This window comes from Nonomuraea sp. NPDC050556, assembly GCF_044457355.1.
Classification (GTDB): Bacteria; Actinomycetota; Actinomycetes; order Streptosporangiales; family Streptosporangiaceae; genus Nonomuraea.
Map to the genome: position 1 here is coordinate 1,423,685 of NZ_JBITGU010000002.1, position 53,663 is coordinate 1,477,347.

The following is a 53,663-nucleotide window of genomic DNA, read 5'->3' on the forward strand; positions in this document are numbered from 1 at the left end:
ACAGCCCTCAGCCCTCAGCCCTCAGCCCTCAGCCCTCAGCCCTCAGCCCTCAGCCCTCAGCCCTCAGCCCTCAGCCCTCAGCCCTCAGCCCTCAGCCCTCAGCCAAGCCTGCCGCCCAGCCGGGCCCCACACCACTCCCGGCCCAACCCCACCCGAGCGCACATCACCCCGCCGCCTCATCCCCAGCAGCCTTGGTCGCGCCACCCTTGGCACCAGCGCCGGACCTCCCGAAAGCACCACAAACCGCCAGCTCAAGCCCCACAGGACCGCCCCTGCCGTACCCAACCCCAACCACCCAGGAAGGCCCAAAAAAGAGCCAAGCCCGCCAGCCGCCAAGCGACCAGCGGGCACCAGCCCCTCTTAGCGCCGATAAGACCCCTCACCAACCTCCGCCAGCACCCCAGCCCGACGAGGCTCCCACCCCAGCTTCTCCCGCGTAAGCGCCGAAGAAGCCCTCTGACTGAGCGCCAAAGCCTCAGCAAACGGCGCCCCCAGCAACGAAGCCGCCTCCTCCACCGGCCAGGCCTCCACCTCACTCACCCCGGCAGCCGAAGCAGTCGCCCCAGCAAAGTCCTTGACGGCAACCCCCTCCTCAGCCACCCCGTGATAAACCGCCCCCGCCGCCCCACGCTCAACCGCCGCGACAATCAGGTCCGCCAGATCGTCAACATGCACGAACGCCCAGGTCGGCTCCTCATAAGCCCCCTGCACATAAACCCCGACCCCACGCTCAGCCGCCTGCCCCACGAACAGCGCCGCGATCCCGCCCCCACGCCCATGCACGATCCCCGGCCGGACCACCGTTCCCCCAGCAGCAAGAACGATGTCCTCAACCTTGGGCCGATACCCCACGATCGACACAGGGTTGGTGACGCTCCCCTCAGACCCCTCATCAGTACGGCCAAGCACCCAGATCCCACTGACGTAGTGCACCGGCTTCCCCGCCCCGACCAGCGCCTGGATCGCAGAAAGATCCGCGTCCTCGTCCCCGGTCAACGAAGCCGCATGCACCACAGCATCGATATCCGCCGTAACCGCCTGAGCAGCACTCCCGAGATCCCCGACCCGCAGATCCCGAACCCCAGGCACCTCCGCCCCGGCCCGCCGTACAAGCGCCGCGACCTCATGTCCCTGCTCGAGCAGCCGCTCCACGACAACCCCACCGATGTACCCGGTAGCCCCGAGAACGAGAACCTTCATGATCTCCACCTCAAACACTTCGACGTTGAACTTTTCGACATCGGGGACCATACACCTCAACATCGAACACTTCAACATCGAACTTTTTGATATCGTAAGCCCATGCAAGTCGAACCCATGCGAGACGCCGTGGACGAGATCAGCGACCAGTGGGCAAGGACCCGCCCAGACCTCGACATGTCGCCCATGCACGTGGTCGGACGCCTCTTCCGCGCATCCCGGCTGCTGGACCGGGGAGTGAAGGAGTTCTTCACCCAGCACGGCCTGGAACCATGGGAGTTCGACATGCTCGCCACGTTGCTCCGCAGCAACACCGAGCACTGCCTCTGCATGAAGGACCTGACCGCCAACGCCCTGGTCAGCCCAGGCGCATTGACGAACCGCATGGACCGCCTGGTAGAACGCGGCCTGGTCCACCGCACCCCAGCGCCGGACAACCGCCGCATGGTCCTGGTCTACCTGACCCCGGACGGCGAGCGCCTGGTCAACGAGATCATGGAAGCCCACCTGGCCCACGAACGCGAACTCCTCGCCGGCCTCTCCAAGCTGGACCAGGAACACCTGGCCACCATCCTCCGCGGCCTACTCCACTCCCTCGGCGACACCGCCCTCTAATCCCCACGCCCCAGCACCAAGCCCGTAGCCACGAGTTCCTAGGCACGAGACCCAAAGCGCACGAGACCCCAAGCGCAAGAGGCCCAGACACAAGAGGCCCAGACACAAGAGACCCCAGGCACAAGAAGCCCAGGCACAAGAAGCCCAGGCACAAGAAGCCCAGGCACATGAGGCCCAAGTACATGAGGCCCCAGGCGCGCGAGGCCACCGCACACGGGCGCCCAGGGCGAGGTCCGTGGCGCGAGAGATCGCCGATGCGGTGAGTACCGAGGGCCCGAGTTGGGGGCGGGGCGAGGCCGAGGATCGGGCCCAGTGATTGGTTGCTCGTACGGCTCGCGAGACAGCGCCGCTCGATTGGGGGAACATCTATTCAGAGGGCAATCGAACAGAATGTGGTTCGATGACTACGAATGGTGATCGTTCCGACGCTACCGTGAGTGATGTGACCGCCACGATGGACCGTGTGAGAGACGTTCTCGCGAACTGGCCTTACCCGCCCGACGGTGGGTGGACGGCCGACGACCTCGACCTGCTGCCCGAGGACGGACCTAATGGCGAGCTGGATCTCTTCAAGCGGGTCGAACTCGTCGATGGAGCCCTCATCCTCATGTCCCCCCAAAGGCTGTTTCACGAGACCGTGCTGGCCAACCTCCGCGCGAGCCTCCGCGCCCAGGCGCCAGACACGCTCACGGCCGTCTCCCAGATGGACATCAAGCTCGGGCCACGGCAACGACCGTGTCCTGACGTCGTTGTCGTGAACAGGGCGGCGACGAGCGACATGGGTCGTACGGCGTTCGAACCTGCGGACGTTCATCTGGCCATCGAGGTGGTCTCCCCCGAGTCGGACCACCGGGATCACCACGTGAAGCCGCGAATCTACGCCGAGGCGGGCATCGAGCACCTGTGGATCGTGGAGGAGGAGCGGGGTCAACCCGTGATCCACACCTACGAGTTGGACAGGGCCATCGGTTTCTACCAGGGCACGGGCATCCATCGGGAGGAGCTCTCCGTGGAAGCCCCCTTCCCGATCGACATCCGCTTCACCGACCTCCTCGCCTGACCCGCATCGCGGCACCACACGCAGGCGGGCACGTGCAGGAGGAGCAGCGATGGCCAGGGGGCCGGACAAGGACAACGCTCTGGGGACAGGCGCCGCCAAGTACTCGCGGGCTACGTGAGGCCGGGGTCAGGCCGATGCGGGTCCGGGGGCCGATGCGGGTCCGGGGGCCAGGGCAGGGACTGGGCCAGGGCAAAGCCCGAAAGGGCCGGGTCGCCGAGCAGGGCCCCAGGCCGAGTGATCGGGCAGGGCGGCCGAATGGCCGGGCGGAACAGCTGGGCGGGGCCGCCGGGCGGGGCTGGGGACTTGAGCCGAGGCGGGCCGAAGGGGCAGGGGCGTCGGGCGGCTGGGTGACGCGGCCGGGGTGTGTTTCCTGGTGAGGGGGTGAGCTGGGGAGGGGCTTCTGGTGCACTACCGTCAGGAAGCGTGGATCTCGATGCCTTTCTTGCCCTCCTTACGCCGCGAGGCCATCAGGCGCTTGCCGCCGCCGCCGAGGTCGTCGGCACGGATCCAGTCGTCGCCGCCACCAAGCTCAGAAAGACCTACGACGCCACCCTCACCTCCGCCGCCCTGACACAGGCCGGCCTGCGCGAGCGGGGCAAAGCGAAGTTCGGCGACGACGCCCAGCTCATGTACTTCACTCCCCACGGTCTGGAGCAGGCCACCCGCCGCGAGGTGGCCGATCATCGGGCAAGGCGTGTGGTCCCCGGGCATGTGGCTGATGTCTGCTGTGGCATCGGAGGGGACTTTCTGGCGTTGGCGAGAACGGGCTGCACGGTGGATGCGTTCGACACCGACCCCCTGACCGCGGCCGTCGCCCGTGCCAATGCCGATGCTCTCGGGCTGGGTGACAAGGTCACTGTCCGTACGGCTGACGCCGCGACCATCGACCCGTCCGGCTACGACGCCCTGTTCGCCGATCCCGCTCGCCGTACCTCCAGAGGCAGGACCTTCGACCCCATGTCCTACTCCCCGCCGTGGCCGACGGTGCTGGATCTGGTGGCCAGGGCGAAGACGGCTTGCCTCAAGGTCGCCCCAGGCATCCCGTACGAGTACATCCCGGACGGCGCGGAGGCCGAGTGGGTGTCGTACAAGGGCGAGGTGAAGGAGGTTGCCCTCTGGATCAACGACGGGCGGGCGGGCGAAGGGAACGGTCTCACCGAGAACGACGGTGAAGGGCGGATCCACAGGCGGGCGACGCTGCTTCCCGGCGGGCAGACACTCACTCCCACCGGAGCCCAGGCCACCACAGGCCCCGTCGCACGGTACGTCTACGAGCCTGACGGCGCCGCCATCCGCGCTCACCTCGTCGCCGAAGTGGCCGACCTGGTCCAGGGCCACCTCCCCGACCCGATGATCGCCTACATCACCTCAGACGCCGCCGTGGACACCCCCTGGGCCTCCAGGTACGAGGTCCACACCACGCTCCCGTTCTCTCTCAAACGCCTCCGCGCCACCCTCAGAGAGCGTGAAATCGGAAATGTCGTCATCAAAAAGCGAGGCTCAGCCATCGACATCACCCGATTGCACAACGACCTCCGACTTTCCGGCGACAAATCAGCAGTCATCATCCTCACTCGCATTATGGACAAGCCTTCCGTACTCATCTGCACCCCCTCCCGACCTGCGTAAATGACAAACTGGGGCGATACATTGATAATCGCGATCGACCCCAAATGACCTTGATCCAGCAGCTAAAGTGGCCAGGCGGCGAGTTCTCCCCCTGTAACGGCCCGCCTTCCATCTGCAAACCGGACCAATCCCACCGCTGTGCGCATTCCGCCAGCGAGTGAAGGAGCTTTCGGTGGATCATTCCAACCACACCACCCTTCTTCAGGCAGGCAGCCAGGCCGCCATCTCTGACCGGATGCGGGAGCTGCTCGCGCGCGCCGCCCAGGACCACGTCTACGAGCAGCGCACCCAGGGGGCCGTCCTCGACGAGATCCGCCAGCGCCTGGAAGGCATGGAGTGGCTGCTCCGCGAGGTCAGGGAGCGCGAGCTCGGCGGTTTGAGCGGCGCGCTCGAAGCCGTGAGCGGACGCCTTGACGACATCACCACCAGGCCGCCCTCGTGGGCGGAGGGCCTCGCGCAGCACGTGGAGGCCGTGCGCGACCACGTGGACGCGGTCGGCGAGCAGGTCGGCCACGTGGACGCCAGGGTCAGCTCGGTAGGCGCCCAGGTGACCCCGGTGGCCGAGCTGCCGAGCCTCTGGGCCGACGTCGGCACGGTCGCGGAGAGTGTCGACGAGGCGTTGAAGCGGCTGCAGGCCGTACTCGACACCACGGGCGACATCACCAAGCGCATGGGCGACTTCTCCTCCAAGCTGGGCCAGCTCAACGCCAGCATGGAGGCCGCGGCCAACCGCTTCACCAGGCTCGACAAGTCGCTGACCGACCTCACCACGCGCACCGACCGCATCGAGGGCGGCGTGCTCGACCTGTCGGAGAGCCTGGACGAGAAGCTCTCCGACGCCACCCACCGCCTCGACGCCGGTCTCGGCGCGGCCACCGAGCTGCTGTCCACGGCGATCGAGCAGGTGGACACGAGGGTCGAGCAGGTCGACGCCAAGGTCGAGCACATGGACACCAGGGTCGAGCAGATCAGCACCCAGGTCGGCCAGGCGGAAACCAAGATCGAGCACGTCGGCGCCCAGGTCGGCCAGGTGGACGCGCGCGTCGAGCAGGTCAGCGCGCAGATCGGTCAGGTCGACGCCAAGGTCGAGGGGGTCGACGTCCGGGTCGAGCAGGTGGACGCCAGGGTCGAGGACGGCGAGCAGCGCCTCACGGGCCGCCTCGACGGCGTCGACAGCCGGGTCGACCGGGTCGACGGCAGGCTGATCGCGATCGACTCCAGGCTCAACAGCGTCGACGGCCGCATCGAGACGGCCGACGAGTGCCTGGCCGACATCGACACCCGCCTCGACGGCATCGACGGCAGGCTCGGCGGCCTCGACAAGGGCGTCACCGGCCTGGACAACCGCGTGGCCGGGGTGGACAGCAAAGTGGCCGGGGTGGACAGCAAAGTGGCCGGGGTGGACGCCAAGGTGGCGGGTGTGGACGCCAAGGTCGTGGGGGTCGACAAGCGGCTGGGCGTGGTCGACGGCCACCTGGGCCGCCACGACGACCGCTTCGACTCGCTGGACGGCCGCATCGACAGCCGCTTCACCACGCTCGACGAGCGGATGACCGGCGCCGACCACCACCTGACCGAGGCGGCGACGCGCCAGGAGGCCCGTTTCAACACCCTCGACACGCAGCTGGAGGCGCTCGACGAGCGCGTCGGCGAGGTCGAGGAGCACCTGACGGGCCGGTTCGACGGGGTCGACACGCACCTGACCGGGCTGGGGGCGAGCGCCGAGAAGGCGAACGAGCACCTGGAGGCGGTGGACGACCGCGTGGAGGCGGTCAACCAGCGCGTCGGACAGCTGCCCGCGACGCTGGGGATCAGCGAGCGGGTGGGCGAGCTGCTGGAGTCGCAGACGACGGAGCACATCAAGCGCTTCGACGAGATCGACGCGCGGCTGGTGTCGGCGGCTGCGGCGTTGACGGAGGTCGTGCAGCAGCGGCCGGACCGCGACGAGCTGACGGGCACGGTGACGGAGATCGTCGAGCCCGCCACCACCGACCTCACCAAGCGCCTCGGCGCCCTCGAGGAGACGATGCTCGCCCTCGCTGAGGCGCTCCTGCGTCCCACGCGTTCGAAGGATTAAGGGCAGGGGGTACGGCGGAGCCGAGGGACGCCCAGTCGCCGTAGGTGGCTGGGCGCCTCCAGGGACACGCGACGACGAGCGACCAAGCGCACCGCCGTTACGCCGCCCGGGAACACCCCCGTAGATGGAACACCGCCCGAAGAGCCCGGCCCTCCGGCCCCTCAACCCCGCAGGGGGTTAAGGGGCTCATGTGGTTGAGGGGTTGCGGTCCTCCTAGGGTGGTCGTCCCTAAGGCGATATGTCCCTCAAAAGGGTTGCGGCCCTCAGGAGGGGTCTCACGGGGCTGAGGTCTCATGAGGTTGAAGCCCTCAGAGGGATCGCCGGGCGAGTTGTCCATGTTCGGCAAGGAATGGGAACCTTGCCGACGTGGGATCCGCGACCTTAGTCCCCCAGACACGCACCATGGGCGGCGACGAGCTCTCCGCCGACGACGCCTGGACAACCCTGCGCGAATACGGCGTCTGGCACCTGGCCAGAGACTCCTACGTCCGCTTCCGCTACGGCGACGGCATGAGCCACTCCAGAGCCCTGGCCTTCCAGCTCTGCCTCTCCATCATCCCCGGCGCCATAGCCCTGGTGGGCCTCAGCTCCGTAGCCCACCAGGAAGAGCTGGGCCAGGTCCTGCAGCTCGCCCTGAGCAGGCTGGCCCCCGGCCCGGGCACCCAGGCCGTCCAGGACGTCCTCGCCGGAAGCGGCCGCGCCAGGGACGCGCTGGCCCTGGCCCTCGGCCTGGCGACCGCCCTGTTCTCACTCACCAGCACGATGGCCCAGGTGGAACGCGGCGCCAACCGCATCTACGGCATGGAACGCGACCGCCCCTTCCACCGCAAGTACGGCAGAGCGCTCGTCCTGGCCCTCACCGCCGGCGCCCTCATGCTGACCGGCTTCACCGCGATGGTCGGCGGCAGCGCGATCGGCGGCGCGCTGGCCCAGGTGTACGGCTGGAGCCCGAGCCTGCGCCAGGCGTTCGACATCGTGCGCTGGCCACTGGGCTTCCTGCTGGCCCTGGTCTCCACCTCGGTCCTGTTCAGGGCGGCCCCCAGGCGCAGGCAGCCGGGCCACACCTGGCTGGCGTTCGGCGCGCTCGTCACCCTGGCCCTGTGGACGCTGTTCACCTTCGCGCTGGCCGTCTACACCGAGCGGAGCGGCACGTTCGACAGCACGTACGGCCCGCTGACCGCGGTCATGGCGCTCCTGCTGTGGGCGTTCCTCAGCTCGATCGCCCTCTTCCTCGGCCTGGCGTTCGCCGCCCAGCTGGAGGCGTACCGCACGCACAGCCCGGCCCCGGCGCACCCCGACCAGGGCCCCACGGCCGAGGAGGAGCGCGAGCCGTTCGTGGGCGCGGTCGGTTCTGCCGCGATCCGCGCCCTGAAGGCCGTCTCTAGACGTGGACGGTCGTGATCGGCATCGACGAGTCAGCCGGGATGTCCAGCAGCGACGGCGTGATCCCCGCGGCCACCAGGTCCGACCCGAGCGTCGCCACCATCGCGCCGTTGTCGGTGCAGAGCCCGGGGCGCGGGACGCGCAGCCGTACCCCGGCCTTGTCACACCGCTCCTGAGCCAGGGCGCGCAGCCGCGAGTTGGCCGCGACCCCGCCCCCGATGAGCAGGTCGTGCACGTCGTACTTCTTGCACGCCTGCAACGCCTTGCGGGTCAGCACGTCGACCACCGCCTCCTGGAAGGAGGCGGCCACGTCGGGCACGTGGATGGAGTCCTGCGCCTCGACCCAGCGGGCGACGGCCGTCTTGAGCCCGGAGAAGGAGAAGTCGAGCGTGGCGTCCATCTTGCCGCGCGGGAAGGCGATCGCGTCCCGGTCGCCCTCACGGGCCGCCTTGTCGATGTACGGACCACCGGGGAAGGGCAGCCCGAGCACCCGAGCCACCTTGTCGAACGCCTCACCGGCCGCGTCGTCCACCGTCGAGCCCAGCGAGATGACGTCGCGCGCGACATCCGGCACCAGCAGCAGCGAGGAGTGCCCGCCGGAGACCAGCAGCGCGATGCACGGCTTGGGCAGCGCCCCGTGCTCCAGCTGGTCGACCGCGACGTGCGCGGCCAGGTGGTTGACCCCGTAGAGCGGCACGCCGAGACCCAGCGAATAGGCCTTGGCTGCGGCGACGCCGACCAGCAGCGCACCCGCCAGCCCTGGACCCGCGGTGACCGCGATCGCGTCGATGTCCTTGAAGGAGAGCCCCGCCTGGGCCAGGGCGCTCTCCACGGTCGGCGTCATCGCCTCCAGGTGCGCCCGCGAGGCCACCTCGGGCACCACGCCGCCGAAGCGGGCGTGCTCGTCCATGCTGGAGGCGATCGTGTTGGCCAGCAGCGTGTGCCCTCTGACGATGCCGATCCCGGTCTCGTCGCAGGAGGTCTCGATGCCCAGGACCAGGGGTTCGTCAGCCATCCAGCTTCCTCTTCATCACGATCGCGTCGGTGCCGTCGTCGTAGTAGCGGCGGCGCACGCCGATCTCCTCGAATGCGAAATGTTCGTAGACGGCGCGGGCACGCGGGTTGTCCGCGCGAACTTCCAGGAAGATCTCGAGCGCGCCGCGCCGGGCGGCCTCGGTCAGCAGGTTGGTCAGCATGGCGCTGCCGATGCCCTTGCCCTGGAAGGCGTCGAGCACGGCGATGGTCTGCACGTCCGCCTGGTCGGCCGCGGCGGCCAGCCCGGCGTAGCCGACGATCTCGCCGTCGACGAGCGCCACCACGTAGTGGCGGGTGCGCGGCTGGTCGGCGAGCTCGCCGCGCAGCATGCCCTCGCTCCACGCGTCCAGCGGGAACATCTCCCGCTCGATCGCCATGACGGCGGGCAGGTCGGCCGCCGTCATCTGCCGCAGGTTCACGCCGTCCCCCTCGCGTCAGGAGAGCCGTCGTTCACGCCGTCACCTTTTTCGGCGCTCCCGGCACTACCGCGTCGGGCCTGCGCAGGTAGATCGGGCGCGGCGGGTCGAGCTCGACCCCGGCGGCCAGCCGTTCCGCCGCCAGCGCGGCCAGGAACCCGGCATAGGGGTACGGCGGCGCCGTACCGTCGCCCAGCAGGCCGGGGCCGACGACGTGCAGCCCGTCGAAGGCGACGTCGGCGGGTTTGTCGACGAACGGCCCAGCCGTACGGGTGCGTATATCGGAGTAGCGCGCCCAGAACACCTCCTTGCGCCGGGCGTCCGTCGCGACGAGGAACTCGCCGGACAGCCCGCTGCCGTAGGCGAGCGCGTCGAGGGTGCAGATGCCGTACGCGGGAATGCCGAGCGCGAGCGCGAGCCCCTGCGCGGTCATCAGCCCGACGCGGAGGCCCGTGTAGGGGCCGGGGCCGGAGCCCGCGACGACGGCGGTGACGTCGCGCAGGGAGGCTTCTGCCTCGCGCAACACCGCCTCGACCGTGGGAATCAGCAGCTCACCGTGGCGCCGGGCGTCGATCGTGGTCGACTCGGCGAGGACGCGGTCGCCGTCGTGGAGCGCCGCCGTGACGGCGGGTGTCGCGGTATCAAAGGCCAGGACCAGCACGAACGTCAAGCCTAATGCCTTGAATCAACCGCTAAGGCGCTGTCGCAGCCATTCGAGGCTCACGACGCCCTGCGCACGCTGGAAAGCGCGAAGGGTGGGCAGGCCGGCGGGCGAGGGCCGGCGGCCCTGCCGTACGAAGTAGCCCGTGACGGCGGCGACCAGCGTGGTGATCGCCGGATCAGGGTCGGTGAGCAGCTCCCACGGCTGCGGGCCGCCCTGCATGGCGACCGACGGCAGCATGCCGACCTGGTCGTAGAAGGCATGGCCCTTGCACGCCCAGGGCCAGTCGACGAAGTAGACGCGGTCGCCGGTCAGCAGCATGTTGTCGGCGCGCAGGTCGGCGTGGAGCAGCGTGTCGCCCGCCCCGGCCTCCTCCCAGCCGGACTCCAGCTCGGCCAGTTCCTTCAAGTGGGCGAGCGCCCACGGGTCGAGCCCGGTGGTGTCCTCCTCCAGCAGGCGCCGCCAGCCGCGGAACGAGTCGCCCATGACCTCGGCCAGCGTGGGCACCTCGATCGGCGACGGCGTCAGCGCCTCGGACATGACGGTGATCGCCGCCCGCACGCGGTCGAGCTCGTCGCGGCGCCACGGCATGACCGGGTGGTGCCCCTCGACGTCCTCGAAGATCAGGACGATCCACCCGTCACGCTCGAAGGAGGTGAGCAGCCGGGGCGCGGGCACGTCGGCCGGCAGCGCGGCGGCGATCCTGGCCTCGGCGCGGTAGATGTCCGGAGAGTCGGGGTTCACCGCGGAGTTGAGGGCCTTCACGAAGGCCCGGCGCCCGTCCTGGAGGCGCAGCCGTACGGCTGCCGCCGGGGAGAAACCGCCATCCTGCGTCACCGCCTCGGCCACCGGAGCGCCGAGGAAGTCCTCGACCTCGGCGCGGACGTGCTCGGCCACCTCTTCCCACGGCATCCGCACGCCCCGAGCGGGCGGATTCACCTCGTCAGTCATGGTTCCATCATCCGGAACCGCGCAACCGGTTATGCCTTCGACGCGTAGACGATGATGTTGTCGACGTACTCGTGCTTGGTGTAGTCGAAGGTGCCGCCGCAGGTGACGAGCTTCAGCCCGTCCTCGACGTACACCTTCCGCGTCGGGAACGCGTCCTTGTGCACCTGCTCGATGGAGTCGACGCGGTACTCGGCCACCTTGCCGTCGCTGCGCTCCACCTTGACGAGCTGGCCCTTGCGCAGCTGCCTGAGCTTGTAGAAGACGGCCGGCGCCGACTTCGTGTCCACGTGCCCGATGATCACCGAGGCGCCCTTGTCGCCGGGCACGGCGCTGTGCTTGTACCAGCCGGCGACCTTCGGCTTCTCGTACGGCGGGAGCTCCACCTCGCCGTCCTTGGTCATGCCGAGCTTCATCAGCGGCGCTTCGAGGTCGATCGACGGGATGTCGATGCTCTCGGGGAACACCGCTGCGGCCGGCGCGTTCTGCGCCTCGAAGGACTTGCCGAACGCGACCAGCACCAGACCGGTGGCGGCCCCCGCGAGGACCACCCGAGGGAACCGAGCCATCGTCAGGTACGGCTGCGCCGCTTGAGCGCCAGGCCGGCGCCGCCCGCGAGCGCGATGGCGATCAGCACGCCTGCCGGGCCGAGCGGGATCGTCGACTCGTCGTCCACGTCCTTGCCGAACATGCCGCCGCCGCCCGCCTTGGGGGCCTTGGTGGGGATGGTCGTCGAGGTGGGCTCGGTGGTCCTGACGACCTTGAGCGTGGCCTTGCCGACGTCGTTGGTGCCGTCGCACTTGACGTCGACGGTGTAGCTGCCGCGCTTGACCGTGCCGGAGACGGTCGCCTCGCCGCGCACCCAGGGCGACGGGGCGGGGGTGGTGGTCGCGGTGGCCGTGGCTGTGGCGGTCGGGGTGGACAGGACGGGGTTCAGCGTGACGCCGGACAGGAAGGCCTTGGAGGTGGCGGTGCCGGTGTGGGCGGGGCCGCCGTTGGGGACGGGGCAGTTGGCGAGGATCCACACCTTGGACGTCTCACCCGCGGTGACGCTGTCCGGGTTGAGCTGGACGCTGATGTCTTTCCTGGTGACGGTGGCGGTGGGCGCCGGGGAGACGCTTCCTGTGGGTGTGGCTGTTCCTGTTCCCGTGCCGGACGTCGATGGCGTCGGTGTCGTGCCTGCCTCGGCCGTGCAGCCGACCAGGCCGATCATGACGATGGCACCCGCGTAAGCGACTCGCCTGACCCTGAGCACCGCCGCACCCCACTCCGCCGTTTTTCCCAGCATCCACCGAAAAACGATGGATCGCCCCACCTAATACCCAGAAAATCTGGGCGAACCACTTACTAACGATCTTTATCGCAAGTGGTCCAATGGTGCCAGGGATAGCGGGGATTGACGGTGCTTTTACTTTCCTTGCGGATCAGACGGCGTGTCGCCCGTCACACAAGAGCCCAAACCCCAGAAGAGCCACCCCCACAACCCCCCTGAGCCCCTTGCGCGCCGCCCGTGGGCCAACCACCCATAGCGCTCACCCGGGGGTCGCCACGGCCCGTGGAGACCGCCCGTGGAGACCGCCCGTGGAGACCGCCCGTGGAGACCGCCCGTGGAGACCGCCCGTGGAGACCGCCCGTGGAGACCGCCCATCTTTGGAGGGACACCCCAAGGGGGTGTCGGCGTGGGGCCACACCCCGTGAGGGCCACACCCTGCGGGGCCAGGGATACCACCCAGGAGGCACCTCCATGGAGGGGGCACCCCAAGGGGTGTAGGCGTGGGCGGATATCCCGGGGTGGGGCATGGGGTGCGGGCGGGTCGGGGTCGGGGAGGAGGTGCGGGCGGGTTGGGGGTGAGGCCCCAAGGGCGGGTGGGCGGGTCCATGGAGTGGGTGGTGGGTGGGTCTCAGGGAGTGGGGGTGGGTGGGTCAGGGGGTGGGGTGGGTCCAGCGGGGGCCTACCTCGCGGATGGTCACGGTGCGGATGTCGTCGTCGGAGTCGCGGGAGATGTGGAGCTCCAACCGGTCGTCGGACAACCCCTCCACCAACCCCTCCCCCCACTCCACGACCGTCACCGAGTCCTCGAGCGACGCGTCCAGGTCGAGGTCGTCCACCTCCAGATCCCCACCGAGGCGATAAGCGTCCACATGCACCAAAGCAGGCCCCCCACACAACGAAGGGTGGACGCGGGCGATGACGAACGTCGGCGACGTAATGGGCCCACGAACCTTGAGCCCCTCGGCGATCCCCTGCACCAACGTCGTCTTCCCGGCCCCCAACGGCCCCGAGAGCACCAGCAGGTCCCCCGCGCGAAGCCGTTCAGCCAGCCGCACCCCGAACGCCCGCATCTCCTCCGCGGTCGCCAGCACCTCCACCTAGACCTCCACTCGCTTGATCAGGTCACCCAGCGCCTCATTGATGACCCCAGGCTTCTCCAACTGCACCAGATGCGACGTGTCAGGCACCTCGGTGAGCGTCGCTTCGGGCAGCGCCGCCGCGATGGCCTTGCTGTGGTCCGGCGGCGTCAGCCAGTCCTTCTCCCCCACCAGGATCGCCGTCGGCACGTCGGCCAGCACGCCCAGCGCGGAAAGCTTGTCGTGGTTCATCAACGCCGGATAGAAGTTCGCGAACACCTCGGTAGGCGTCGACCTGATCATCGACTCCACGAAGTCGACCAGCGTCGGGCTGACGTTCTTGGAGTCACCGAACCCGATGTAACGCGTGATCAGGAACGCGATGTCGTTCGCCGCGTGCCGCGTCTTGTCGATCAGCGCGCCGCGCTTGCCGAGCATCGACACCGTCGAGGGCGCCACCTTGTGCACCGCCTTGGACAGCAGCGCGGGCAACCCCAGGGTGATCTCGGCGAGCTTGCCCGCCGACGTCCCGATCAACGCCACCGCGCGGATCTTGTCCCCGAACAACGAAGGGTGCCGGTCCGCCAGCGCCATGATCGTCATGCCGCCCATGGAGTGGCCGACGAGCACGCACGGGCCGGGCACGTACTGCGCGATCACCTCGGCCAGGTCGTCGCCGAGCCGGTCGATCGTGCTGTCCTCGGCCTCGACGCGCTGCGATCGGCCGTGCGAGCGCTGGTCCCACAACACGATGCGGTGCCGCTCGCGCAGCTCGCGCCGCTGGTAGTGCCACGACTCGAGGTTGAGGCAGTAGCCGTGGCAGAGCACGATCGTCAGCGGTGCGTCCTCGGGCCCGTCGATCTCCACATGCAGGGCCACGCCGTCGGACGTGGTGAGCGTACGCTCGCGGCCGCGCAGCTCGCCGAACGGCTCGTTGGCCTCCAGGTCGGGACGGAGCCTTATGCGGCCGACCGCATAGCGCTTGGCCAGTGCGGCGGCAGCCACTCCAGCGGAGGCGGCGCCGACGATCGCGCCCGCGATGCCGACCCTGCGCCGTGTTGTCGTGGTCATGTCCCCTACCGTTCGTACACCCTCGGCACTCGAGCGCCGAGCCTGGTCACGATCTCATGCGTGATCGTGCCGAGGTTATCCGCCCACTCTTGCAACGTGAGTTCACCCTGGTTGCCCGGGCCGAAGAGGATGACCTCGTCGCCGGCGGCAAGTGGATCGTCGCCGACGTCGATCATGAACTGGTCCATGCAGACCCGCCCCGCGATGGCCCTGCGCCGTCCCCCGGCGAGGACTTCGACACGCCCCGTCGCGTGCCTGAGTACGCCGTCGGCGTACCCCAGAGGGACGAGGCCAAGCGTGGTCTCGCCATCCGTGACGTACAGGTGCCCGTACGACACGCCGGATTTATCCGGCACCCGCTTGGCCAGGGCGATCTGCGCGGTGAGCGTCATCGCCTGGCGCAGGCCGAAGTCGCCCTGCTCGGGGATGGGGCTCAGGCCGTACATCGCGATACCGGGACGGACCATGTCGTAGTGGGAGCGCGGCAGCGACACGATCGCGGCGGAGTTGGCGATGTGCCGCATCACGTGCGAGGGCGGGTCGGCCATCTTGAGTGCCAGCTCGAAGTTGTCGAGCTGCAGGTCGATGGAGGGGTGGCCGGGGATGTCCGCGCAGGCGAAGTGGGACCAGAGGCCGACGACCTCGACCGCGCCCTCCGCCTGGAGCTCGGCGGCCCTCTTCAGGAGACCCGGCCAGGCGGCCAGGGGGGCGCCGCCTCTGCTCATGCCGGTGTCGGCCTGCAAGTGCATGCGCGCCGTACGCCCTGTGCGCCTGGCCGCTTCCGCCACTTCGTCGAGCATGGGCTCGTCGCAGACGGACAGCTCGATGTCGCCGGTGAGCGCGTCGTCGAGCGGCTCACCCGGCGTGATGATCCACGACAGGATCGGTACGGTCACCCCGGCGGCACGCAGCGCCAGCGCCTCGCGAACGTACGCCGTGCCCAGCCTGGAGGCCCCACCCTCGACGATGGCCTCGGACGCGCCGACCAGCCCGTGCCCGTAGGCGTCCGCCTTGACCGCACCCATCAGCGCCGCACCACCGGCGGCCGCCTTCAGCAGCGCCACGTTGTGCCTGATGGCGGACAGATCGATCCGCGCCTCCGCAGGGGAATCCATCTCTCCAGTTTGGCAGCTCCCCGAACCACCCGAGCGTGCTATTCGAGGGATCTCATCGCCTCGGGGATGGCCGCCGCCACGTCGGCCGCGGCCAGGGGTGCGCCGTCTGAGGCGATGCGACCGGCGAGCCCGTGCAGGTAGGCGGCGCACGAGCCCGCGTCGTAAGTGCTGAGCCCCGCCGCCAGAAGCGCACCGGCCACACCCGCGAGGACGTCGCCCGTGCCTCCGGTCGCCAGGTAAGGCGTCCCCGTGAGGTTGACGCGAGCGGGCCGGTCCTCCTCCGCGATGACCGTCGTCGAGCCCTTGAGGAGCACCGTCACACCAAGCTCAGCAGCCGCCCGCCGGGCGTACTCCAGCCTGCTCGCCTCGATCCGCTCCGCAGGCACGCCGAGCAACCGCCCCAGCTCCCCCGCGTGCGGCGTGATCAACACCGGCGCCGAGCGCCGCAGCAGGTCGCGATCCGCAGCCACGAGCGTCAGCGCATCGGCGTCCACCAGCACGGGAACGTCGCTCGCCAGCACCTGCGCGGCCACCTCCCGCGCCCGGTCGTCCGTACCGAACCCGGGCCCGAGCACCCAGGCCTGCACCCGCCCGACCCCGTCCAGCGACGGCGACGACAACTCGGTGATCACCGCCTCCGGCCAGTGCGACCGCACCTGCGCCACCGGCTCCGAAGGCCCGACGTACCGCACCATCCCCGCCCCGGCACGCAACGCCCCGCCCACGGCCAGCACAGCGGCCCCGGTGTAGCGAGAGCTCCCGGCAGCGATCCCCACGACCCCCCGCCGGTACTTGTCCGACTCGACGGTAGGCCGCGGCACCAGGTCCTCGACGTCCGCCCCGGTCAGCGCCGCCACGTCAGGATCGGGCAGGTACGTCCCCAGCCCGATGTCGATCACCTCGAGTCGCCCGGCGTACTGCGCCCCCGGGTCGACCAGCAGCCCGGTCTTGCACGCCCCCATCGTCACGGTGACCTGCGCCTTGACCGCCTCACCAGCCACCCGCCCGGTGGAGGCGTCCACCCCGCTCGGCACGTCGACCGCCACCACGATGCCCGATGCGGAAGAAGCGAGCCTGGCCAGCGAGGCATAGCGCAGGGGCCCAGACCCGCCGATCCCCACCAGCCCGTCGACGATGAGGTCGGCGTCCTCGAAGGCGGGAACCACCCGCCCCCCAGCCCGGCGAAAAGCCTCGAGCCCGGCAGCATGCGCAGAAGACCCGGCGAGCACCGCGGAGACCCGAGCCCCGCGCCGCGCCAGCAACGCCCCGGCGAACAGCGCGTCGCCCCCGTTGTCGCCGCTCCCGACGAGCAGCAGCACGCGCGAGCCGTACACCCTGAGCAGCAGCCCGGCGCAGACCGCGGCCAGCCCGGCGGCGGCGCGGTCCATCAGCGTGCCGGGCGGCAGCCGCGCCATGAGCGCGAGCTCCGCTGCCCTGATCTGGTCGGCGGTGTAGGCGGTGCGCATGGGGTCGAAGCTATCCCTCCGCGATCACGTAGGCCACCGCGACACCGCCGTCATGGCTCAGCGAAAGGTGCCAGCGGACGACCCCCAGCGCGGCGGCCACCTCCGCAGCCCGCCCGGTGACGTTGAGCAGCGGCCTGCCGTAGTCGCCCAGAAGGACCTCGGCCTCCTGATGCCCGAGCCCGGGAGGCGCGCCGAGCGCCTTGGCCACCGCCTCCTTGGCGGCGAAGCGCGCGGCCAGCGACTCGACGGACAGCCCGCGCTCGCCCTCGGTGAACAACCTCTCCACCAGCGCGGGCGTGCGCGAGAGTGTGGCGCGGAACCGCTCGATGCCCACGACGTCCACGCCCACTCCAAGGATCATGCACCCAGTCTAGAAACCACCCTTCTGCCACGGTCCCCAGATGGCGAACGAGGTGCCCTTCGACGACTGGATGTTGACGAACAACGTCTGCCCGCCAGGCCCGAAGGACGATCCGGCGAACTCGGCACCGGCGTCCCCCACGACCGGCTCCAGCCGCGCGAAGTCGAAGATCTCACCGCGCCGCGTGAGCCCGCGCAGGAAGTTGTCGCCGTTGCCGTCCTCGCACAGCACCAGCGTCCCGCGCGGGCTGCTGGTCACGTTGTCGGGCAGGTCGAGCACCGTGGACCCCGGCGACTCGTAGGCCAGCCGCAGCCGCCCGCTCCACGTCTCGTAGGCCCACACCTGGCCGCGCCCCTTGCCGAACCCGGACGGCGGCGTGTCGCCCGCCGCGGTGGCGCCGCCCTGGGTGGAGGCGAAGTACACGATCCCCTGGTGGTGGATCGCGCCCTCCAGCCGGGAGAAGATAGCCGCGCCCTTGTCCCGCCCCTGCTTGCCGACCGCCTGGATGGCGACGTCGTTGGACGGCTTGCCGGTGAAGGTCGGGTCGGGGTCGTCGATGTCCACCCAGGTCGTCCTGTACGAGGCCCCTGCGGGCTGGCCGACCGACAGGTCCTTGCCCGGCGCGTCCTGTACGGCGAGCATCTGCAGCTTCCCGCCGTCCAGCAACTTGCCCACGTGGAGCGGGTTGCGCGGCGGCACGTACCGGTAGAACCCCGACGCGAACCCGAAGTTGTCCTCCGTCAGGTAGACGGCCCCGCTCAGCGGGTCGAAGGCGGCCGACTCGTGCGCGAACCGCCCGGCCGACCTGACCGGCTGGACGCTGGCCGAGCCGTACACCGGCACCTCGAAGATGTAGCCGTGCTTCTGGGTGAGCTTGGAGTTGTCCCCGCCGGAGAAGTCGTTGCCCACGTCAGGCCCGTTGACCGTCTCCTCGCAGGTGATCCACGCGCCCCACGGCATGGGACCGCCGGAGCAGTTCATCATCGTCCCGCTCAGCGACGGCCCGCTGCGCACGACCTCGCCATAACGCGTCACCTGCAGCGTGGCCGTACCGCCGCCGGCAGAGGGGTCGTAGGCCTTCGACACGTCGCCGAACGCGCCGACCGGCCCGTTGATCTCGTGGTTGCGCACCAGCATCACGGTGCCGCGGGGCCCGTGGAAGGCGGCCATGCCGTCGTGCTTGCCCGGCACGGTCGAGCCGTCGGTGAAGGTCTCTCCGGCCGCGTTGAACGAGCGGTACTTGAACCCGGCGGGCAGATGCAGCCTGACCTGGCCGTCGCGCAGGTCGGGCGTCGGTTCGAGCGGGCCGTACCCAGGGGATGGGCGCAGGCCGCCGTTCGCGCCCACCTGGGCGACTCCGGCGAACGGCCCTGCCACGCTCATGATGAGGAAGCTGCGACGATCCATACACCGAACGTTAACCGGGTGCCAGGAGAAGGTCATATGTCAGAAATCGCCAAGCGGCCCTGTTCCCCGATTCAAGCCGAAGTAATCCCATGTCTTTATCCACAGGCTGTGGATACATTCCACAGGAAGACCATCAGTAGGCTGCGTGGGTGAACAACGGCTACGTGGAACTGAGCAGGGAGCAGTGGAGCGAACTCCGCAAGAACACGCCCTTGACTCTCACCGCAGACGAGCTGGAAGACCTCCGTGGCGTCGACGACCCGATCGACCTGACCGAGGTCACCGACATCTACCTCCCCCTCACCCGGCTGCTGAACCTGCACTTCACCGGGTCCAAACAGCGTAGTAGCGCGCTCAGCGCCTTCCTCGGCGAACCCGAGCGGCGCGTGCCGTACATCCTGGGCATCGCGGGCAGCGTCGCGGTCGGTAAGTCGACCACGGCCCGCCTGCTGCACACCCTGCTCGCCCGCTGGCCCGAGCACCCGCACGTGGCCCTGCTGACCACCGACAGCTTCCTCTACCCCAACGCGGTTCTCGAGGCCAAGGGCATCATGCACCGCAAGGGCTTCCCCGAGAGCTACGACCGCAGGGCGCTCGTGCGCTTCGTCGCCGAGGTCAAGTCGGGCGCCGCCGAGGTCTACGCCCCCACCTACAGCCATCTCGAGTACGACATCGTCCCCGGCGCCAAGCAGGTCTTCAAGAAGCCGGACATCCTCATCGTCGAGGGGCTCAACGTCCTGCAGCCGGCGCCGCCGACCGCGCTGGCCGTCTGCGACTACTTCGACTTCTCCATCTACGTCGACGCCAAGGTCGAGGACATCCGCGACTGGTACGTCGACCGCTTCCACAAGCTGCGCAGGACCGCGTTCGAGGACCCCAAGTCCTACTTCAAGTACATCGCGGAGCTGTCCGAGGACGAGGCGACCGAGTTCGCGAAGAACGTCTGGCGCGACATCAACGAGCGCAACCTCGTCGAGAACATCGCCCCCACCCGCGGCCGCGCGGGCCTGGTCCTGCAGAAGGGGGCAGACCACTCCGTCAGGCGGGTACGGCTGCGCCGTACCTAGGCAGCAGTTCGTCGAAGACGAAAGCGGCGAACCTGCCGTAACAACCCTGGTCGTCGACGTCGGCGAACCAGCAGTCCTCGTCGTGCTCGTGGCACGTGGTGCGCTTCCTCATGCGCACAGCGTCCCGGGACCCGATCAACACGCCATCAATGCGCGATGGACGACAATGGCCTCGTGCTGCACCTTCGACTGATCAGCCCGGCGTCCAGGACCGACGAGGTCCTCGCGGTCCTGGACGAGTGTCCCGGCATCACCAACGTGGCGGTGCTGCCGGGCGCCGCCCGCGAGCCCAAGGGCGACCTGATCTTCTGCGACATGGCCCGCGAGTCGGCCAACCAGGTCATCAGCGACCTGAAGTGGCTGGAGGACGAGGGGTCGATCGCCATCGAGCAGATCGATCTGTCCCTGTCCAAGGTGGCGCACGAGGCGGAGGAGGAGGCGCCGGGCGAGGGCGACGACGCGGTGGTCTGGGAGGAACTCGCCAGGCGGGTGCACGACGACTCGCGGATGACCTGGGCGTACCTCGCCTTTCTGGCGATCGCCACGCAGCTCGCCGGGATCGGCGTGCTGGTCAACTCGCCCATCCTCATCGTCGGCGCGATGGTGCTCGGCCCCGAGTTCGGCAACGTGGCGGCGATCTGCTTCGGCCTGCTCCGCCGCCGCTGGCACCTGGTCATCGCCTCGTTCAAGGCGCTGGTCATCGGCTTCACCGTGGCGATCGCGATCACCTTCACCTGCGCGCTGGTCTCGACCTGGCTCGGCTGGGTCACCCCGGACATGCTGCAGGTCAACGAGGAGGTCAGGTTCATCGTCCTGCCCGACAAGTGGTCGTTCATCGTGGCGCTGCTCGCCGGGGCGGCAGGGGTGCTGTCGATCACGGCGGGCAAGTCGTCGGCGCTGGTCGGCGTCTTCATCTCGGTGACGACCGTGCCCGCCGCCGGGTACGCCGCGGTGGCTCTGGCCCTGGGCGACTGGAACGAGGTCTACGGGTCGGTCACGCAGCTCGCCGTCAACATCGTCGGGATGATCATCTCAGGCACCGCGACACTCCTCGTTCAACGGATGTTCTGGCCGCAAGTAGGTAGAACCGTAGGACGAGCTGGGAAATCATCCGTGTGAACGAGGCTCTCGCGGCAGGTCGGCGGGTAGTGTCCCGATCATGCACATCCTCGCAACCGAGGGGCTGACCAAACGTTTCCCGACCGTCACGGCGCTCAACCAGCTGACGGTCACCGTCGGAGCCGGTGTGACGGGCCTGGTGGGGGCGAACGGCGCGGGCAAGTCGACACTCATCAAGATCCTGCTCGGCCTGCTGCCGCCGACCGAGGGCCGGGCCCGCGTGCTCGACCTCGACGTGACGACGCACGGCGCGGAGATCCGCAGGTCCGTCGGGTACATGCCCGAACACGACTGCCTACCGCCCGACGTCTCAGCCACCGAGCTCGTCGTCCACCTCGCCCAGATGTCCGGCCTGCCGCGCACGGCAGCGCGCGAGCGCGCCGCTGACACGCTGCGCCACGTCGGCCTGTACGAGGAGCGCTACCGCGCCATCGGCGGCTACTCCACCGGCATGAAACAACGCGTCAAGCTCGCCCAGGCACTCGTACACGACCCCAAGCTGGTCTTCCTCGACGAGCCGACCAACGGCCTCGACCCGCGCGGCCGCGACGAGATGCTGGAGCTGATCAGGCGCATCGGCACCGAGTTCGGCATCTCCGTCCTCGTGACCAGCCACCTGCTGGGCGAGCTGGAACGCATCTGCGACCACGTCATCGTCATCGACGGCGGCTCCCTGCTGCGCTCCAGCGCGATCGCCGAGTTCACCCAGGCGACGCAGACGCTCACGGTCGAGGTCGAGGAGGGCATGGACGTGCTCGCCGCGCGCCTGACCGAGCTCGGGCAGACCGTGACCCCGCACGGGCGGCTGCTGGCGGTCAAGGTGGACGGCCCGGCCACGTTCGACGCCATCCGCGACGTCGTCGTCGAGCTCGACCTGTGCCTGATCCGGCTCGAACAGGGCCGCCACCGCATCGAGGACGTCTTCAGGGAGGCGGTCGCAGGTGTCTGAGCAGACAGCGGGCGTCATCCACGACATCGGCTACCGCCACTACGACGGGCCGCGGCTCGGCCGCGCCTACGCCGTGCGGGCGCTGACCGTGCACAGCCTGCGTGGCATCTTCGGCCTCGGCCGCCGCGCCCGCTCGAAGATCATCCCGTTCTTCCTCGCGGCGATCATGCTGATGGTGGCCGTGGTGTCGATCACCATGATGGCCCTGCTCAAGCAGCGCGGCGTGTCGTACACGGGGCTGGCCGTCTTCATGCAGGTGGTGCTGGCCATCTTCCTGGCGGCGCAGTCGCCGAGCGTCGTCGCGCCGGACCTGCGCTACCGGGTGCTGCCGCTGTACCTCTCGCGTCCGGTGACCGTGATCGAGTACGTCGGCGCGAAGCTGGCCGCGATGACGATCGCGATGTACCTGATGGTGGCCGTACCCCTGACGCTGACGTTCATCGGCGAGCTCCTGGTCAGCGCTGGCGGTCCCACGCAGGGGGGCGCGCTCATGGAGGGCCTGCCCACGACGCTGGAGGGCGCGCCGCAGACCAAGGAGTACGTGGCCGCGATGGTGATGGCGCTGGTCCTGGCGCTGCTGCTGGCCTCGTTCGGCCTGGCGCTGGCCTCGTTCACCCCCAGGCGCGGGCTCGGCGTCGCCTCGGTGATCGCCGTCTACCTGCTGGTCTCCGCGGTCTCGACCATCCTCTACGCGACGATGGAGTCGATGGGGAACCAGTCGGCCGGGTGGGCGTGGTTGCTCAATCCGTTCTTCCTGGTCGACGCCCTGCAGGTGTGGTTGTTCGGCACACCTGCCTCGGCGCCCGACAGCACCTACCCCGGCGCGGCGGGGCCGGTCGCCGCGCTGGCCATCATCGCCCTGATCGCGCTGGGCGTCGCCGCGCTCATCCTCCGCTACCGGAAGGCGGCCTCGCGATGAAGATCGAGCTCGCGCAGGTCTCGCGCTGGTACGGCAACGTGGTGGCCGTCAACGACGTGACCATGACCATCGGCCCCGGCGTGACCGGCCTGCTCGGCCCCAACGGCGCCGGCAAGTCGACGCTCCTGCACATGATGGCCGGGTTCCTGGCCCCTTCCGGCGGTACGGTCACCCTGGACGGGACGCAGGTCTGGAAGAACCATCTCATCTACCGCGACATCGGCCTGGTGCCGGAGCGCGAGGGGGTCTACGGGTTCCTCACCGGCTGGCAGTTCGTCCTGTCGGCCGCCAAGCTGCACGGCCTGCCAGACCCGGCGGGCGCGGCGCAGAAGGCGCTGGCGACGGTCGAGATGGAACCGGCCAAGGACCGGCGCGTCGAGACCTACTCCAAGGGCATGCGGCAGCGCGTCAAGGTCGCGGCGGCGCTCGTGCACGACCCGCAGGTGCTGCTGCTCGACGAGCCGTTCAACGGCATGGACCCGCGCCAGCGCATGCACCTGATGGACCTCATCCGCGCGATGGGCGCGGCGGGCAAGACGATCCTGTTCAGCTCGCACATCCTGGAGGAGGTCGAGCGGGTCGCCCAGCACATCGAGGTGCTCGTCGCAGGACGGCACGCGGCCTCGGGCGACTTCCGCGAGATCCGCCGCCTGATGACCGACCGTCCCCACCTGTTCAGGATCCGCTCCAGCGACGACAGGAAGCTCGCCGGCGCGCTCATCGTCGACCGCAGCACGGGCGGCGTGACGCTGGGCGCCGACGGGCTGGAGGTGCAGGCGGTGGAGTTCAGGCGGTTCGCCTGGCTGCTGCCGCGGGTGGCCCAGGCCGAGGGCATCCACCTGCACCAGGTCTCGCCGGCCGACGAGGACCTCGAGAGCGTCTTCGCCTACCTGATCACGAGGAGCTCCTGATGAACACCGTGGTCGCCGGTATTACTTACCGGGCTGTTCTGGGACGCAGGCGGATCATCCTGCTCATCCTGCTGCCTCTCGCGCTCATCGGCCTGGCCGTGCTGTTGCGCCTTGTCGGCAGCGCCGACCAGGTTTCCGCCGTGACGCTGATGCAGAAGTTCGCCATCGGCACCATGTTGCCGCTGCTCGGCCTCATCGCGGGCACCGGCGTGATCGCGCCCGAGATCGACGACGGCACGATCATCCACCTGATGTCCAAGCCGATCTCCCGCCCGGTCATCGCCACGACGAAGTTCCTGGTGGCCGCGTCGCTGCTGGCGTTGTTCGCGGCGATCCCCACCTACGCGGCCGCCTGGCTGCTGGTGCGCAACGAGGCGGGCATCGCGCTCGGGTTCGGGCTCGGCGCGCTGGTCGCGGGCGTCGCCTACGCGGCCGTGTTCCTCTTCCTCGGCGTGGTCACCAGGCACGCGGTGACGATCGGGATCATCTACGCGCTGGTCTGGGAGGGGCTGGTCGGCAACTTCGTGCCCGGTGCGCGCAAGTTCTCCATCCAGCAGTGGGCGCAGTCGATCGCCGACCAGGTGTCGTCGTGGGAGACGCCGTTCACCGACGTGACGCTCGGCTTCGCCGTACCGGCTCTGGTCATCGTGACGGCCGGGGCGGTGTTCTGGGCCGGTCAGCGGCTGCGGGTCTTCTCGCTCACCGGCGACGAGTAGCCTCCCTGAGCGCGGCTCTGTCGAGCTTGCGCGACCTGCCCGACCTGGGGAACTCCTGGAGCACCTCGATCCGGTCGGGCAGGGCGCCCGCGTCGACCAGCTTCGGTAGCCTCCCCCGGACGAGAGACTCGCTGAAGCCCTCGCCGGGAACGATGGCCAGCACGACCTCCTCGTCGCCCGTCTCCGGGTCGGCGATCCCGACGATCGCCGCGTCGGCCACGCCGGGCAGCGCCGCGATCGCGGGCTCGTACAGGCTCGGGTAGATGTTGAAGCCGTCGCGCAGCAGCATGTCCTTCTTCCTGCCGAGCAGCACGAGCCTGCCCTCGGCGTCCATCCTCACCAGGTCGCCCGTGGCGACCTCGGTGTGCGGGGCATCGCCCAGGTAGCCGGTGGCGATGTGCGGGCCGCTCACCACCAGCTCCTCGTCGTCGGTGAAGCGCACGCCGACCCCGGGCATCGGCGGCCCGAGCAGGTCGCCGTCCGGGTAGTCGAGCTTCTCCCGCGCGGTGGCCAGCGCGATCGGCAGCGCCTCGGTCATCGCGTAGACGGACGCGACCTCGGCCTTGGTGAGGGCCAGGGCTTTCCTGAGTACGGCGGGCGGCGCGGGAGCCGAGCCGAGCAGCAGGTGGCGCAGGCTCCCTGGCAGGCTGTCGAGCGTGGTCACCTCGACCGGCACGCAGTACATGTGGGTGATCTCGCGGTTTCCTGGTGATTTTCCGGGCATCGACCACGTGGCGCCGCCGATGAGCGCGGGCAGGCCGAGCATCAGCCCGTCGGTGTGCACGACGTCGCCCGGCTCCATCGGGAACCGGTCCCTGAAGATCTCCAGCCCGGCCGCCAGCGAGCTGCGGCTGTGCACGACCGCCCGCGGGCTCGCCGTCGTGCCCGATGTGAAGATCACCGCCGCCGGGTCGTCGAGGTCCGCCTTGCCGAGCTCGCCGTCGTAGGCGCCGTCGAGGCCGCGCAGCCGTACCGCGCCAGAAGGCACCCCGGGCAGCCAGCGGCCGGTGTAGGCGTGCGACAGCGCCTGTTCGCGCAGCGACGGCAGCAACACGCCCCTCCGCGCGACCAGAGCCCTCAGCGGCGCGAAGGACGTGATCGTGTACAGCAGCGACTCCGCCACCACCCACTTCGGGTCGGCCAGCCGCAGCCGCGCCTCCAGCATCCCCGCTGCCAGCCCTGGATCGGCGAACACCAGCACCCCGCCGGCCGCCACCACGCCCAGCGCGACCGCGATCGCGTCGGGAGCGGGCTGCACGGCGTAGAGCACCCCGTCCCCGGGTTCGAGGCCGGCGGCGACGAACCGGTCGCGGATGCGCAGCACCCGCTCGCGCAGGTCGCCGAAGCTCAGCTCGGCCCCGCGCGCGGAGATGATCGCCGTCGCGCGCGGCGTGCGCTCGCACGCCGCGAGCACCTCGGCGACGAGGTCGACCGTCACAGGAACGCCTGCGGCAGCCTGGCCACCCGGCACCCGGCCGGAGCGGCGTCGGCGAACTCCTCGTCCACCAGCGTCTCGCCGCCCGCCTGGTGCTGCAGCACGATGCGCTCCCCGTTGTGCGCCAGGCACCCAGACAGGTACGGATGCTCGGCGAAGAACGCGACGGCAGCGCCGAAGTCGGCGTCCTGGAAGCTCAGCGCCATCACCCGGCGGTCGCCGACCAGGCTCAGCAGCGGGTCGCCGTCCTGCGCCTCGATCGAGGAGGCGCTGGTCGCGGTCGTGAAGTGCTCCAGCGCCTTGTCCGCGCCGAAGTGGTCGGGGAGGAAGAGGGTGAACATGATCGGCTCCTCACAGCTCGTAGCGGCGCATCAGCGGCACCGCGATGCGGTCGAGCAGCATGGCGAGCGCCTTCCATCCCATCCTGCGCCGCCAAGGCAGATGTGCGACGAACACGGCGCGATACTCGATGTCCGGCACCGCGCCGCGCAACCGCTTGAACCCGGCAGCCCCCGCGCTGTCGTTGACCAGCAACGCTTCCCTGTCCGCGAGGTCGTACACCACCGCGCTCAGCATCCGGTAGAGACCGGTCGCCTGCGGCAGCGCGGTGTCGTAGCCGAAGATCGGGGTCGTCATGACGCCGTTGCGCTCGAAGTAGCCGAGCACGCCGTCGATGCGCCCGTCCTTGACCAGCACGCGGTAGCTCAGCGGGAGCTCCCTGATGAAGCGCTCGGTGAACTGCGGGTTGTTGCGCGAGTATTTGTCCAGGTAGAGCAGGTTGTACAGCTCGATGATGCGCGGCGCGTCGTCCGGGCCGGGCACCTCGACCGTGTAGCCGGTGCGCTCGATCAGCCTGAGGTCGCGCCGCCACCTCTTGCGGTGCCTGGCCGTCTGCGTCCCCGGGTCGGCGATCGAGATGGACCTGCTCGGCACCAGCACGAACCCGTCGGTGAAGAGCGGCAGCAGCTCGGAGTTCACCGAGCAGAACCCGATGGCGTGGTCCGGATACCGCTCCAGGAGCTTGTCCGTGGCCCGATCGACCTGCGCCGCGTCGACCGCCGGATAGAGGTTCGTGGACAGCAGCCAGTTGTTGACCAGCGCCACCTTGTTGACGCGCGTCGCCCTGCACAGCGCGCCGACCCCCGACAGGGCCACGTTCAGTACGGCACGCAACACGCGGCCGTCGAGCTCCCGCAGCTCTTCCTTCGCATAGGTCACATAGTGCGTGTACGGCGAGCACACCCAGGCGTTGCCGTACTCCTCGTCGTTGACCGTCACGGGGAAGCCCTCGACCTCGTCCATCGTGGTGTCCACGTTGGCCACGTAGACCTTCGCCCCGTTCTTCAGGAGCAGGTCGAGATGCTCCTTCACCTGCCGTCCCACTCGATGTCGTAGGTGGAGCACTCGACCAGCGAGCGCCGCGTCCACAGCGAGCGCAGCCAGTTGTGCCAGAGCACCCCGAACTGCGACAGGAACGGCCCGCGGTCGCCGGGCACCGCGATCACGTCGCGCGACCCCGCCATGATCCGCGCCCACTCCCCCAGGGGACCTGAGGTGAGGCCGAAGGTCAGCATCGCCAGCCCGATCATGCGCCTGGTGCCGGGATCGGGCCGCAGCACCTCGTCCGGCGGCGAGATCATCGCCTGGGCCAGGCGCTCGTCGAACAGGTGCACCCCGCTCGTCGCCCGCGGATTGCACTCCAGCGGCAGCGCCCGGCCGTCCTCGGTGACGATGAAGTCGAAAGCGATCTGCCCGCCGAACACCGATTTTTCAACAAATTTCGTGACCCATGACTCGATCTGCTCGTGCTCGATCGGCTCGAAGCTCACGCACGCGCCGGACGCGGTGAAACCGGTCTCGTAGGCCGCGTGCGCGACCACCCTGCCGCCGGCGGCCAGCGAGTACGTGCAGATCTGCCGCCCGGTGAGCCGCTCCTGCGCCACCCACTCGACGCCGCCCAGATCCCCGACCGCGTCCGCGACAACCCGGACCTTCGTGGCGAACCGCGAGAAGACCGGCTTCATGATGAACGGCCGTTCCAGCTCGACGTACGGCGAGGTCACCAGCACCGTCTCGGGCACCGGCAGCCCGAACGACCTGGCGAGCTGGATGAACTCCCACTTGCTGTGCAGCGCGCGCAACTGGCCGAGCGGCGCGGCGAGCGCGTTGCCCAGCCGTCCTCTCGCCACCCAGAAGATCTCCTCGCAGGTGGGCACGACGAGGTCCACGCCCTCGCGCTTGACGATGGCGGCCAGCGCGTCGGCGAACGCCTGCGGCGCCCGGTTGGGCGGCGGGACCCGGAAATTTCCGGATACGGCGGTCGAGCGCGCGCACAAATGCGCCGGAGCGCTCTCCGCCACCAGCACCCGCTCACCGATCGCGGCGAACTTCCTGGCCAGATCGAGGGCGACCGGCGCCCGCGCCCCCGTGATCAGCACCGTCATGACTCAAGCATGCCGCTGCCCGCTTGTGATCCGATAAACGCAGAGGGGGTACGGCGTGAGCCGTACCCCCTCTTTGTCAGCATGCGTTCAGGCGCAGGCGACCCGCACCACGTCGGCGAGCCGTCCGGCGACCTGCACCGCCTGGTCCTCAGACGACGCCTCGACCATGACCCTGATCATCGGCTCCGTGCCACTCGGCCTGATCAGCACCCGGCCCGTCTCCCCCAGCTCCGCCTCTGCCGCACGTACCGCCTGCGACAGCTCCGGCGTGCTCGCCTTGCCCCTGTCGACGTCCTTGACGTTGATCAGGATCTGCGGCAGCGGCGTCATCACCCCGGCCAGCTCCTTCAGCGACTTGCCGGAACGCGCCACGACGGACAGCAGGTGCAGCGAGGTCAGCAGGCCGTCACCCGTGGTGGCGTGGTCCAGCATGATCACGTGACCGGACTGCTCGCCCCCCAGGTTGTAGCCGTCCGCCTTCATCCGCTCGAGCACGTAGCGGTCGCCCACCGCGGTCTCGATGACGTTGACCCCCGCGTGCTTCATCGCCAGCTTGAAGCCCAGGTTGGACATCACGGTCGCGACCACGGTGTCCTTGGCCAGCTCCGCCTGCTGGTGCATGTCCACGGCCAGGACGGCCATGATCTGGTCGCCGTCGACGACCTTGCCCTCGTGCGTCACCGCCAGGCACCTGTCGGCGTCGCCGTCGTAGGCGATGCCGAGATCGGCGCCGCGCGACACCACGACCTGCTGCAGCTTGTCGAGGTGCGTGGAACCGACGCCGGAGTTGATGTTGAGACCGTCGGGGCGCGCCCCGATCGTCTCCACCTGTGCTCCAGCGCGTAGCAGCGCCTCGGGCGCCACCATGTGCGCGGCGCCGTGCGCGCAGTCGACGACGACGTTGAGACCGTCGAGCCTGCCCTGCACGGTGGTGAGAACGTGCGAGATGTAGCGGTCGGCTTCGCCGTACGCCTCACGCACCCGGCCCACCTTGGCGCCCACGGGACGGTCCCAGCGCTCGCCCAGCCTGCGCTCGATCTCGTCCTCGTCCGCGTCGGACAGCTTGAACCCGCCGCGCGCCAGGAACTTCACCCCGTTGTCCGGCGCGGGGTTGTGCGAGGCCGACAACATGACGCCGAGATCGGCGCCGAGCGCGGCCGTGAGATAGGCGACGGCAGGGGTGGGCAGGACGCCGAGACGCAGCACGTCCACCCCAGACGACGCGAGGCCGGCGACCACCGCTGCCTCCAGGAATTCACCTGAAGCGCGAGGGTCCCGGCCTACGACCGCCACCGGGCGTTTGTGCCCAGTGGCGGCGAATGCGCCTGCATCGCCGAGGACGTGCGCCGCAGCGACGGAAAGATCCATCGCAAGCTCGGCGGTGAGGTCGCGACCAGCGACCCCACGAACCCCGTCGGTGCCGAAAAGGCGCCCCAATTTAGCGCTTGCTGTACTGCGGAGCCTTACGGGCCTTCTTGAGACCGTACTTCTTCCGCTCCGTGGCGCGGGCGTCACGGGTGAGGAAGCCGGCCTTCTTCAGCGGTGGGCGGTTGACCTCGACGTCGAGGATCGCCAGCGCGCGGGAGACGCCCATGCGAAGGGCACCGGCCTGGCCGGTCACGCCGCCGCCGTCGATGCGGGCGATGACGTCGAAGGCCTCCTCGGCACCGAGCACCACGAAGGGCTCGTTGACGATCTGCTGGTGGACCTTGTTCGGGAAGTAGTTGTCAAGCGGACGACCGTTGATCGTCCACTTGCCGGTGCCGGGGACGATGCGCACGCGGGCGATCGACTCCTTACGGCGGCCGGTGCCGTACGAGTTGCCCGTCGTGACGGGCTTGCGCACGGGAGCGTCAGCGCTGGCAGCGGATTCGGTGGTGTACTCGGAAGGGAACTCCTCGGTGGAGAAGTCCTCCACCTCGGCCTCTACGACCGTCTCGACACCGGTGGGCTCAGCCACGGTTCTCCTCTAAATCTTTCGCGAACTACTACTGGGCGATCTGGGTGATCTCGAACGGCACAGGCTGCTGGGCCCCGTGCGGGTGCTCGGCGCCCGCGTAGACCTTCAGCTTCTTGGCCATCTTCCGGCCGAGGGAGTTCTTGGGCAGCATGCCCTTGACGGCCTTCTCGACGGCCCGCTCGGGCCGCTTCTCCATGAGCTCGCCGTAGCTGACAGCTCGCAGACCACCCGGGTAGCCGGAGTGGCGGTAGGCCTTCTTCTGCTCAAGCTTGTTGCCGCTCAGGTGCACCTTGCCGGCGTTGATGACGATGACGAAGTCACCGGTGTCGACGTGGTTGGCGAAGATCGGCTTGTGCTTGCCGCGAAGCAGAGTCGCGACGTGCGTGGCCAGCCGGCCGAGCACGACATCGGTCGCGTCGATGACGTACCACTGACGCTGAACGTCGGCGGGCTTCGGTGAGTACGTGGGCACGGTCGTTGCCTTATCTTGCTCGCGTCTTCGGCGCTGTCGGAAGCGACAGCTCTTTGGTCGGTCGGTGCGGGCACACGACGGCCCGGACCTTCCGTCTCCCTCAGATATGGGAGATGACGCCGGACGCGCCGCGCATCGATCTCACTCGGGATCCATGCGCACACAACGAACGATTAGGCTACCTGCACCCATGGGGATGGGTCAAAACTGCTGGCACCTGCGGACAGTCTACCTGGGGCTGCGATGTCTCCAGAACGGTTCTATTTCGGTTCCCTGCAATCCCTTCTTTACCAGGACCCTGCCTCCCTATCGTTGACTGCGGTATGTGGCAGTCCCCTCACACAAGGCACACCCAGCGTCGCCGACGGAGCCACCTGGGTGTCCTGGCGTGCCTGCTCGCCGCTCTGTGCTCAGGAGTGCTGATCGGCAGGCTCACCGACGGGGTGAACGCCTCGGGCGAGATCTACCTGCAGACCACGGCTCCGCCGAGCGCGAAACCGGCCGCGACGAAGCAGCAGCCGCAGTCCAACCTCGGCAAGATCGCCAGGGAGACCAACACGCCGCACGGCAAGGGCGCACTCCCCAAGGCCACCCGCACCCCGACCAGCCAGGCCGAGGTCCCCGGCGACACCGTCGACGACCCGACCCGCGTGCTCGGCGGCAAGGACCCGCTCGACGTGTCCCCGTCCCTGGCCGACGAGGTCGTCAGGCTCACCAACGCCGCCAGGGCCAAGCGCGGCTGCGCCCCGCTGCGGGTCGACACCCGGCTGACCCGCTCGGCGCGCGCCCACTCCCTGGAGATGGCGCGCAGCAACCAGTTCACCCACGACTCCCCCGACGGGTCGTCCCCTTGGGACCGAATGGGACGGGCCGGATATCGGGACGGCGCGGCGGAGAACATCGGCCGCGGCTACACCACAGCGCAGGAGGCGGTGAGCGGGTGGCTGGCCAGCCGAGATCACCGCGGGAACATGCTCAACTGCAAGTACGCGGCCATCGGCGTGGGCGTCGTTTCCGGCGGCGGAGGGCCCTGGTGGACGCAGGACTTCGGGTATTCATGACGGCTGTGCCGTAATCTCTGCGCATGGGTTTTCCCAAGAAACGTGAAACCGATACGAAAACCGCTGAGGCCACTGAGGCTGCGGAGGCGGCGCCTCGGCGCAGCGAGATGTGGAGCCCGTACGACGAAGGCCCACGCTCGCGCGGACCGCTCCTGTTCGTGATCGGCGGGGTCGTCGTGCTCGGCCTCCTGATCGGCGGGCTCGTCTGGATGATGAAGTCCGGCAGCTCCACGCCCAGCCAGCAGACCGCCCAGCGCAGCTCGGCGCCACTGCCGTCCGGGCCTCCCGGGAAGTACGGCTACGCGGAGTCACGCACCACCGACCCCGAGGCGCTGACCGTCAAGGAGGTCTTCGGCAAGGAGAAGTTCACCGTCGACGGCCGCACCTACACGCTGACCACGTCGCGCAAGGACAAGAAGTGCGACGACGGCACCATCGGCGGCAAGCTCCACAAGGCACTCAAGGCCGGCAAGTGCACCCAGCTCCTCAGGGCCAGCTTCCGCGACACCAAGGGCGACATCCTCGGTACGGTCGCCGTCGCCAACCTCAAGGACACCAAGACGGCCGCCAAGGTCGCCTCCTCCGCCAGCGACGGCAACTACGTCAAGCCGCTGCCCGGCAAGGACAAGATGACCAAATACCTCGGTTCCGGTAGCGGCGCCGCGCACATCTGGTCGCAGGGGCACTACGCGGTGCTGGTGTGGTTCCAGTTCAAGGACGGCAAGAAGCCGGACAAGAAGAGCGGCAAGCAGCTCTCCCAGGCGGCGGACGACGTGACCAAGCAGACCGCCTTCCCGGCGCTCGACCTGCGCGTGCAGTCAGGCCAGTCAGCGGGCTGAAACCGGTCATCGTTGACCCGTCGGGCACGAACCGGGCGGGGAATCCGACCGGGAACGCCCATACCGGCATGACGATCTCCTGACTCTCGCTAGGCTCCCCCTTATGCGTGGCCAGGAATCTGGGTCTGAGCACGAGCGAGAAGAAACCGACGGCTCGGCCGCACCGGCGACGCCACCGCCGAGTTTCGGACAGCTGCCGGCGCGGACCGACGCCAGTGTCCCCCAGCCTTTCGTCGAGGCTGGGGCCTCCGCCTTCCCCGTCGAGACCCCCTCATGGGACCAACCGCCAGAGGGCAGGAGCCCGCACTCGGGCGACGCCTTGGAAGACCCTCCCTTCCACAACGACCCTTCCCGCCTCGCCGCAGGCCCGGGAACCCCACCGGACCGCCTCCCTGCAGGAAACCCAGCGGACCGCTTTTCCTCAGGAAACCCAGCGGACCGCCTCTCCTCAGGGAACCCGCCGGACCGCTTCTCCGCCGACGCGGGAACCCCGGCGGGCGACGCGCTCGGTGACCAGCCGACGGCTGAACCGCCCGGCGAACACCCGATGGGCGACGCTCACTCCACGGGAAACACCCTCCCCTCCAGGGACAGCGCCCACAGGGGAGATGCCCTCGCTTCCAGGGACAGCTCTCACGAGGACCACCCCCTCGAAGAGACAACCCGGCACTTCACCACCCCCCCACCTTTCGGCGGCAACACCCCCGTCACCTTCAGCGGGACGACTCCGCCCTTCGGCGGCACCCCCCCGACGGACGACAACCACCCAGACCCCGAAGCCACCATCTCCGCCCCCCTCCGCGGAACCCCTCCGTTGCGCGCCGCGTCCCGCGAGACCGACGCCCGCCCACCGATCCCCGTCTACCCCGGCCCGCCTCCCAACCTCCCCGCACCGGAGCCCGAGGCCGACCAGACGACCTCCCTGACCGACCTCCCGGCGCTACCCGCCTTCCCCGGCGCCCAGCCCTGGGACGCACAGACCAACGACGCCGCGCCGTACGACTGGTTCGCCGACCCCTCCGACGACCCCTCAGACCCCACCCAAACAAGCCCCGACACCGCAGCGGCAACCACCTGGCCCCCACCCGCCGACGGGGCAGGGAACCCCTGGCCCGCCCCCACCGGCGACCCCGCCCACCTGGCAGAACCTGCCCGGCCGACATCCGCCGACGCGGGACCGCCCGCGGCGGGGAGCCCCTGGCCCGCCCCCACCGGCGACGCCGCTCACCCGGCGGAACCCACCCGGCCGACATCCGCCGACGCGGGACCGACTGCGGCGGGGAGCCCTTGGCCCGCACCGACCGGCGACCCCCAGCACGCCCCTGCCGCCCATCCGACGGAGACCGGCTGGCCTGCACCAGCCGAAACAGCGCCCCAGGCCGCGGAAACCGGCTGGCCCACACCTGCGGAAACGGCGCCTCAGGCCGGGGAGACCGGCTGGCCGACGCCTGCCGGAACGGCTGCGGAGACCGGGTGGCCTGCGGGTGCTGGGGATGGGGCGCCTGTGGGGTGGCCGGGTGCGGAGGTTTCGCCGACGGGGTGGCCCGGCGCGGATGCGTTGGAGGCCACCTGGCGACCACCGGGCACCGAAGCCGCCCACCCCGAGCCTGCCCCCTGGACCACAGAACCGGTGGTGCCCGGAGCCCCTCCGTGGCAGCCCCCGCCGGCGTTCACCGCCGCAGCGGCCGGGATGCCCGTGTGGCCCGCCCCGACCGCCGATGCCGTACCCCCATGGCCCGCCGCCACCGGCGAGCTCACCCCCGACGAGAACGACGACGCTCCTGGCGTCGAGACGGGTGAGCAGCCGTTCGACCCCGCGGTGACGGTCCACGTCACACGTCCGGCCGAGCCGGGCGATGTCCCCGTGTGGCCACCCCACCCCACCTCGGGATCGGACCCGGCCGACGACCGCATCCCCGACCTCCCCTTCAGCCCCGAGGTCTGGAACCACCGCTCCACCCCCACCTCCTCGGACACCCCAGGCCTCCCTGGCACACCCGGCGACGGAACCCCCCAAGGGGGCACACCCGAGGCAACAACCCTCCCCACAGGCGACGGCACCCCCGGCGGCGCGAACGCCCCTGACGACGCGAGCATCCATAACGCGGCGGGCCCGAACGGCACGGCAGGCGGCCCCGGCGCGACGAGCGTCCACGACGGCGCAGGCCTCCCCGACACGGCAGGCGCCGGTACGGCGAGCGTCCACCACGGCGCAGGCATCCCCAACACGGCAGGCGGCCCAAGCACAGCGGGCGGCCCAGGTACGGCGGGCGACACTGGCGCGGGTGCGCCGGTGGAGAGTGCCACGCCGCAGGGAGCGCCGAGCACCGGCCCTCAGGGAGACCAGCCACCAGCCGATGCGGCGCCGCCGATCAGCGTGCCCCCGCCCGCGGGTCCCCTTGCGCTACCCCCAGGAGCGACCCCACCGGCGGGCATCCCGGCGCAAACCCCGCACGGCCTGGCCGTACCCGCCCAGGGCACGAGCCCCGACGCCGCCCTCCCCATGGGCCCAGGCACCTCGGCAGGCCCCGGCGCCCCGATCCCGATGGGTCCCGGAGCGCCAATGGACCCCGGTGCGCCCCCAGCGATGGGGCCAGGCGCATCGAGCCCGATGGGTCCCGGCGCGGCGACGCCGATGGGGCCTGGCGCACCGGCCCCGATGGGTCCCGGGACGCCGTTGGGGAGCGTGCAGGTCGGGCAGGCCAACCTCCCCCCCTCCGTCCAACCCCTGGGCCCAGGGTCACCCAACCTGTTCACCCCAGGCGCCACCGACCCCACCCCGCCCCATGGCTTCCCCCCCACCAAGGAACCCGGCAAAAGCCGTAAAGCCCTAGTAGCCACCCTCGGCGTACTGGTCCTCGCAGGCGTGGCCACCGGCGGCTTCTTCGCCTACCGCTCCATGAACCCCACCCAACCCGCAGGCGCCGAGACCAAACCCTCCCCCACCCCCACCACCCAGCAACCAGTCCCGTCGATCACCGAAGAACCCGAGGCCGGCGCCTCGGTGCTGAACTCAGAAGACACCGACCCCAAGGCGATGTCCCTCACCGAGGCCTTCCCCAAGAAGAAGATCAAGGTAGGCAGCGTCGTCTACACCCGGGTCAAGACCGACATGGAGTCAGGCTGCGAGAAGGCCGCGACGGGCCCGTTCGCCACCGCGTTGCACGACCAGAAGTGCAGCAGGGTCCTGCGCGCCACCTACGTGGACGCCAAACACCGCTACGCGATCACGACCGGCGTCGCCGTACTCCCGACCAAGGAAGCGGCCATGCAGGCCGACCAGTCCAAGAACCTCGGCCGCAACCTGTGGTTCAAGGCCCTCCCCGGCAAGGCGGGCAGCGGCGCCGACCGCGTGCACATCGCGGGCGGTTATGCGGCCGGTCTGGTCTGGGGCCGCTACATCGTGTTCAGCTACGCCACCTACGCCGACGGCCACACCCCGACGGCCAAGGAGAAGGGCCTGAGCAAGGTCAGCGCCGCCTTCCGCGACCAGACCTCGACCGTCCTCCAACGCCGCCTCCCCACGAGCTGACGCCGTACGGACAAAGACTTGTCCGTACGGCGGAGCCGGGTCAGACGCGGTCGTAGATCAGGGACATCTCGCCGAGCTCCCCGACCTCCTGGCGCACGAGCTTCCACTTCGTCGCCGGGAGGCCGTCGTCGAACAGCCGCTGCCCACCCCCGGCGATCTCCGGGCAGATCAGCAGATACAGCCGGTCCACCAGGTCCGCGGCAAGCAGCGGCTTGATGACGCTCGGGCTGCTGTTGACGAGGATCTCGCCCTCACCGTCGGCCTTGAGCTCGGCGATGACGTCGGCGGCCGGCGCGTTCACCACCCGGGTACGGTCCCAGGGCGCGGCGGTCAGCGTGGTCGAGAAGACCACCTTCTCCGTGTCGACCAGCCACTTCGCGTACCCACGGTCGCGCGGGTCGGCGTTCTCGTCGGCGGCCACCGGCGGCCAGTACCCCATGAACCCCTCGGCGTTGAGCCGCCCGAGCACCGCCGTCGTCGCGTTCTCCCAGATGCGGTCGAGGTGTCCCCGCGCGACCTCGGTGGCCACGTAGGGCGCGAACGCCCCGAAGTCGCCGGGCCCACCGGGCCCGTTGTAACGCCCGTCGAGGCTGAGAGCCAGGTTCGCGGTCACCTTGCGGTTGCTGGTCATGACGAAGTCCCCATTTCCATGGTGTTGGCGAGGTTGTCGAGCACCTGTCCCCACCCGGTTTCGATCCCGGCGATGTAAGGGACGGCCTCGACGGCCGTGTCGGTGATGCGCAGGCCGAGCCGTAGCCGGGTGCCTCCCGGATCGGGGGCGAGCGCGAGGTCGTAGTGCCCGGTGAACGAGACCGCTCCGTCGGCGTCCAGCACCGCGAGGTCGAACGCGAGGCGCTCCGGCTCGTCGGCTGCGTGGACGGTGCCCTCGGAGCGGTACCGCCGCCCTTCCGCGTCCCGGTAGTCGAGGACGGCCCGCCCGCCCGCCCGGGGTTCGAGCGCGCAGTCGGTGATGGTCATCGACGGCGGCGCCCACCAGGACGCCAGCAGGTCCGGCTCGACCCAGTGCCGCCAGACGGCGTCCTGGGGCGCGGCCAGCACCCGCTCGAACGAGAAGGTGCGGCCGTCCGCCCACCGGTCCTGGTCCGCGAGCGCGGACTCCGCCTCGATGGCGGCGAGGTAGCGCGCGATGACGTCCCGCTCGCCCTCCTGCCCGCCCGCGAGCTCGACGAGCTCGCGCAACCGGCCTTCGAGCGCCGTCAGCGGCCCGGTCTCGATCGCGTAGACGCGACGCTGACTGAGCGGGAAGACGGTGACCAGGCCCGCGCGGGCGAGGGTCTGGAGGTGTTTGGTGGTCTGCGGCTGGCGGAAGCCGGTCAGTTCGGCCAGTTCACCGACAGACCGTGGCCGCTCGGCGAGGAGCTCCACGATGCGCCACCGTGCGGCATCCCCGAGTGCGGATGCGATCCGTTCCATGCCCTGAAGTATTCACCAAGACGAATATTCATGTCAAGGAATATCTAGAGCGTCCGCACCCGCCGGGTCATCGCCGCCCGTCTTGCCAGCTCAGCGGGCTCCGGATAACGCACCTCCTCCAGGCACAACCCGCGCGCCGGCGCCACGTGCACCCCCGAGTCGCGCGCCGCCCGCGCCAGCACCTGGCCGGGCCACTCCACCGGCTGCCGCCCCTCGCCCACCGCCAGCAGGGACCCGACCAGCGCCCGCACCATGGAATGGCAGAACGCGTCGGCCACCACCGTGGCCACCAGCACCCCCGCTTCGTCGCGCACCCAGTCGAGCCGCTGCAGCTCCCTGATCGTCGTCGCCCCCTCGCGCTTCTTGCAGAACGCCGCGAAGTCGTGCTCCCCCAGCAGATGTACGGCTGCCGCGTTCAACGCCTCCAGCGACAGCGGCCTGGCGTGCCAGACGACCTCATTACGCCGCAGGGGATCGCCACCACCGGGCGCATCGCTGATCCGGTACGCGTACCGCCGGGAAAGCGCCGAGAAACGGGCGTCAAAGCCCTCAGGAGCCACCGTAACGCGATGAACCCGTACATCCGTCGGCATAACCCCAGCGAGCCGTCGCAGGAGCCTGACGAGCCGCTCATCGAGCGCCGGCTCCTCCGGCGGACGGTTGCCGTCCAGCGCCACGAGGGTTGCCGGGTCGATGTCGACGTGCGCCACCTGCCCCCGCGCGTGCACCCCTGCGTCCGTACGGCCGGCCACGGTCAGATCGGGGGCCGCGTCGAGCCGCAGGATCCTGCGCAGCGCCCCCTCGATCTCCCCTTGCACCGTGCGCAGATCAGGCTGCTTGGCCCAGCCGGAGAAGTCCGTGCCGTCATAGCCGAGGTCGAGGCGGAGCCGTACCACTGTCACCCTCCTGGTGGGAAAACAGAAACGGGCCCGGCCCCCCAGAGGGAGACCGGACCCGTACCGAAAAGAGCCCGAAAGATCAGGCCTCGTCCTTCTTGGCCTCGTCAGAGGCCGGAGCCTCGTCAGCAGCGGCCTCGACGACCTCGGGAGCCTCGTCAGCCACGACCTCGTCGGAGGCGGCCTCGACTGCGGTCTCCTCGACCTCGACGGCCGGAGCCGGCGCGGCAGCGGCGGCCGGAGCCTCGGTGCGCGAGACGCGAACCGGGTTCAGCGGCTCGGTGACCAGCTCGATGACGGCCATAGGAGCGTTGTCGCCCTTACGCGCACCGATCTTGGTGATCCGGGTGTAGCCGCCGGGACGCTCCGCGAAGGTCGGCGCGATCTCGGTGAACAGGTGGTGGACGACACCCTTGTCCTTCACCGTGGCCAGGACGATGCGACGGTTGTGGATGTCGCCCTTCTTGGCCTTGGTGATCAGGCGCTCGGCGAGCGGCCGAAGGCGCTTGGCCTTGGTCACCGTGGTCCGGATCTTGCCGTGGCGGAAGAGGTCCGTGGCGAGGTTCGCCAGGATCAGCCGCTCGTGCGCCGGGCTGCCGCCAAGACGTGCACCTTTAGCGGGCTTGGGCATTTCGTTCTCCTTGTGAGTTAACCCGCCCCGGCCGTATCAGGTACCGGAGTCGGGCCGCCAGATCAGATGATCCGCGAGAAAATCAGTACTGCTCGGTCTCGACGTACGCGCTGTCGTCGTCGTCGTAGCCGCCGCCGGCCACCGCGCTCGGGTCGAACCCGGGCGGGGAGTCCTTGAGCGCGAGCGTCATCTCGTGCAGCTTCTGCTTGACCTCTTCGATCGACTTGGCGCCGAAATTCCTTATATCGAGAAGGTCCTGCTCGCTGCGAGCCACGAGCTCACCCACGGTGTGGATGCCCTCGCGCTTGAGGCAGTTGTAGGAACGAACCGTGAGGTTCAGCTCCTCGATCGGCAGCGCCAGGTCGGCGGCCAGGGCCGCGTCCGTCGGCGACGGGCCGATGTCGATGCCCTCGGCCTCGACGTTGAGCTCGCGGGCCAGGCCGAAGAGCTCGACGAGAGTCTTACCGGCAGAGGCCACCGCGTCGCGGGGCTTCATGGCGGCCTTGGTCTCGACGTCCAGGATCAGGCGGTCGAAGTCGGTGCGCTGCTCGACTCGGGTCGCCTCGACCTTGTAGGTGACCTTGAGCACCGGCGAGTAGATGGAGTCGATCGGAATGCGACCGATCTCCTGGCCGGGCTGCTTGTTCTGCGCGGCGGAGACGTAGCCGCGACCGCGCTCGACGGTCAGCTCCATCTCCAGCTTCGCCTTGCCGTTCAGCGTGGCGATGCGCAGCTCGGGGTTGTGCACCTCGACACCGGCCGGGGGCGCGATGTCGGCGGCGGTGACCTCGCCAGGACCCTGCTTGCGCAGGTACATGACGACCGGCTCGTCGTGCTCGGAGGAGACGACCAGCTCCTTGAGGTTCAGGATGATGTCGGTGACATCCTCCTTGACCCCGGGAACGGTCGAGAACTCGTGCAGCACACCCTCGATGCGGATGCTCGTGACGGCCGCGCCCGGGATGGACGACAGCAGCGTACGGCGCAGCGAGTTGCCGATGGTGTAGCCGAAGCCCGGCTCCAGCGGCTCGATGACGAACTTGGACCGGGTCTCGTCGATCGACTCTTCGAGAAGAGTCGGACGCTGAGCGATCAGCATTCTTGGGATCTCCCCTTTTCGTGTGGCACCCGCTATTTGATGCCACTCCGATTAACAGCCTAAATGGGGTACGGCACGCCGTACCCCATTCACACCCCACTCTCACGAGCAGGGAAGCCTCTTGCGAGCCCCGCCCACCCGGAAACCCGGGCCTGGTGGAGCACCGCGCCTCCGGGGAGGCGCGGGGGGAACGCTTACTTCGAGTAGTACTCGACGATCAGCTGTTCCTGGACCTGCGTGTCGATCTGCTGGCGAACCGGCAGCTGGTGAACCAGGACGCGCATCTTGTCCGGGACAACGCCCAGCCAAGCCGGGATGATCTTGTCGCCGGCGGTCGCGCGAGCAACCTCATAAGGCAGCAGGTTGCGCGACTTCTCGCGGATCTCGACGATATCGTGCTCGCGGAGGAGGTACGACGGGATGTCGACCTTCTTGCCGTTCACCAGGACGTGGCCGTGGCGCACCTGCTGGCGGGCGGCGTCGCGCGACTCGGCGAAACCGGCGCGGTAGACGACGTTGTCCAGGCGGGACTCCAGGATCTGGAGCAGGTTCTCGCCGGTCTTGCCGTCTTTGCGCGTGGCTTCCTCGTAGTAGTTGCGGAACTGCTTCTCGAGGATGCCGTAAATGCGACGCGTCTTCTGCTTCTCGCGAAGCTGGAGTTGGTACTCAGACTCCTTCGGACGGCCGCGACCGTGCTCACCCGGGGGGTAAGGACGGATCTCGATGGGGCACTTGGCCGACTCGCACTTCTTACCCTTGAGGAAGAGCTTGGTCTTCTCTCGACGGCAGAGCTTGCAGTCCGCACCCGTGTAACGAGCCATTTCTCAATATCTCCTGGTCAGACGCGGCGGCGCTTGGGCGGGCGGCAGCCGTTGTGCGGCACGGGGGTGACGTCCTGAATGGAGCCAACCTCGAGGCCGGTCGCCTGCAGCGAACGGATCGCGGTCTCACGGCCGGAGCCGGGACCCTTGACGAACACGTCGACCTTGCGCATGCCGTGCTCCATGGCGCGGCGAGCGGCGTTCTCGGCAGCCATCTGCGCGGCGAACGGGGTGGACTTGCGAGAGCCCTTGAAACCCACGTGCCCGGCAGAAGCCCAGGAGATCACGTTCCCATTCGGGTCGGTGATCGAAACGATCGTGTTGTTGAACGTGCTCTTGATGTGGGCGTGCCCGTGAGCGACGTTCTTCTTTTCCTTGCGGCGCACCTTCTTGGGCGCACCCTGGCGGCTCTTAGGAGGCATTCTTTGCCTTCACTCCTGAGTTCATCGGTCCCGCGGCTGCGAGGACTACTTCTTACCGGGCTTCTTCTTGCCGGCGACGGTCTTCTTCTTGCCCTTACGGGTACGCGCGTTGGTCTGCGTACGCTGACCGTGCACGGGAAGACCCTTGCGGTGTCGGATGCCCTGGTAGCAACCGATTTCGATCTTGCGACGGATGTCGGCCTGAACTTCACGACGGAGGTCACCCTCGATCTTGAAGTTCGCCTCGATGTAGTCACGCATCGGGACGAGCTCAGCGTCGCTCAGCTGGTGCACCCGAAGGTCCCCGCTGACGCCGGTGGCCTGGAGAACCTCCAGGGCACGAGTGCGGCCGATTCCGTAAATGTAGGTGAGAGCGATCTCCAGCCGCTTGTCGCGGGGGAGGTCGACGCCAACCAGGCGAGCCATGGTCGGGCATTCTCCTTCTTTGTGGCGGAGGTCTTGCGCCTCACGACCCCTCCCCATGCCCGGGGTGAGGGCCTCGGCCTCCGACCGAGGGTGTCCCGCTCAGAAAGAGCAGGTGTGACGCGCGATTACTGATTCAGGCACCTCATGCGTCGAGCCCGCCACCCTTTCGGGAGGTCGGACTCGGAGAAGCCTTGAAAGGCGACTTAGCCCTGACGCTGCTTGTGGCGCAGGTTGTCGCAGATCACCATGACGCGACCGTGCCGGCGGATCACCTTGCACTTGTCGCAGATCTTCTTGACGCTCGGCTTGACCTTCATAGTCCTTCGGATTCCTCAGACGGTTACTTGTAGCGGTAGACGATCCGCCCACGACTGAGGTCGTAGGGGCTCAGTTCCACGACCACCCGGTCGTCAGGAAGGATTCGGATGTAGTGCATCCGCATCCTCCCGCTGATGTGGGCCAGGACCTTATGGCCGTTGTCGAGCTGCACCCTGAACATTGCGTTCGGGAGCGACTCAACCACAGTGCCCTCGATCTCGATGGCGCCGTCTTTCTTGGCCATGTCCCTCGCGTTTCACTGATCGGTCGTCTGAGGCTTTCGGTTCACTAAGCAGCCGCGGCCCGGCGCATCATTTGAGAGCGGCGGTCTGCAAGACCGCACGTACGCCATGGCCATAGTGAGCCGACTAAGGAGTGTACGACACCTGAGCCTAAAACGCGAAACGCGTGCCAGGTGCCCTGACACAACCATAGGCAAGACTACCTCAAGTCTGACGCGAGGTAAGCCGCCCGGTAGATCGCACGCACGATCACGTTGTCGTCGTATGACCGCTTGCCCTGGTCGAAGGCGCCACCACAGGTGATGAGGGCGAGTTTGCGCTCGTCGCTCGGCCCGTAGACGTCGTCGGCGGGAAAGCTGGTCTTCGGTGTCCGCTCCAGCCTCTCGACCGCGAACACCGCCACGGTACCGTCCGTCCTGACCACTCCGACCACGTCGCCGGCGCGCAGTTCGTGCAGCTTGGCGAAGACGGCCGGCCCGGTCCTGGTGTCCAGGTGCCCGGCGATCACCGCCGAGCCCCGCTCCCCCGGCGTCGGCCCGCCGCCGTACCACCCGGCCACGTTGGCGTGGTCGAGCGGAGGTACGGCCAGCGACCCGTCGTCCTCCACGCCGAGCACCACGAGCGGCGCGTTGATCCCGAGACGGGGGACGAGCACGCGGGTGGGCTCCGCTCGGTCCAGCTCGCGCGCCACCGGCGTCGGCCAGCCCCCCTTGCGCCCCTCCTCCACCGGCATCCCCTGGTACGGCTCCGCCACCACCGGCGACCGCTCCACCACGGCAGGCGCCTGGCGCACGGGCAGACACCCGGCGAGACACACCACAACGGCCCCACCCAAAGCGACACGCCCCAGAAGACGGGCCGCCATATGCGAAGCGCCGACCGAGCGGGCCACCGTACCCACAAGGGCACGCAACGCACCCCCAGGGCGGGCAACCGTACGCAGAAGGGCACGGGACGCGCCGACGAAACGGGTGACCGTACCGAGGAATGTGACGTGTCCACCCGGCGCCCGGCGCCGCCGACACCCGGGGCCGGGTGGACACGCGTTCTTGAGCCGCACGCGCACGGCTAGTGATCGACACCGTCCCGCTCGGAGCGGCGGCGTCTCAGCGCCACCGCCAGCCCTGCTCCAGCACCGCCCACGAGCACCGCCACAGCGCCCGCCAGCCAGGGCCAGCGAGCCCCGCCGTCGGCGGACGCCTGCAGCGCCAGCCACCCGCCGCCGGTGTTGGGCCCCGTCGTCGGATGCCCCCCACCCCCCACGCGGAACGACCCCGTGGCCGTCCCGGTGTCGCACCCGGTGACCACCACCCGGTACGGCCCGCGCGCGGACCGCTTCACCGTGGCGGACCCCCGCCACGTGGTGGTGTTGGGATAGCTGCTGAGCTTCGCCTCGTCGACGAAGCCAGGCGAGCGGGCGAAGATGTCGCCCTGCGTCGTAGATTTGCCGTCAGCGCACCCGACGGCGTACACCCACACCTGTTGACCCGGCGAGGGCGTCGAGGGGTAGAGCGTCACGCTGGGCCCCTGCGAGGCGCCGGTCAGCAGGAACGCCGCTGCCACTCCGAGCACTGCGCCTGCGACCCTGCGCCCCATCGTCCCCCCAATACGACGGTTCCATCGTCAAAGATCACCTACCCGGAGTCTTCGCCGCCAACTACGACCAGCGGTAAAGAGTGCGTCTTTTGCCTCCCTTACTCGGCCGAGCACGACAAAAGGCCCGTGGTTACCCACGGGCCTTCGATTGCCTCTACTCCTAGTAGATGAAGTGCTTGTCACCGCAGTGGTCGAACTTCGAGCCCCAGCAGGTGTAGGTGTAGATCTTCTTGATCCCGCTGCCGCTCCACAGGCCGCTGCCGTGGCCCTCGAAGCTCTGCGAGAACTTGTGCCAGCTGCCGTTCTTGTAGTACCCGAACCACACGTACCCGTGGCCGCCGCTGTGGCGGTCGACGCCGTACCACTTGGTGTAGACCTTGCCGTGGGACTTGTACACCTTGCCGTAGTTGTAGGCGTAGTTGTTGTCCGAGTAGTACTTGCCCCAGTTGCTGGAGAACGTCGAGGTGCTGACCGTGGTGCTCGTCGCCGCCTGTGCGGGGGCCGACACGGCGAGGCCGGTCGCGACGGAAGCGGTGAGAGCGGCTGCTGCGAGAAGCTTGCGCATTGTTCTTCCTCCGGTGAGTCGGTGTCGGTCTCTCTCCGACACCGCTCACGTTAGGAAGATTCGGCTTCCCTTTCTGCGGAGGAATGCACACATAGCCCCCAGCGTGCACTACTACACACAAGCAGGTCAGCGACGGCGGTCCCGCTTGCGGTCGCGCCCTCCGGGCGGCCCACCGCCGAACAGCGTGCTCATCAGCAGGATCGCGCCCCAGGGACCCATCACCCACAGCGGCCACGGGTAGATGAAGTGCCCCGTGCTCACGCTGATGATCAGCCAGATCACCCAGTTGACCGCGCTGGCCGTGGCCCACGCCGCCCAGGCCGCCTTCATACCGGGGTGCACGCCCGTCTTGACGTTCGGCTGGGACAGGGGGGCCACCTGGGCGCGCAGGTCGACGTCGGGCAGGTCGGAGGTGACCCTGGCCAGCTCGCCGTACGTCTTGCTCTGGTAGACCTGCTCGAGCCGCTCGTTGAACTCGTCGACGGTGATGCGGCCCTGCGCGGTGTGCTCGCGGAGGACCGCGGCCACCCGGTCGCGATCCACGTCGGATGCTCGCATCTCGGGGCTCTGCGCCATCCTGTTCACTCCCGCGTTAGTTCAGCAGCTGCGAAAGGCGCTCTTCGCCCCCATCAAGGGCGGTAAGTACCCAAGGACCATTATGTGTCACGGCGACGCTGTGTTCGAAGTGTGCGGAAGCCTTGCCGTCGATCGTCACGACTGTCCAGTCGTCGGCCAGTACGCGGGTGCGCGGCGTGCCGAGGTTCACCATGGGCTCGATGGCCAGGCACATACCCGCTTCGAGCTGCGGTCCCCTGCCCGGCCTGCCGTGGTTGGCGATCCACGGGTCCATGTGCATCTCGGTGCCGATGCCGTGCCCGCCGTACTCCTGCGGAATGCCGTAGCGGCCCTGGGACTTCACGTACTTCTCGATCTCGAAGCCGATGTCGGACAGGTTCCTGCCGACGGTCAGCGCGGCGATGCCGCGCCACATCGACTCCTCCGTCACCCGCATCAGCTCGGTGAGCGACGGGTCGACCTCCCCGACGGGTACGGTCACCGCCGAGTCTCCGTGCCAGCCCTCCAGGATGGCGCCGCAGTCGATCGAGATGATGTCGCCCTCGCGCAGCTTGCTCTCGTTCGTCGGGATGCCGTGCACGACCTGGTCGTTCACCGACGAGCAGATCGAGGCGGGAAAGCCCTGGTACCCCTTGAACGACGGGATGCCGCCCTGGTCCCTGATCGACTTCTCCGCGATGACATCCAGGTCCAGCGGCGTCATGCCGGGTTCCACCGACCGCTTCAGCAGATCGAGCGTACGCCCGACCACCAGACCCGCCGCCCGCATCTTCTCCAGTTGTTCAGGCGTCTTGATCTGGATTCCATGCCTGTTCTTCTTGAACACGGTCTGCACCCCCCAGGGCGATTCAATTCACCCACAATAAATGCAGAAGTCCCCCTCGGAGACCCGAGGGGGACTTCTTATGAACTCTGCGCTACCCGGCGAAAGGGCGCAACACCTCCATGGCCCGCTGCGTGATCTCCTCGACGGGTCCCGTCGCGTCCACACCCTTGAGGATTCCCTCGTCGGCGTAGAACGAGATCAGCGGAGCGGTCTGCTCCTGGTAGACCTCCAGGCGGTGCCTGACGGTGTCTTCCTTGTCGTCGTCGCGCTGGAACAGCTTGCCGCCGCACGCGTCGCAGACATCGTCCTTCTTGTCGTCGAACTCGACGTGCCAGATGCGGCCGCACTGGCCGCAGGTCCGGCGACCGGCGAGCCGGCGCACCACCTCGTCGTCGTCGACGACGAGGTTGAGCACGAGATCGAGGGCCTGGCCCCAATCCTTGAGCATGTCTCGAAGGATCTCGGCCTGGCGCACGTTCCTGGGGAAGCCGTCGAGCAGGAAACCGTCCTGCGCGTCGTCCTCTCCGAGCCGGTCGCGGACCATGGCGATGGTGACCTCGTCGGGTACGAGGTCGCCGCGGTCCATATAGGTCTTGGCGAGCTTGCCGAGCTCCGTGCCGCCCGAGACGTTGGCACGGAAGATGTCACCTGTCGAGATCTTCGGGATGGACAGGTTCGATGCGATGAACTGGGCCTGAGTCCCTTTACCCGCTCCGGGGGGCCCGACGAGAACGAGACGCACTACCGCAGGAAGCCTTCGTAGTTGCGCTGCTGCAGCTGGCTCTCGATCTGCTTCACCGTGTCAAGGCCGACACCAACCATGATCAGGATGCTCGTCCCTCCGAACGGGAAGTTCTGACTCGCGCCGGCGATCGCCAGGGCGACGATCGGGACCATCGAGATGAGGCCCAGATACATCGCTCCGGGAGCGGTGAGACGGGTGAGCACGAAGTTCAGGTATTCAGCCGTCGGCCGGCCCGGGCGGATGCCCGGAATGAACCCACCGTACTTCTTCATGTTGTCGGCGACTTCAGCGGGGTTGAACGTGATGGACACGTAGAAGTACGCGAAGAAGACGATCAGCAGGAAGAAGGTGATCATGTACGTCGGACTGTCGCCCCTCGACAGGTGCTGCGCGATCCACTGGATGACGGCGTTGTCGGTGTTCTGGAACAGCGACGTCATCAGCTGCGGAAGGTAGAGCAGCGAGGAGGCGAAGATGACGGGGATGATGCCCGCCTGGTTGACCTTCAGCGGGATGTAGGTGGCTGTGCCGCCGTACATCCTGCGCCCGACCATCCGCTTGGCGTACTGCACCGGAATGCGGCGCTGACCCTGCTCGACGAAGACGACGGCGGCGATCATGAAGATGCCGACGACGATGACGAGGGCGAAGGTGAACTTGTTCGCGCGGAAGATGTTGATCAGCTCGGCCGGGAACACCGCGATGATCTGGGTGAAGATCAGGATGGACATGCCGTTGCCGATGCCACGGTCCGTGATCAGCTCACCAAGCCACATGATCACCGAGGTGCCGGCGGTCATGATCACGACCATGGTGACGATCATGAAGATGTTGTCGGGCTCGAGCAGCACGTTCTGCTGGCACTGCGGGAACAACTGCCCCGAGCGAGCCAGCGCGATGAAAGCAGTGGACTGAAGGATCGCGAGACCGATGGTCAGATAACGCGTGTACTGCGTGATCTTGGTTTGCCCGGCCTGGCCCTCCTTCTTGAGAGCCTCGAGGCGGGGAATCACGACGACCAGCAGCTGCAGAATGATGCTCGCAGTGATGTACGGCATGATGCCCAGCGCGAACACAGACAGCTTCAGGAGGGCGCCGCCGCTGAACAGCTGCACCATCCCGTAGATGTTGCCTTGATCGCTGTTGCGGGCGATGTCGAAACATGCCCTGAGGTTCTGGACGTGAACGCCCGGAGTCGGAAGAACCGAGCCGAGACGGAACAGCGCGACGATGCCCAGGGTGAAGAGCAACTTCTTGCGCAGGTCCGGTGTCCGGAACGCCCGGGTAAACGCGGTCAGCACGGTCCCTCCTGCGCGCCTTTCAGGCGGTATGAGTCTGCGATGGTGCGGGGGTCTGCCATCTGAAATCTCAGGTCGACAAGCTCACGGAACACCAGGCGAAAGCCTGCTGTCCCGCGAACTCTAACGCACTACAGGCGCGGGGACCCATTGACGAGCCCCCGCGCCTTGCAATAGCTATTACAGCTCGGTGACGGAACCACCGGCAGCAGCGATCTTCTCCTTGGCGGAACCCGAGAAAGCGTGCGCCTTCACGTTCACCGCCACCGAGATGTCGCCAGTGCCGAGGATCTTGACCGGCTGGTTCTTGCGGGCAGCGCCCCTGGCGACCAGCGCCTCGACGGTGACCTCGCCACCCTCGGGGAACAGCTCACCCAGCTTGTCCAGGTTGACGACCTGGAAGGTCGTCTTGAACATGGCGTTGGAGAAGCCCTTGAGCTTCGGCAGACGCCGCTGGAGCGGGACGTTGCCACCCTCGAAACCGCGCATGACGGTGTTGCGGGCCTTCGTGCCCTTCGTACCACGACCAGAGGTCTTACCCTTGGACGCCTCGCCACGGCCCTTGCGGACCTTGGACTTGTGGGCGCCGGGGGCGGGACGCAGGTCGTGAATCTTCAGCGGGGCACCGCTGTTGATGTTGTCAGTCATGACTAGTCGACCTCTTCCACGTCGACGAGGTGCGTCACCACGGCGACCATCCCGCGGATCTCGGGACGGTCCTCCTTGACGACGACGTCGCCGATTCGCTTCAGGCCAAGCGAACGCAGCGAGTCACGCTGGTTCTGCTTGCCACCGATCTTGGAGCGGACCTGAGTGATCTTCAGGCGACCCATGACTAGCTCACCGCCTTAGCCGCCGCAGCAGCCTCGGCGAGGCCCTCGGCGCGAGCCTTGAGCATCGCCTTGGGAGCGACGTCCTCGATCGGCAGACCACGGCGCGCCGCGATCGCCTCGGGGGTGGAAAGCCCCTTCAGCGCCGCGACCGTGGCGTGCACGATGTTGATCGGGTTGTCCGAGCCGAGCGACTTGGACAGGACGTCGTGGATGCCGGCGCACTCGAGTACGGCGCGCACGGGGCCACCGGCGATGACGCCGGTACCCGCGGAGGCCGGACGCAGGAAGACGACACCGGCCGCCTCCTCACCCTGCACGGTGTGCGGGATGGTGCCCTGGATGCGGGGAACGCGGAAGAATGCCTTCTTCGCTTCCTCGACACCCTTGGCGATGGCCGCGGGGACTTCCTTGGCCTTGCCGTAGCCGACGCCGACCAGGCCGTTGCCGTCACCGACGACAACCAGGGCGGTGAAGCTGAAGCGACGACCACCCTTCACGACCTTGGCCACTCGGTTGATCTTCACTACGCGCTCGATGTACGAGACGCCCTTGTCGGCGGCGCCACCGCGGCGATCGTCACGACGGTCACGCCGCTCGCCACCGGTGCCGCCACCGCGACGCGGAGCTGCAGCCATCAGTGGTTCCTCTTCTCAGTTGCCATTAGAACTCGAGCCCGCCTTCGCGAGCGCTGTCCGCGAGAGCCGCGATGCGCCCCGCGTAGCGGTTTCCACCACGGTCGAAGACGACAGCGGTGATCCCGGCTTCCTTGGCCCGCTGAGCGAGGAGCTCGCCGACCTTCTTGGCCTTCTCGGTCTTGTCGCCCTCGGCAGTGCGCAGGTTGGCGTCCATGGTGGAGGCGCTGACCAGCGTGTGGCCGACGGTGTCGTCCACGATCTGCACGAACAGGTGACGAGTCGAGCGGTTGACGACCAGGCGCGGACGCGCAGCCGTACCGACGACCTTCTTGCGGACGCGGCCGTGACGGCGGGCCCGCGAGACGGTGCGGGCAGCCGTGTGCTTGCTGAACGCAGTCTTCGGAGCCATGCCTACTTACCAGCCTTTCCGACCTTGCGGCGGATAACTTCACCCTGGTAACGCACGCCCTTGCCCTTGTACGGGTCAGGCTTGCGCAACTTGCGGATGTTGGCGGCGACCTCGCCGACCTTCTGCTTGTCGATGCCGTCCACATGGAACAGGGTCGGCTTCTCGACGCGGAAGGTCACGCCCTCGGGGGCGTCGACGATGACCGGGTGACTGAAGCCCAGAGCGAACTCCAGCTGCGTCGGGCCCTTGGCCGCGACGCGGTAACCGACACCGACGATCTCAAGGGTCTTGGAGTACCCCTGAGTCACGCCGGCCACCATGTTGGCGATCAGCGTGCGAGACAGGCCGTGCAGCGCACGGTTCTTGTTCTCGTCGTTCGGTCGGGCGACGGCGATGGTGCCGTCTTCCTCGCGAGCCACAGTGATGGGCTCGGCGACCTTGTGTGAAAGCGTGCCCTTCGGGCCCTTGACCTGGACGTCCTGGCCGTCGATCGTGATGTCGACGCCGCTGGGCACAGGGATGGGCAGCCGTCCGATTCGCGACATGCTGTGTTCCTCCCCCCGCTACCAGACGTAGGCGAGGACTTCCCCGCCTACTCCACGCTTGCCAGCCTGCTTGTCGGTCATGAGACCGGCGGACGTCGAGATGATCGCGACGCCCAGCCCGCCCAGGACTCGAGGCAGGTTGTCCTTCTTCGCATAAACCCGCAGACCGGGCTTGGAAACCCGGCGCAGGCCCGAGAGCGACCGCTCACGGGTCGGCCCGAACTTGAGCTCCACCACGAGGCTCTTGCCAACCTTGGCGTCTTCGACGGCCCAAGCCTGGATGTAACCCTCCTGCTGGAGGATCTCGGCGATGTGCGCCTTGATCTTCGAGTAGGGCATAGTCACGCTGTCGTGATAGGCCGAGTTCGCGTTGCGCAGACGAGTCAACATGTCTGCGATCGGGTCGGTCATCGTCATGGCCAGTGGCCTTCCTCGCCGCGGTTTCCAGTCGGTGAAGCTTGTGTGCTCTGCCGGTGGACCTTCGGCGCGGTCACAGGCGCCCCTGCGGGGCACCCAAGTGGATATTTCTGATATGTACGGCTAGCGCACCATCAGGGGGCGGACTCGCATCCGCCCCCCAAGGGTATCTACCAGCTGGACTTGGTGATGCCGGGCAGCTCGCCCCGGTGAGCCATCTCACGGAAGCAGATGCGGCAGAGCCCGAACTTCTTGTACACGGCGCGCGGACGGCCACAACGCGAGCAACGCGTGTAGGCCCTGACCTCGAACTTCGGCTTGCGCCCCGCCTTGGCGATCAGCGACTTCTTCGCCATGATCAGGCCTCCTTGAAGGGGAACCCGAGGAGCTTCAGCAGCGCCCGGCCCTGGTCGTCAGTCTTCGCGGTGGTCACGACCGTGATGTCCATACCACGCGGCCGGTCGACCTTGTCCGGGTCGATCTCGTGGAACATGACCTGCTCCGTGAGACCGAACGTGTAGTTGCCGTTGCCGTCGAACTGCTTCGGCGACAGACCGCGGAAGTCACGGATACGGGGCAGCGCCAGCGACAGCAGCCTGTCGAGGAACTCCCACATCCGGTCGCCGCGAAGCGTGACGTGCGCGCCGATCGGCATGCCCTCACGCAGCTTGAACTGCGCGATGGACTTGCGGGCGCGGACGACGGCCGGCTTCTGGCCGGTGATCGTGGTGAGGTCACGGACAGCGCCCTCGATGAGCTTCGAGTCGCGAGCCGCCTCGCCGACACCCATGTTGACCTTGATCTTGGTCAGGCCGGGCACCAGCATGATGTTCTCGATGCCGAACTCGTCACGAAGCTTCGCGATGATCTCCTCGCGGTACTTCGTCTTGAGGCGCGGCGTCTGACGCGCGGTCTCGGTGATCGTGTCAGTCATCAGTTGTCCTCACCCGACTCGTCGGCCTTCTTGTCGGCCTTCTTGGCAGGCTTCTCGTCATCCTTGAGCTTCTTGACGTTGCTCACGTGGATGGGAGCCTCCATGGTCTCCACGCCGCCCTGCTTGGCGCCGCGAGGACCGTTGAGGTTCTCCTTGGAGTGCTTCTTGATCATGTTGACGCCCTCGACGACCACGCGGTCCTTGTCGGGGTACGTCGCGATGATGCGACCCTTGGCACCCTTGTCCTTGCCGGCGATGACCAGAACCTGGTCACCCTTCTTCACGTGAAGCTTCGGCATTTACAACACCTCCGGAGCGAGCGAGATGATGCGCATGAACTTCTTGTCGCGCAGCTCACGGCCGACCGGGCCGAAGATACGGGTGCCACGAGGGTCACCGCTGTCCTTGATGATGACGGCGGCGTTCTCGTCGAAGCGGATGTAGGAGCCGTCGGGACGGCGGCGCTCCTTCACCGTGCGGACGATGACGGCCTTGACCACATCGCCCTTCTTGACGCCGGTGCTTCCGGGAAGGGCGTCCTTCACCGTGGCGACGATGACGTCGCCGATACCCGCGTAGCGTCGACCGGAGCCACCGAGAACGCGGATGCAGAGAATCTCCTTGGCACCCGTGTTGTCGGCGACACGCAGTCGCGACTCCTGCTGGATCACAGTTACTCCTGTTAGTCGCGCCGGTTCTCGGGCGAACCCGAGCCTGGCGGAACCTGTCGTTGTCTTGTTCCTCCGGCTACAGCCCCTTACGGGACCGCACCGCAGGCGATGGGCTGAAAGCTCCCATCCTTGGACACCGTCATGGGGGGCTGTCTCCAACCCCCCACGAGGCGCGCAATATGTCGAGAAGGGGTGTTACTTGGCCTTCTCGAGGATCTCCACCACGCGCCACCGCTTGGTAGCGGAGAGCGGGCGGGTCTCCATGAGCAGCACGCGGTCGCCCACGCCACAGGCGTTGGACTCGTCGTGCGCCTTGTACTTGGTCGTACGGCGGATGACCTTGCCGTACAGACGGTGCTTGACGCGGTCCTCGACGGCGACGACGACGGTCTTGTCCATCTTGTCGCTGACGACCAGGCCCTCGCGGACCTTGCGGAATGCCCGCGTCTCGTTCTCGGTGGTCTCAGTCTCAGCCATCGCTCGTCTCCTTCTCGACCGTGACGATGCCGAGCTCGCGCTCGCGCATCACGGTGTAGATACGGGCGATCTCGCGGCGGACAGCGCGCAGCCGCCCGTGGCTCTCCAACTGACCGGTCGCCGCCTGGAAGCGGAGGTTGAACAGCTCCTCCTTGGCTTCCTTGAGCTTCTGGACCAGGGTGTCCTGGTCCTCCACCCGCAGCTCGCCGGCGGTCAGGCCCTTAGCCATCACGCCTCACCAACTTCTCGCTTAACGATCTTGCACTTCATGGGGAGCTTGTGGATTGCGCGAGTGAGCGCCTCACGGGCGATCGGCTCGGCGACACCGGACAGCTCGAACATGACGCGCCCCGGCTTGACGTTCGCGATCCACCATTCAGGCGAACCCTTACCGGAACCCATGCGGGTCTCGGCAGGCTTCTTGGTGAGCGGACGGTCCGGGTAGATGTTGATCCACACCTTGCCACCACGCTTGATGTGGCGAGTCATGGCGATACGAGCGGACTCGATCTGGCGGTTGGTCACGTAGGAGTGCTCAACAGCCTGAATGCCGAACTCGCCGAACACGACTCGGGTGCCGCCCTTGGCGGCTCCACTGCGATCGGGCCGGTGCTGCTTGCGGTGCTTGAC

General features: G+C 68.4%; 66 protein-coding genes (1 of these 66 cut by a window edge). 14 read left to right on the forward strand and 52 right to left on the reverse strand.

Annotated elements, in window-relative coordinates; genetic code table 11:
* Window positions 1-360: 360 nt before the first annotated feature.
* Window positions 361-1,251 carry an NAD-dependent epimerase/dehydratase family protein gene (locus ACIBG8_RS24675; RefSeq protein WP_397345278.1) on the reverse strand — a complete coding sequence of 297 codons (891 nt, stop codon included), beginning with the start codon at window positions 1,249-1,251 and terminating at the stop codon, window positions 361-363.
* A 51-nt stretch (window positions 1,252-1,302) separates the two neighbouring features.
* Between ACIBG8_RS24675 and ACIBG8_RS24680 the strand changes: the two genes are divergently transcribed.
* Window positions 1,303-1,815: a MarR family winged helix-turn-helix transcriptional regulator gene (locus tag ACIBG8_RS24680; protein WP_397345279.1), complete on the forward strand. Its 513-nt coding sequence runs from the start codon at window positions 1,303-1,305 to the stop codon at window positions 1,813-1,815.
* Window positions 1,816-2,269: 454 nt separating this feature from the next.
* The gene (locus ACIBG8_RS24685) at window positions 2,270-2,875 is read left to right on the forward strand and encodes a Uma2 family endonuclease (RefSeq protein WP_397346176.1); all 606 of its coding nucleotides are present in this window, start codon (window positions 2,270-2,272) and stop codon (window positions 2,873-2,875) included.
* 414 nt (window positions 2,876-3,289) lie between these two features.
* On the opposite strand, the gene ACIBG8_RS24690 is transcribed toward ACIBG8_RS24685, so the two are convergent.
* Entirely contained in the window at window positions 3,290-3,559 is a 270-nt protein-coding gene (locus ACIBG8_RS24690; protein WP_397346209.1) for a hypothetical protein, read from the reverse strand.
* On the opposite strand from ACIBG8_RS24690, the gene ACIBG8_RS24695 reads away from it, so the two are divergent.
* From ACIBG8_RS24695 to ACIBG8_RS24705, 3 genes are all read left to right on the forward strand, one after another.
* Window positions 3,503-4,504: a methyltransferase domain-containing protein gene (locus ACIBG8_RS24695; RefSeq protein ID WP_397346177.1), complete on the forward strand. Its 1,002-nt coding sequence runs from the start codon at window positions 3,503-3,505 to the stop codon at window positions 4,502-4,504. The two genes, ACIBG8_RS24690 and ACIBG8_RS24695, sit on opposite strands and share 57 nt — an antisense overlap.
* Window positions 4,505-4,676: 172 nt before the next feature.
* A complete protein-coding gene (locus tag ACIBG8_RS24700) occupies window positions 4,677-6,581 on the forward strand; it encodes a hypothetical protein (RefSeq protein ID WP_397345280.1) in 1,905 nt (634 codons plus the stop codon).
* A gap of 366 nt (window positions 6,582-6,947) precedes the next feature.
* Complete coding sequence (locus ACIBG8_RS24705; protein WP_397345281.1) at window positions 6,948-7,982, forward strand: YihY/virulence factor BrkB family protein; 1,035 nt, start codon at window positions 6,948-6,950, stop codon at window positions 7,980-7,982.
* Here the strand turns inward: ACIBG8_RS24705 and tsaD are convergent.
* The 12 genes from tsaD to ACIBG8_RS24765 form a co-directional block, all read right to left on the reverse strand.
* On the reverse strand, window positions 7,963-8,979 hold the full coding sequence (gene tsaD, locus ACIBG8_RS24710; protein WP_397345282.1) for a tRNA (adenosine(37)-N6)-threonylcarbamoyltransferase complex transferase subunit TsaD: 1,017 nt from the start codon (window positions 8,977-8,979) through the stop codon (window positions 7,963-7,965). The genes ACIBG8_RS24705 and tsaD overlap by 20 nt on opposite strands.
* Window positions 8,972-9,403, reverse strand: a complete 432-nt coding sequence (gene rimI / locus ACIBG8_RS24715) for a ribosomal protein S18-alanine N-acetyltransferase (RefSeq protein WP_397346178.1) — start codon at window positions 9,401-9,403, stop codon at window positions 8,972-8,974. The genes tsaD and rimI overlap by 8 nt, the downstream gene beginning before the upstream one ends.
* A 46-nt stretch (window positions 9,404-9,449) precedes the next feature.
* A complete protein-coding gene (gene tsaB / locus ACIBG8_RS24720) occupies window positions 9,450-10,076 on the reverse strand; it encodes a tRNA (adenosine(37)-N6)-threonylcarbamoyltransferase complex dimerization subunit type 1 TsaB (protein ID WP_397346180.1) in 627 nt (208 codons plus the stop codon).
* 24 nt (window positions 10,077-10,100) lie between these two features.
* On the reverse strand, window positions 10,101-11,027 hold the full coding sequence (locus ACIBG8_RS24725; protein ID WP_397345284.1) for a phosphotransferase family protein: 927 nt from the start codon (window positions 11,025-11,027) through the stop codon (window positions 10,101-10,103).
* A gap of 29 nt (window positions 11,028-11,056) precedes the next feature.
* A complete protein-coding gene (locus ACIBG8_RS24730; RefSeq protein WP_397345285.1) occupies window positions 11,057-11,575 on the reverse strand; it encodes a class F sortase in 519 nt (172 codons plus the stop codon).
* Between the two features lie 20 nt (window positions 11,576-11,595).
* A complete protein-coding gene (locus ACIBG8_RS24735; RefSeq protein ID WP_397345286.1) occupies window positions 11,596-12,312 on the reverse strand; it encodes a hypothetical protein in 717 nt (238 codons plus the stop codon).
* 635 nt (window positions 12,313-12,947) lie between these two features.
* Window positions 12,948-13,394 (reverse strand): tRNA (adenosine(37)-N6)-threonylcarbamoyltransferase complex ATPase subunit type 1 TsaE, encoded by a 447-nt coding sequence (tsaE, locus tag ACIBG8_RS24740; RefSeq protein ID WP_397345287.1) that lies wholly within the window; start codon window positions 13,392-13,394, stop codon window positions 12,948-12,950.
* A complete protein-coding gene (locus ACIBG8_RS24745; RefSeq protein WP_397345288.1) occupies window positions 13,395-14,444 on the reverse strand; it encodes an alpha/beta fold hydrolase in 1,050 nt (349 codons plus the stop codon).
* A 5-nt stretch (window positions 14,445-14,449) separates the two neighbouring features.
* A complete protein-coding gene (gene alr, locus ACIBG8_RS24750) occupies window positions 14,450-15,559 on the reverse strand; it encodes an alanine racemase (RefSeq protein ID WP_397345289.1) in 1,110 nt (369 codons plus the stop codon).
* Window positions 15,560-15,597: 38 nt separating this feature from the next.
* Window positions 15,598-17,025 (reverse strand): NAD(P)H-hydrate dehydratase, encoded by a 1,428-nt coding sequence (locus tag ACIBG8_RS24755; protein WP_397345290.1) that lies wholly within the window; start codon window positions 17,023-17,025, stop codon window positions 15,598-15,600.
* Between the two features lie 10 nt (window positions 17,026-17,035).
* Entirely contained in the window at window positions 17,036-17,386 is a 351-nt protein-coding gene (locus tag ACIBG8_RS24760; RefSeq protein WP_397345291.1) for a holo-ACP synthase, read from the reverse strand.
* Window positions 17,387-17,395: 9 nt separating this feature from the next.
* Window positions 17,396-18,793 carry an alkaline phosphatase PhoX gene (locus ACIBG8_RS24765; RefSeq protein WP_397345292.1) on the reverse strand — a complete coding sequence of 466 codons (1,398 nt, stop codon included), beginning with the start codon at window positions 18,791-18,793 and terminating at the stop codon, window positions 17,396-17,398.
* A 164-nt stretch (window positions 18,794-18,957) separates the two neighbouring features.
* Between ACIBG8_RS24765 and coaA the strand changes: the two genes are divergently transcribed.
* Complete coding sequence (gene coaA, locus ACIBG8_RS24770; protein WP_397346181.1) at window positions 18,958-19,860, forward strand: type I pantothenate kinase; 903 nt, start codon at window positions 18,958-18,960, stop codon at window positions 19,858-19,860.
* Here coaA and ACIBG8_RS24775 read toward each other — a convergent pair.
* The gene (locus ACIBG8_RS24775) at window positions 19,832-19,972 is read right to left on the reverse strand and encodes a hypothetical protein (RefSeq protein WP_397345293.1); all 141 of its coding nucleotides are present in this window, start codon (window positions 19,970-19,972) and stop codon (window positions 19,832-19,834) included. The two genes, coaA and ACIBG8_RS24775, sit on opposite strands and share 29 nt — an antisense overlap.
* Window positions 19,973-20,034: 62 nt before the next feature.
* Between ACIBG8_RS24775 and ACIBG8_RS24780 the strand changes: the two genes are divergently transcribed.
* From ACIBG8_RS24780 to ACIBG8_RS24800, 5 genes are read left to right on the forward strand one after another with little or no spacing between them, the layout of a single operon-like run.
* On the forward strand, window positions 20,035-20,979 hold the full coding sequence (locus ACIBG8_RS24780) for a DUF389 domain-containing protein (RefSeq protein ID WP_397345294.1): 945 nt from the start codon (window positions 20,035-20,037) through the stop codon (window positions 20,977-20,979).
* A 40-nt stretch (window positions 20,980-21,019) separates the two neighbouring features.
* A complete protein-coding gene (locus ACIBG8_RS24785; protein WP_397345295.1) occupies window positions 21,020-21,928 on the forward strand; it encodes an ABC transporter ATP-binding protein in 909 nt (302 codons plus the stop codon).
* Window positions 21,921-22,847, forward strand: coding sequence for an ABC transporter permease (locus ACIBG8_RS24790; protein ID WP_397345297.1), 927 nt, complete (start codon window positions 21,921-21,923; stop codon window positions 22,845-22,847). Before ACIBG8_RS24785 ends, ACIBG8_RS24790 begins: the two co-directional genes overlap by 8 nt.
* Window positions 22,844-23,758 carry an ABC transporter ATP-binding protein gene (locus tag ACIBG8_RS24795; protein WP_397345298.1) on the forward strand — a complete coding sequence of 305 codons (915 nt, stop codon included), beginning with the start codon at window positions 22,844-22,846 and terminating at the stop codon, window positions 23,756-23,758. Before ACIBG8_RS24790 ends, ACIBG8_RS24795 begins: the two co-directional genes overlap by 4 nt.
* On the forward strand, window positions 23,758-24,474 hold the full coding sequence (locus ACIBG8_RS24800; RefSeq protein ID WP_397345299.1) for an ABC transporter permease subunit: 717 nt from the start codon (window positions 23,758-23,760) through the stop codon (window positions 24,472-24,474). Before ACIBG8_RS24795 ends, ACIBG8_RS24800 begins: the two co-directional genes overlap by 1 nt.
* Here ACIBG8_RS24800 and ACIBG8_RS24805 read toward each other — a convergent pair.
* The 7 genes from ACIBG8_RS24805 to rplM form a co-directional block, all read right to left on the reverse strand.
* Window positions 24,458-25,912: an AMP-binding protein gene (locus ACIBG8_RS24805; protein ID WP_397345300.1), complete on the reverse strand. Its 1,455-nt coding sequence runs from the start codon at window positions 25,910-25,912 to the stop codon at window positions 24,458-24,460. The genes ACIBG8_RS24800 and ACIBG8_RS24805 overlap by 17 nt on opposite strands.
* Window positions 25,909-26,250, reverse strand: a complete 342-nt coding sequence (locus ACIBG8_RS24810; protein WP_397345301.1) for a hypothetical protein — start codon at window positions 26,248-26,250, stop codon at window positions 25,909-25,911. The genes ACIBG8_RS24805 and ACIBG8_RS24810 overlap by 4 nt, the downstream gene beginning before the upstream one ends.
* Window positions 26,251-26,260: 10 nt before the next feature.
* Window positions 26,261-27,280, reverse strand: coding sequence for a hypothetical protein (locus ACIBG8_RS24815; protein WP_397345302.1), 1,020 nt, complete (start codon window positions 27,278-27,280; stop codon window positions 26,261-26,263).
* Window positions 27,277-28,353: an ATP-grasp domain-containing protein gene (locus tag ACIBG8_RS24820; RefSeq protein ID WP_397345303.1), complete on the reverse strand. Its 1,077-nt coding sequence runs from the start codon at window positions 28,351-28,353 to the stop codon at window positions 27,277-27,279. The genes ACIBG8_RS24815 and ACIBG8_RS24820 overlap by 4 nt, the downstream gene beginning before the upstream one ends.
* A gap of 87 nt (window positions 28,354-28,440) precedes the next feature.
* A complete protein-coding gene (gene glmM, locus ACIBG8_RS24825; RefSeq protein ID WP_397345304.1) occupies window positions 28,441-29,790 on the reverse strand; it encodes a phosphoglucosamine mutase in 1,350 nt (449 codons plus the stop codon).
* Between the two features lies 1 nt (window position 29,791).
* Entirely contained in the window at window positions 29,792-30,313 is a 522-nt protein-coding gene (rpsI, locus tag ACIBG8_RS24830; RefSeq protein WP_397345306.1) for a 30S ribosomal protein S9, read from the reverse strand.
* Window positions 30,314-30,341: 28 nt separating this feature from the next.
* A complete protein-coding gene (rplM, locus tag ACIBG8_RS24835; RefSeq protein WP_397345307.1) occupies window positions 30,342-30,785 on the reverse strand; it encodes a 50S ribosomal protein L13 in 444 nt (147 codons plus the stop codon).
* 323 nt (window positions 30,786-31,108) lie between these two features.
* On the opposite strand from rplM, the gene ACIBG8_RS24840 reads away from it, so the two are divergent.
* The 3 genes from ACIBG8_RS24840 to ACIBG8_RS24850 all read left to right on the forward strand — a co-directional run bounded on the left by ACIBG8_RS24840 (window position 31,109) and on the right by ACIBG8_RS24850 (window position 36,217).
* Complete coding sequence (locus tag ACIBG8_RS24840) at window positions 31,109-31,846, forward strand: CAP domain-containing protein (RefSeq protein WP_397345308.1); 738 nt, start codon at window positions 31,109-31,111, stop codon at window positions 31,844-31,846.
* Window positions 31,847-31,869: 23 nt separating this feature from the next.
* A complete protein-coding gene (locus ACIBG8_RS24845) occupies window positions 31,870-32,685 on the forward strand; it encodes a hypothetical protein (protein WP_397345309.1) in 816 nt (271 codons plus the stop codon).
* Window positions 32,686-33,499: 814 nt separating this feature from the next.
* Complete coding sequence (locus ACIBG8_RS24850; protein WP_397345310.1) at window positions 33,500-36,217, forward strand: hypothetical protein; 2,718 nt, start codon at window positions 33,500-33,502, stop codon at window positions 36,215-36,217.
* Between the two features lie 40 nt (window positions 36,218-36,257).
* On the opposite strand, the gene ACIBG8_RS24855 is transcribed toward ACIBG8_RS24850, so the two are convergent.
* From ACIBG8_RS24855 to rplP, 30 genes are all read right to left on the reverse strand, one after another.
* Window positions 36,258-36,848 (reverse strand): dihydrofolate reductase family protein, encoded by a 591-nt coding sequence (locus ACIBG8_RS24855; protein WP_397345311.1) that lies wholly within the window; start codon window positions 36,846-36,848, stop codon window positions 36,258-36,260.
* On the reverse strand, window positions 36,845-37,651 hold the full coding sequence (locus ACIBG8_RS24860) for a metalloregulator ArsR/SmtB family transcription factor (RefSeq protein WP_397345312.1): 807 nt from the start codon (window positions 37,649-37,651) through the stop codon (window positions 36,845-36,847). The genes ACIBG8_RS24855 and ACIBG8_RS24860 overlap by 4 nt, the downstream gene beginning before the upstream one ends.
* Window positions 37,652-37,695: 44 nt before the next feature.
* Window positions 37,696-38,547 carry a tRNA pseudouridine(38-40) synthase TruA gene (truA, locus tag ACIBG8_RS24865; protein WP_397345313.1) on the reverse strand — a complete coding sequence of 284 codons (852 nt, stop codon included), beginning with the start codon at window positions 38,545-38,547 and terminating at the stop codon, window positions 37,696-37,698.
* Window positions 38,548-38,629: 82 nt separating this feature from the next.
* Complete coding sequence (rplQ, locus tag ACIBG8_RS24870) at window positions 38,630-39,178, reverse strand: 50S ribosomal protein L17 (protein WP_397345314.1); 549 nt, start codon at window positions 39,176-39,178, stop codon at window positions 38,630-38,632.
* 82 nt (window positions 39,179-39,260) lie between these two features.
* Window positions 39,261-40,277, reverse strand: coding sequence for a DNA-directed RNA polymerase subunit alpha (locus tag ACIBG8_RS24875; protein WP_397345315.1), 1,017 nt, complete (start codon window positions 40,275-40,277; stop codon window positions 39,261-39,263).
* A 194-nt stretch (window positions 40,278-40,471) separates the two neighbouring features.
* The gene (rpsD, locus tag ACIBG8_RS24880) at window positions 40,472-41,098 is read right to left on the reverse strand and encodes a 30S ribosomal protein S4 (protein ID WP_397345316.1); all 627 of its coding nucleotides are present in this window, start codon (window positions 41,096-41,098) and stop codon (window positions 40,472-40,474) included.
* 17 nt (window positions 41,099-41,115) lie between these two features.
* On the reverse strand, window positions 41,116-41,520 hold the full coding sequence (gene rpsK / locus ACIBG8_RS24885) for a 30S ribosomal protein S11 (protein ID WP_020542285.1): 405 nt from the start codon (window positions 41,518-41,520) through the stop codon (window positions 41,116-41,118).
* 45 nt (window positions 41,521-41,565) lie between these two features.
* Entirely contained in the window at window positions 41,566-41,946 is a 381-nt protein-coding gene (gene rpsM / locus ACIBG8_RS24890) for a 30S ribosomal protein S13 (protein ID WP_397345317.1), read from the reverse strand.
* Between the two features lie 203 nt (window positions 41,947-42,149).
* Entirely contained in the window at window positions 42,150-42,263 is a 114-nt protein-coding gene (gene rpmJ, locus ACIBG8_RS24895) for a 50S ribosomal protein L36 (protein ID WP_003956441.1), read from the reverse strand.
* A 23-nt stretch (window positions 42,264-42,286) separates the two neighbouring features.
* The gene (gene infA / locus ACIBG8_RS24900; protein ID WP_012887858.1) at window positions 42,287-42,508 is read right to left on the reverse strand and encodes a translation initiation factor IF-1; all 222 of its coding nucleotides are present in this window, start codon (window positions 42,506-42,508) and stop codon (window positions 42,287-42,289) included.
* A gap of 197 nt (window positions 42,509-42,705) precedes the next feature.
* Window positions 42,706-43,299 (reverse strand): class F sortase, encoded by a 594-nt coding sequence (locus ACIBG8_RS24905; protein WP_397345318.1) that lies wholly within the window; start codon window positions 43,297-43,299, stop codon window positions 42,706-42,708.
* Between the two features lie 275 nt (window positions 43,300-43,574).
* Window positions 43,575-44,102: a hypothetical protein gene (locus ACIBG8_RS24910; protein ID WP_397345319.1), complete on the reverse strand. Its 528-nt coding sequence runs from the start codon at window positions 44,100-44,102 to the stop codon at window positions 43,575-43,577.
* A gap of 160 nt (window positions 44,103-44,262) precedes the next feature.
* Complete coding sequence (locus ACIBG8_RS24915; protein WP_397345321.1) at window positions 44,263-44,667, reverse strand: hypothetical protein; 405 nt, start codon at window positions 44,665-44,667, stop codon at window positions 44,263-44,265.
* A 126-nt stretch (window positions 44,668-44,793) separates the two neighbouring features.
* Window positions 44,794-45,225, reverse strand: a complete 432-nt coding sequence (locus tag ACIBG8_RS24920; RefSeq protein WP_397345322.1) for a DUF1707 domain-containing protein — start codon at window positions 45,223-45,225, stop codon at window positions 44,794-44,796.
* Window positions 45,226-45,259: 34 nt separating this feature from the next.
* Window positions 45,260-46,069 carry a type I methionyl aminopeptidase gene (gene map / locus ACIBG8_RS24925; RefSeq protein WP_397345323.1) on the reverse strand — a complete coding sequence of 270 codons (810 nt, stop codon included), beginning with the start codon at window positions 46,067-46,069 and terminating at the stop codon, window positions 45,260-45,262.
* 91 nt (window positions 46,070-46,160) lie between these two features.
* The gene (locus tag ACIBG8_RS24930; protein WP_397345324.1) at window positions 46,161-46,811 is read right to left on the reverse strand and encodes an adenylate kinase; all 651 of its coding nucleotides are present in this window, start codon (window positions 46,809-46,811) and stop codon (window positions 46,161-46,163) included.
* Complete coding sequence (gene secY / locus ACIBG8_RS24935; protein ID WP_397345325.1) at window positions 46,811-48,115, reverse strand: preprotein translocase subunit SecY; 1,305 nt, start codon at window positions 48,113-48,115, stop codon at window positions 46,811-46,813. Before secY ends, ACIBG8_RS24930 begins: the two co-directional genes overlap by 1 nt.
* 177 nt (window positions 48,116-48,292) lie before the next feature.
* Window positions 48,293-48,760 (reverse strand): 50S ribosomal protein L15, encoded by a 468-nt coding sequence (rplO, locus tag ACIBG8_RS24940; RefSeq protein ID WP_397345326.1) that lies wholly within the window; start codon window positions 48,758-48,760, stop codon window positions 48,293-48,295.
* A 2-nt stretch (window positions 48,761-48,762) separates the two neighbouring features.
* Entirely contained in the window at window positions 48,763-48,945 is a 183-nt protein-coding gene (rpmD, locus tag ACIBG8_RS24945) for a 50S ribosomal protein L30 (RefSeq protein ID WP_397345327.1), read from the reverse strand.
* Between the two features lie 2 nt (window positions 48,946-48,947).
* Window positions 48,948-49,580, reverse strand: coding sequence for a 30S ribosomal protein S5 (rpsE, locus tag ACIBG8_RS24950; RefSeq protein ID WP_397345328.1), 633 nt, complete (start codon window positions 49,578-49,580; stop codon window positions 48,948-48,950).
* 25 nt (window positions 49,581-49,605) lie between these two features.
* Entirely contained in the window at window positions 49,606-49,989 is a 384-nt protein-coding gene (rplR, locus tag ACIBG8_RS24955) for a 50S ribosomal protein L18 (protein ID WP_397345329.1), read from the reverse strand.
* A 2-nt stretch (window positions 49,990-49,991) separates the two neighbouring features.
* On the reverse strand, window positions 49,992-50,534 hold the full coding sequence (gene rplF, locus ACIBG8_RS24960) for a 50S ribosomal protein L6 (RefSeq protein ID WP_397345330.1): 543 nt from the start codon (window positions 50,532-50,534) through the stop codon (window positions 49,992-49,994).
* 18 nt (window positions 50,535-50,552) lie between these two features.
* Window positions 50,553-50,951 carry a 30S ribosomal protein S8 gene (gene rpsH / locus ACIBG8_RS24965; RefSeq protein ID WP_397345331.1) on the reverse strand — a complete coding sequence of 133 codons (399 nt, stop codon included), beginning with the start codon at window positions 50,949-50,951 and terminating at the stop codon, window positions 50,553-50,555.
* Window positions 50,952-51,121: 170 nt separating this feature from the next.
* Complete coding sequence (locus tag ACIBG8_RS24970; RefSeq protein ID WP_397345332.1) at window positions 51,122-51,307, reverse strand: type Z 30S ribosomal protein S14; 186 nt, start codon at window positions 51,305-51,307, stop codon at window positions 51,122-51,124.
* A gap of 2 nt (window positions 51,308-51,309) precedes the next feature.
* Window positions 51,310-51,885, reverse strand: coding sequence for a 50S ribosomal protein L5 (gene rplE, locus ACIBG8_RS24975; RefSeq protein ID WP_397345333.1), 576 nt, complete (start codon window positions 51,883-51,885; stop codon window positions 51,310-51,312).
* Complete coding sequence (gene rplX / locus ACIBG8_RS24980) at window positions 51,885-52,184, reverse strand: 50S ribosomal protein L24 (RefSeq protein WP_397345334.1); 300 nt, start codon at window positions 52,182-52,184, stop codon at window positions 51,885-51,887. The genes rplE and rplX overlap by 1 nt, the downstream gene beginning before the upstream one ends.
* Window positions 52,185-52,556, reverse strand: coding sequence for a 50S ribosomal protein L14 (rplN, locus tag ACIBG8_RS24985; protein ID WP_397345335.1), 372 nt, complete (start codon window positions 52,554-52,556; stop codon window positions 52,185-52,187).
* Between the two features lie 195 nt (window positions 52,557-52,751).
* On the reverse strand, window positions 52,752-53,033 hold the full coding sequence (rpsQ, locus tag ACIBG8_RS24990; protein ID WP_397345336.1) for a 30S ribosomal protein S17: 282 nt from the start codon (window positions 53,031-53,033) through the stop codon (window positions 52,752-52,754).
* A complete protein-coding gene (gene rpmC, locus ACIBG8_RS24995) occupies window positions 53,026-53,262 on the reverse strand; it encodes a 50S ribosomal protein L29 (RefSeq protein ID WP_080047279.1) in 237 nt (78 codons plus the stop codon). The genes rpsQ and rpmC overlap by 8 nt, the downstream gene beginning before the upstream one ends.
* Window positions 53,262-53,663 carry the 3' portion of a 50S ribosomal protein L16 gene (gene rplP / locus ACIBG8_RS25000; protein ID WP_192779599.1) on the reverse strand. The gene runs 18 nt beyond the window's last position, so only the last 402 of its 420 coding nucleotides appear in the window; its start codon lies beyond the right edge, outside the window; its stop codon occupies window positions 53,262-53,264. The genes rpmC and rplP overlap by 1 nt, the downstream gene beginning before the upstream one ends.

What these genes read in the sequence shown, in the direction of transcription:
- ACIBG8_RS24675 (WP_397345278.1), bottom strand. Translation starts at nt 1,251, where the DNA reads ATGGTCCCCGATGTCGAAAAGTTCAACGTCGAAGTGTTTGAGGTGGAG.
- ACIBG8_RS24680 (WP_397345279.1), top strand. Translation starts at nt 1,303, where the DNA reads ATGCAAGTCGAACCCATGCGAGACGCCGTGGACGAGATCAGCGACCAG.
- ACIBG8_RS24685 (WP_397346176.1), top strand. Translation starts at nt 2,270, where the DNA reads ATGGACCGTGTGAGAGACGTTCTCGCGAACTGGCCTTACCCGCCCGAC.
- ACIBG8_RS24695 (WP_397346177.1), top strand. Translation starts at nt 3,503, where the DNA reads ATGTACTTCACTCCCCACGGTCTGGAGCAGGCCACCCGCCGCGAGGTG.
- ACIBG8_RS24690 (WP_397346209.1), bottom strand. Translation starts at nt 3,559, where the DNA reads ATGATCGGCCACCTCGCGGCGGGTGGCCTGCTCCAGACCGTGGGGAGT.
- tsaD (WP_397345282.1), bottom strand. Translation starts at nt 8,979, where the DNA reads ATGGCTGACGAACCCCTGGTCCTGGGCATCGAGACCTCCTGCGACGAG.
- rimI (WP_397346178.1), bottom strand. Translation starts at nt 9,403, where the DNA reads ATGACGGCGGCCGACCTGCCCGCCGTCATGGCGATCGAGCGGGAGATG.
- ACIBG8_RS24725 (WP_397345284.1), bottom strand. Translation starts at nt 11,027, where the DNA reads ATGACTGACGAGGTGAATCCGCCCGCTCGGGGCGTGCGGATGCCGTGG.
- ACIBG8_RS24735 (WP_397345286.1), bottom strand. Translation starts at nt 12,312, where the DNA reads ATGCTGGGAAAAACGGCGGAGTGGGGTGCGGCGGTGCTCAGGGTCAGG.
- ACIBG8_RS24745 (WP_397345288.1), bottom strand. Translation starts at nt 14,444, where the DNA reads ATGACCACGACAACACGGCGCAGGGTCGGCATCGCGGGCGCGATCGTC.
- alr (WP_397345289.1), bottom strand. Translation starts at nt 15,559, where the DNA reads ATGGATTCCCCTGCGGAGGCGCGGATCGATCTGTCCGCCATCAGGCAC.
- ACIBG8_RS24755 (WP_397345290.1), bottom strand. Translation starts at nt 17,025, where the DNA reads ATGCGCACCGCCTACACCGCCGACCAGATCAGGGCAGCGGAGCTCGCG.
- ACIBG8_RS24760 (WP_397345291.1), bottom strand. Translation starts at nt 17,386, where the DNA reads ATGATCCTTGGAGTGGGCGTGGACGTCGTGGGCATCGAGCGGTTCCGC.
- ACIBG8_RS24765 (WP_397345292.1), bottom strand. Translation starts at nt 18,793, where the DNA reads ATGGATCGTCGCAGCTTCCTCATCATGAGCGTGGCAGGGCCGTTCGCC.
- ACIBG8_RS24775 (WP_397345293.1), bottom strand. Translation starts at nt 19,972, where the DNA reads ATGAGGAAGCGCACCACGTGCCACGAGCACGACGAGGACTGCTGGTTC.
- ACIBG8_RS24785 (WP_397345295.1), top strand. Translation starts at nt 21,020, where the DNA reads ATGCACATCCTCGCAACCGAGGGGCTGACCAAACGTTTCCCGACCGTC.
- ACIBG8_RS24795 (WP_397345298.1), top strand. Translation starts at nt 22,844, where the DNA reads ATGAAGATCGAGCTCGCGCAGGTCTCGCGCTGGTACGGCAACGTGGTG.
- ACIBG8_RS24800 (WP_397345299.1), top strand. Translation starts at nt 23,758, where the DNA reads ATGAACACCGTGGTCGCCGGTATTACTTACCGGGCTGTTCTGGGACGC.
- ACIBG8_RS24810 (WP_397345301.1), bottom strand. Translation starts at nt 26,250, where the DNA reads ATGTTCACCCTCTTCCTCCCCGACCACTTCGGCGCGGACAAGGCGCTG.
- ACIBG8_RS24820 (WP_397345303.1), bottom strand. Translation starts at nt 28,353, where the DNA reads ATGACGGTGCTGATCACGGGGGCGCGGGCGCCGGTCGCCCTCGATCTG.
- ACIBG8_RS24840 (WP_397345308.1), top strand. Translation starts at nt 31,109, where the DNA reads ATGTGGCAGTCCCCTCACACAAGGCACACCCAGCGTCGCCGACGGAGC.
- ACIBG8_RS24845 (WP_397345309.1), top strand. Translation starts at nt 31,870, where the DNA reads ATGGGTTTTCCCAAGAAACGTGAAACCGATACGAAAACCGCTGAGGCC.
- ACIBG8_RS24855 (WP_397345311.1), bottom strand. Translation starts at nt 36,848, where the DNA reads ATGACCAGCAACCGCAAGGTGACCGCGAACCTGGCTCTCAGCCTCGAC.
- ACIBG8_RS24860 (WP_397345312.1), bottom strand. Translation starts at nt 37,651, where the DNA reads ATGGAACGGATCGCATCCGCACTCGGGGATGCCGCACGGTGGCGCATC.
- rplQ (WP_397345314.1), bottom strand. Translation starts at nt 39,178, where the DNA reads ATGCCCAAGCCCGCTAAAGGTGCACGTCTTGGCGGCAGCCCGGCGCAC.
- ACIBG8_RS24875 (WP_397345315.1), bottom strand. Translation starts at nt 40,277, where the DNA reads ATGCTGATCGCTCAGCGTCCGACTCTTCTCGAAGAGTCGATCGACGAG.
- rpsD (WP_397345316.1), bottom strand. Translation starts at nt 41,098, where the DNA reads ATGGCTCGTTACACGGGTGCGGACTGCAAGCTCTGCCGTCGAGAGAAG.
- rpsK (WP_020542285.1), bottom strand. Translation starts at nt 41,520, where the DNA reads ATGCCTCCTAAGAGCCGCCAGGGTGCGCCCAAGAAGGTGCGCCGCAAG.
- rpsM (WP_397345317.1), bottom strand. Translation starts at nt 41,946, where the DNA reads ATGGCTCGCCTGGTTGGCGTCGACCTCCCCCGCGACAAGCGGCTGGAG.
- rpmJ (WP_003956441.1), bottom strand. Translation starts at nt 42,263, where the DNA reads ATGAAGGTCAAGCCGAGCGTCAAGAAGATCTGCGACAAGTGCAAGGTG.
- infA (WP_012887858.1), bottom strand. Translation starts at nt 42,508, where the DNA reads ATGGCCAAGAAAGACGGCGCCATCGAGATCGAGGGCACTGTGGTTGAG.
- ACIBG8_RS24910 (WP_397345319.1), bottom strand. Translation starts at nt 44,102, where the DNA reads ATGGGGCGCAGGGTCGCAGGCGCAGTGCTCGGAGTGGCAGCGGCGTTC.
- ACIBG8_RS24915 (WP_397345321.1), bottom strand. Translation starts at nt 44,667, where the DNA reads ATGCGCAAGCTTCTCGCAGCAGCCGCTCTCACCGCTTCCGTCGCGACC.
- ACIBG8_RS24920 (WP_397345322.1), bottom strand. Translation starts at nt 45,225, where the DNA reads ATGCGAGCATCCGACGTGGATCGCGACCGGGTGGCCGCGGTCCTCCGC.
- rplO (WP_397345326.1), bottom strand. Translation starts at nt 48,760, where the DNA reads ATGACTGACAACATCAACAGCGGTGCCCCGCTGAAGATTCACGACCTG.
- rpmD (WP_397345327.1), bottom strand. Translation starts at nt 48,945, where the DNA reads ATGGGTCGCCTGAAGATCACTCAGGTCCGCTCCAAGATCGGTGGCAAG.
- rpsE (WP_397345328.1), bottom strand. Translation starts at nt 49,580, where the DNA reads ATGGCTGCAGCTCCGCGTCGCGGTGGCGGCACCGGTGGCGAGCGGCGT.
- rplR (WP_397345329.1), bottom strand. Translation starts at nt 49,989, where the DNA reads ATGGCTCCGAAGACTGCGTTCAGCAAGCACACGGCTGCCCGCACCGTC.
- rplF (WP_397345330.1), bottom strand. Translation starts at nt 50,534, where the DNA reads ATGTCGCGAATCGGACGGCTGCCCATCCCTGTGCCCAGCGGCGTCGAC.
- rpsH (WP_397345331.1), bottom strand. Translation starts at nt 50,951, where the DNA reads ATGACGATGACCGACCCGATCGCAGACATGTTGACTCGTCTGCGCAAC.
- ACIBG8_RS24970 (WP_397345332.1), bottom strand. Translation starts at nt 51,307, where the DNA reads ATGGCGAAGAAGTCGCTGATCGCCAAGGCGGGGCGCAAGCCGAAGTTC.
- rplE (WP_397345333.1), bottom strand. Translation starts at nt 51,885, where the DNA reads ATGACTGACACGATCACCGAGACCGCGCGTCAGACGCCGCGCCTCAAG.
- rplX (WP_397345334.1), bottom strand. Translation starts at nt 52,184, where the DNA reads ATGCCGAAGCTTCACGTGAAGAAGGGTGACCAGGTTCTGGTCATCGCC.
- rpsQ (WP_397345336.1), bottom strand. Translation starts at nt 53,033, where the DNA reads ATGGCTGAGACTGAGACCACCGAGAACGAGACGCGGGCATTCCGCAAG.
- rpmC (WP_080047279.1), bottom strand. Translation starts at nt 53,262, where the DNA reads ATGGCTAAGGGCCTGACCGCCGGCGAGCTGCGGGTGGAGGACCAGGAC.